The organism is Citrobacter sp. RHBSTW-00017, assembly GCF_013797615.1.
GTDB classification, from domain to species: domain Bacteria; phylum Pseudomonadota; class Gammaproteobacteria; order Enterobacterales; family Enterobacteriaceae; genus Citrobacter; species Citrobacter braakii.
Window position 1 is genome coordinate 4891781 of record NZ_CP056899.1, and the last position, 57671, is coordinate 4949451.

General features: G+C 52.4%; 51 protein-coding genes, 2 tRNA genes and 3 rRNA genes (2 of these 56 running past the window's edge). 17 read left to right on the plus strand and 39 right to left on the minus strand.

Annotation, left to right across the window (positions count from 1 at the left end; all coding sequences use genetic code 11):
• Window positions 1-494, plus strand: partial view of a porin OmpL gene (gene ompL / locus HV037_RS23570; RefSeq protein ID WP_019077945.1) — the 3' portion only. 199 nt of this gene lie to the left of the window's left edge; the window shows 494 of its 693 coding nt (coding positions 200-693); its start codon lies off the left edge, out of view; it ends in the stop codon at window positions 492-494.
• Between the two features lie 68 nt (window positions 495-562).
• On the opposite strand, the gene typA is transcribed toward ompL, so the two are convergent.
• Entirely contained in the window at window positions 563-2386 is a 1824-nt protein-coding gene (gene typA, locus HV037_RS23575; RefSeq protein WP_008786988.1) for a ribosome-dependent GTPase TypA, read from the minus strand.
• Window positions 2387-2766: 380 nt separating this feature from the next.
• Here typA and glnA point away from each other — a divergent pair, with 380 nt between their 5' ends.
• The 4 genes from glnA (at window position 2767) to HV037_RS23595 (ending at window position 7073) form a co-directional block, all read left to right on the plus strand.
• Window positions 2767-4176, plus strand: a complete 1410-nt coding sequence (glnA, locus tag HV037_RS23580; protein ID WP_003028638.1) for a glutamate--ammonia ligase — start codon at window positions 2767-2769, stop codon at window positions 4174-4176.
• 203 nt (window positions 4177-4379) lie between these two features.
• Window positions 4380-5429, plus strand: coding sequence for a nitrogen regulation protein NR(II) (gene glnL / locus HV037_RS23585; protein WP_016155163.1), 1050 nt, complete (start codon window positions 4380-4382; stop codon window positions 5427-5429).
• Between the two features lie 11 nt (window positions 5430-5440).
• Window positions 5441-6850 carry a nitrogen regulation protein NR(I) gene (glnG, locus tag HV037_RS23590; RefSeq protein ID WP_047357802.1) on the plus strand — a complete coding sequence of 470 codons (1410 nt, stop codon included), beginning with the start codon at window positions 5441-5443 and terminating at the stop codon, window positions 6848-6850.
• A gap of 112 nt (window positions 6851-6962) precedes the next feature.
• A complete protein-coding gene (locus tag HV037_RS23595) occupies window positions 6963-7073 on the plus strand; it encodes a YshB family small membrane protein (RefSeq protein ID WP_103284483.1) in 111 nt (36 codons plus the stop codon).
• A gap of 87 nt (window positions 7074-7160) precedes the next feature.
• Here HV037_RS23595 and hemN read toward each other — a convergent pair whose 3' ends face one another.
• The 3 genes from hemN to HV037_RS23610 all read right to left on the minus strand — a co-directional run bounded on the left by hemN (window position 7161) and on the right by HV037_RS23610 (window position 9511).
• Window positions 7161-8534 (minus strand): oxygen-independent coproporphyrinogen III oxidase, encoded by a 1374-nt coding sequence (gene hemN, locus HV037_RS23600; protein ID WP_049041373.1) that lies wholly within the window; start codon window positions 8532-8534, stop codon window positions 7161-7163.
• 188 nt (window positions 8535-8722) lie between these two features.
• Window positions 8723-9232 carry a Der GTPase-activating protein YihI gene (gene yihI / locus HV037_RS23605; RefSeq protein ID WP_019077947.1) on the minus strand — a complete coding sequence of 170 codons (510 nt, stop codon included), beginning with the start codon at window positions 9230-9232 and terminating at the stop codon, window positions 8723-8725.
• A gap of 105 nt (window positions 9233-9337) precedes the next feature.
• Window positions 9338-9511 (minus strand): hypothetical protein, encoded by a 174-nt coding sequence (locus tag HV037_RS23610; protein WP_233896666.1) that lies wholly within the window; start codon window positions 9509-9511, stop codon window positions 9338-9340.
• 284 nt (window positions 9512-9795) lie between these two features.
• On the opposite strand from HV037_RS23610, the gene yihA reads away from it, so the two are divergent.
• The gene (yihA, locus tag HV037_RS23615) at window positions 9796-10428 is read left to right on the plus strand and encodes a ribosome biogenesis GTP-binding protein YihA/YsxC (RefSeq protein WP_005121851.1); all 633 of its coding nucleotides are present in this window, start codon (window positions 9796-9798) and stop codon (window positions 10426-10428) included.
• A 333-nt stretch (window positions 10429-10761) separates the two neighbouring features.
• Here the strand turns inward: yihA and polA are convergent, their stop codons facing one another.
• On the minus strand, window positions 10762-13548 hold the full coding sequence (gene polA / locus HV037_RS23620; RefSeq protein WP_016155158.1) for a DNA polymerase I: 2787 nt from the start codon (window positions 13546-13548) through the stop codon (window positions 10762-10764).
• A 215-nt stretch (window positions 13549-13763) separates the two neighbouring features.
• Window positions 13764-14099 carry a hypothetical protein gene (locus tag HV037_RS24745; RefSeq protein WP_223870189.1) on the minus strand — a complete coding sequence of 112 codons (336 nt, stop codon included), beginning with the start codon at window positions 14097-14099 and terminating at the stop codon, window positions 13764-13766.
• Between HV037_RS24745 and HV037_RS23625 the strand changes: the two genes are divergently transcribed.
• Entirely contained in the window at window positions 13993-14853 is an 861-nt protein-coding gene (locus tag HV037_RS23625; protein WP_227021787.1) for an acyltransferase, read from the plus strand. The two genes, HV037_RS24745 and HV037_RS23625, sit on opposite strands and share 107 nt — an antisense overlap.
• Before the next feature lie 13 nt (window positions 14854-14866).
• On the opposite strand, the gene dsbA is transcribed toward HV037_RS23625, so the two are convergent.
• The 3 genes from dsbA to HV037_RS23640 all read right to left on the minus strand — a co-directional run bounded on the left by dsbA (window position 14867) and on the right by HV037_RS23640 (window position 16839).
• Window positions 14867-15490 carry a thiol:disulfide interchange protein DsbA gene (gene dsbA / locus HV037_RS23630; protein ID WP_016155156.1) on the minus strand — a complete coding sequence of 208 codons (624 nt, stop codon included), beginning with the start codon at window positions 15488-15490 and terminating at the stop codon, window positions 14867-14869.
• Between the two features lie 16 nt (window positions 15491-15506).
• Window positions 15507-16493, minus strand: a complete 987-nt coding sequence (locus HV037_RS23635) for a serine/threonine protein kinase (protein WP_103284397.1) — start codon at window positions 16491-16493, stop codon at window positions 15507-15509.
• Between the two features lie 76 nt (window positions 16494-16569).
• The gene (locus tag HV037_RS23640; RefSeq protein ID WP_003028616.1) at window positions 16570-16839 is read right to left on the minus strand and encodes a YihD family protein; all 270 of its coding nucleotides are present in this window, start codon (window positions 16837-16839) and stop codon (window positions 16570-16572) included.
• A gap of 69 nt (window positions 16840-16908) precedes the next feature.
• On the opposite strand from HV037_RS23640, the gene mobA reads away from it, so the two are divergent.
• Entirely contained in the window at window positions 16909-17493 is a 585-nt protein-coding gene (mobA, locus tag HV037_RS23645; protein WP_016157861.1) for a molybdenum cofactor guanylyltransferase MobA, read from the plus strand.
• A complete protein-coding gene (mobB, locus tag HV037_RS23650; protein ID WP_103284398.1) occupies window positions 17475-17993 on the plus strand; it encodes a molybdopterin-guanine dinucleotide biosynthesis protein MobB in 519 nt (172 codons plus the stop codon). Before mobA ends, mobB begins: the two co-directional genes overlap by 19 nt.
• Before the next feature lie 121 nt (window positions 17994-18114).
• Here the strand turns inward: mobB and rrf are convergent.
• The 9 genes from rrf to pepQ all read right to left on the minus strand — a co-directional run bounded on the left by rrf (window position 18115) and on the right by pepQ (window position 27661).
• Window positions 18115-18230: ribosomal RNA gene (gene rrf, locus HV037_RS23655) — 5S ribosomal RNA — on the minus strand.
• Between the two features lie 98 nt (window positions 18231-18328).
• Window positions 18329-21235, minus strand: a 23S ribosomal RNA gene (locus HV037_RS23660).
• 208 nt (window positions 21236-21443) lie between these two features.
• Window positions 21444-21519: transfer RNA gene (locus tag HV037_RS23665), tRNA-Ala, on the minus strand.
• A 108-nt stretch (window positions 21520-21627) separates the two neighbouring features.
• Window positions 21628-21704, minus strand: a tRNA-Ile gene (locus tag HV037_RS23670).
• Window positions 21705-21775: 71 nt separating this feature from the next.
• A 16S ribosomal RNA gene (locus tag HV037_RS23675) occupies window positions 21776-23317 on the minus strand.
• Together the 16S, 23S and 5S rRNA genes with 2 tRNA genes alongside form the textbook arrangement of a ribosomal RNA operon.
• 351 nt (window positions 23318-23668) lie before the next feature.
• Complete coding sequence (gene hemG / locus HV037_RS23680; protein ID WP_016157860.1) at window positions 23669-24214, minus strand: menaquinone-dependent protoporphyrinogen IX dehydrogenase; 546 nt, start codon at window positions 24212-24214, stop codon at window positions 23669-23671.
• A gap of 11 nt (window positions 24215-24225) precedes the next feature.
• The gene (trkH, locus tag HV037_RS23685) at window positions 24226-25677 is read right to left on the minus strand and encodes a Trk system potassium transporter TrkH (protein WP_003017848.1); all 1452 of its coding nucleotides are present in this window, start codon (window positions 25675-25677) and stop codon (window positions 24226-24228) included.
• A gap of 38 nt (window positions 25678-25715) precedes the next feature.
• Window positions 25716-26330 carry an IMPACT family protein gene (locus HV037_RS23690; RefSeq protein WP_103284399.1) on the minus strand — a complete coding sequence of 205 codons (615 nt, stop codon included), beginning with the start codon at window positions 26328-26330 and terminating at the stop codon, window positions 25716-25718.
• Window positions 26330-27661, minus strand: coding sequence for a Xaa-Pro dipeptidase (gene pepQ / locus HV037_RS23695; protein WP_016155150.1), 1332 nt, complete (start codon window positions 27659-27661; stop codon window positions 26330-26332). Before pepQ ends, HV037_RS23690 begins: the two co-directional genes overlap by 1 nt.
• A 189-nt stretch (window positions 27662-27850) precedes the next feature.
• Here pepQ and fadB point away from each other — a divergent pair, with 189 nt between their 5' ends.
• Together fadB and fadA are read left to right on the plus strand one after the other, a co-directional pair.
• Window positions 27851-30040, plus strand: coding sequence for a fatty acid oxidation complex subunit alpha FadB (fadB, locus tag HV037_RS23700; protein ID WP_046274896.1), 2190 nt, complete (start codon window positions 27851-27853; stop codon window positions 30038-30040).
• A 9-nt stretch (window positions 30041-30049) separates the two neighbouring features.
• Window positions 30050-31213 (plus strand): acetyl-CoA C-acyltransferase FadA, encoded by a 1164-nt coding sequence (gene fadA, locus HV037_RS23705; RefSeq protein WP_094169153.1) that lies wholly within the window; start codon window positions 30050-30052, stop codon window positions 31211-31213.
• Between the two features lie 213 nt (window positions 31214-31426).
• On the opposite strand, the gene HV037_RS23710 is transcribed toward fadA, so the two are convergent.
• From HV037_RS23710 to ubiD, 4 genes are all read right to left on the minus strand, one after another.
• Window positions 31427-32407, minus strand: coding sequence for a LacI family DNA-binding transcriptional regulator (locus tag HV037_RS23710; protein WP_047416482.1), 981 nt, complete (start codon window positions 32405-32407; stop codon window positions 31427-31429).
• A 7-nt stretch (window positions 32408-32414) separates the two neighbouring features.
• Window positions 32415-33329, minus strand: coding sequence for an ROK family protein (locus HV037_RS23715; protein WP_103284400.1), 915 nt, complete (start codon window positions 33327-33329; stop codon window positions 32415-32417).
• Between the two features lie 233 nt (window positions 33330-33562).
• A complete protein-coding gene (fre, locus tag HV037_RS23720) occupies window positions 33563-34264 on the minus strand; it encodes an NAD(P)H-flavin reductase (protein ID WP_003828903.1) in 702 nt (233 codons plus the stop codon).
• Between the two features lie 40 nt (window positions 34265-34304).
• A complete protein-coding gene (gene ubiD, locus HV037_RS23725) occupies window positions 34305-35798 on the minus strand; it encodes a 4-hydroxy-3-polyprenylbenzoate decarboxylase (protein ID WP_016155145.1) in 1494 nt (497 codons plus the stop codon).
• Window positions 35799-36002: 204 nt separating this feature from the next.
• Between ubiD and rfaH the strand changes: the two genes are divergently transcribed.
• Window positions 36003-36491 (plus strand): transcription/translation regulatory transformer protein RfaH, encoded by a 489-nt coding sequence (rfaH, locus tag HV037_RS23730; RefSeq protein WP_043019003.1) that lies wholly within the window; start codon window positions 36003-36005, stop codon window positions 36489-36491.
• Between the two features lie 5 nt (window positions 36492-36496).
• Here rfaH and tatD read toward each other — a convergent pair whose 3' ends face one another.
• From tatD to udp, 9 genes are all read right to left on the minus strand, one after another.
• A complete protein-coding gene (gene tatD, locus HV037_RS23735) occupies window positions 36497-37279 on the minus strand; it encodes a 3'-5' ssDNA/RNA exonuclease TatD (protein ID WP_047416487.1) in 783 nt (260 codons plus the stop codon).
• A gap of 41 nt (window positions 37280-37320) precedes the next feature.
• Complete coding sequence (gene tatC, locus HV037_RS23740) at window positions 37321-38112, minus strand: Sec-independent protein translocase subunit TatC (RefSeq protein ID WP_016155142.1); 792 nt, start codon at window positions 38110-38112, stop codon at window positions 37321-37323.
• Between the two features lie 2 nt (window positions 38113-38114).
• The gene (gene tatB, locus HV037_RS23745; RefSeq protein WP_016155141.1) at window positions 38115-38663 is read right to left on the minus strand and encodes a Sec-independent protein translocase protein TatB; all 549 of its coding nucleotides are present in this window, start codon (window positions 38661-38663) and stop codon (window positions 38115-38117) included.
• A 3-nt stretch (window positions 38664-38666) separates the two neighbouring features.
• On the minus strand, window positions 38667-38921 hold the full coding sequence (gene tatA / locus HV037_RS23750) for a Sec-independent protein translocase subunit TatA (protein WP_003017888.1): 255 nt from the start codon (window positions 38919-38921) through the stop codon (window positions 38667-38669).
• A gap of 78 nt (window positions 38922-38999) precedes the next feature.
• Entirely contained in the window at window positions 39000-40640 is a 1641-nt protein-coding gene (ubiB, locus tag HV037_RS23755) for a ubiquinone biosynthesis regulatory protein kinase UbiB (protein ID WP_016155140.1), read from the minus strand.
• A complete protein-coding gene (gene ubiJ / locus HV037_RS23760; RefSeq protein ID WP_049042348.1) occupies window positions 40637-41242 on the minus strand; it encodes a ubiquinone biosynthesis protein UbiJ in 606 nt (201 codons plus the stop codon). Before ubiJ ends, ubiB begins: the two co-directional genes overlap by 4 nt.
• Window positions 41243-41255: 13 nt before the next feature.
• The gene (gene ubiE, locus HV037_RS23765; protein ID WP_003017897.1) at window positions 41256-42011 is read right to left on the minus strand and encodes a bifunctional demethylmenaquinone methyltransferase/2-methoxy-6-polyprenyl-1,4-benzoquinol methylase UbiE; all 756 of its coding nucleotides are present in this window, start codon (window positions 42009-42011) and stop codon (window positions 41256-41258) included.
• Window positions 42012-42105: 94 nt separating this feature from the next.
• Window positions 42106-43536: a DNA recombination protein RmuC gene (rmuC, locus tag HV037_RS23770; protein WP_019078423.1), complete on the minus strand. Its 1431-nt coding sequence runs from the start codon at window positions 43534-43536 to the stop codon at window positions 42106-42108.
• Between the two features lie 140 nt (window positions 43537-43676).
• Window positions 43677-44438 carry a uridine phosphorylase gene (udp, locus tag HV037_RS23775; RefSeq protein ID WP_006686084.1) on the minus strand — a complete coding sequence of 254 codons (762 nt, stop codon included), beginning with the start codon at window positions 44436-44438 and terminating at the stop codon, window positions 43677-43679.
• Window positions 44439-44703: 265 nt separating this feature from the next.
• On the opposite strand from udp, the gene HV037_RS23780 reads away from it, so the two are divergent.
• The gene (locus HV037_RS23780; protein WP_016155137.1) at window positions 44704-45510 is read left to right on the plus strand and encodes a dienelactone hydrolase family protein; all 807 of its coding nucleotides are present in this window, start codon (window positions 44704-44706) and stop codon (window positions 45508-45510) included.
• A gap of 102 nt (window positions 45511-45612) precedes the next feature.
• On the opposite strand, the gene metE is transcribed toward HV037_RS23780, so the two are convergent.
• Entirely contained in the window at window positions 45613-47874 is a 2262-nt protein-coding gene (gene metE, locus HV037_RS23785) for a 5-methyltetrahydropteroyltriglutamate--homocysteine S-methyltransferase (RefSeq protein WP_103284401.1), read from the minus strand.
• A 234-nt stretch (window positions 47875-48108) separates the two neighbouring features.
• On the opposite strand from metE, the gene metR reads away from it, so the two are divergent.
• Window positions 48109-49062, plus strand: coding sequence for an HTH-type transcriptional regulator MetR (gene metR, locus HV037_RS23790; RefSeq protein ID WP_003017908.1), 954 nt, complete (start codon window positions 48109-48111; stop codon window positions 49060-49062).
• Here the strand turns inward: metR and HV037_RS23795 are convergent.
• The 3 genes from HV037_RS23795 to pldB form a co-directional block, all read right to left on the minus strand.
• Complete coding sequence (locus HV037_RS23795) at window positions 48950-49849, minus strand: carboxylate/amino acid/amine transporter (RefSeq protein WP_019078426.1); 900 nt, start codon at window positions 49847-49849, stop codon at window positions 48950-48952. The two genes, metR and HV037_RS23795, sit on opposite strands and share 113 nt — an antisense overlap.
• Window positions 49850-49929: 80 nt before the next feature.
• The gene (gene yigL, locus HV037_RS23800) at window positions 49930-50730 is read right to left on the minus strand and encodes a sugar/pyridoxal phosphate phosphatase YigL (RefSeq protein WP_008787091.1); all 801 of its coding nucleotides are present in this window, start codon (window positions 50728-50730) and stop codon (window positions 49930-49932) included.
• Between the two features lie 15 nt (window positions 50731-50745).
• Window positions 50746-51762, minus strand: coding sequence for a lysophospholipase L2 (gene pldB / locus HV037_RS23805; protein ID WP_003017911.1), 1017 nt, complete (start codon window positions 51760-51762; stop codon window positions 50746-50748).
• A 110-nt stretch (window positions 51763-51872) separates the two neighbouring features.
• On the opposite strand from pldB, the gene rhtB reads away from it, so the two are divergent.
• Complete coding sequence (rhtB, locus tag HV037_RS23810; RefSeq protein WP_003828938.1) at window positions 51873-52493, plus strand: homoserine/homoserine lactone efflux protein; 621 nt, start codon at window positions 51873-51875, stop codon at window positions 52491-52493.
• Window positions 52494-52537: 44 nt separating this feature from the next.
• Here rhtB and rhtC read toward each other — a convergent pair whose 3' ends face one another.
• The 3 genes from rhtC to pldA form a co-directional block, all read right to left on the minus strand.
• Entirely contained in the window at window positions 52538-53158 is a 621-nt protein-coding gene (gene rhtC / locus HV037_RS23815) for a threonine export protein RhtC (RefSeq protein ID WP_016155134.1), read from the minus strand.
• A 64-nt stretch (window positions 53159-53222) separates the two neighbouring features.
• Entirely contained in the window at window positions 53223-55052 is a 1830-nt protein-coding gene (gene recQ / locus HV037_RS23820) for an ATP-dependent DNA helicase RecQ (protein WP_019078429.1), read from the minus strand.
• Between the two features lie 88 nt (window positions 55053-55140).
• The gene (pldA, locus tag HV037_RS23825; RefSeq protein WP_016157849.1) at window positions 55141-56010 is read right to left on the minus strand and encodes a phospholipase A; all 870 of its coding nucleotides are present in this window, start codon (window positions 56008-56010) and stop codon (window positions 55141-55143) included.
• A 165-nt stretch (window positions 56011-56175) separates the two neighbouring features.
• Between pldA and yigI the strand changes: the two genes are divergently transcribed.
• Together yigI and rarD are read left to right on the plus strand one after the other, a co-directional pair.
• Window positions 56176-56643, plus strand: a complete 468-nt coding sequence (gene yigI, locus HV037_RS23830) for an acyl-CoA thioesterase YigI (protein ID WP_003017917.1) — start codon at window positions 56176-56178, stop codon at window positions 56641-56643.
• A 51-nt stretch (window positions 56644-56694) separates the two neighbouring features.
• A complete protein-coding gene (rarD, locus tag HV037_RS23835) occupies window positions 56695-57588 on the plus strand; it encodes an EamA family transporter RarD (protein WP_016155131.1) in 894 nt (297 codons plus the stop codon).
• Window positions 57589-57629: 41 nt separating this feature from the next.
• Here the strand turns inward: rarD and corA are convergent, their stop codons facing one another.
• A protein-coding gene (gene corA / locus HV037_RS23840; protein ID WP_003017920.1) for a magnesium/cobalt transporter CorA crosses the window boundary here: on the minus strand, window positions 57630-57671 show its end. Its footprint extends 909 nt past the window's final position; 42 of the gene's 951 nt are visible here — the last part of the coding sequence; its start codon lies off the right edge, out of view — the gene reads right to left on this strand; the stop codon is at window positions 57630-57632.

Here is a 57671-nt window from a genome sequence, read left to right on the forward strand (position 1 = left end):
TAAAACACGGCTATAACGAAATTGAGGGTTGGTACCCGTTATTTAAACCGACAGATAAATTAACAATCCAGCCTGGAGGGTTAATAAACGATAAGAGTATTGGCTCAGGCGGTGCTGTTTATCTGGATGTTAACTATAAATTTACTCCGTGGTTTAATCTTACCGTGCGTAATCGATATAACCATAATAACTACAGTTCAACCGACCTAAACGGTGAGCTGGATAATAATGATACCTATGAAATAGGCAACTACTGGAACTTTACCATTACCGATAAATTTTCCTATACCTTTGAACCGCACTATTTTATGCGAGTCAATGACTTCAATAGCAGCAATGGAAAAGATCATCACTGGGAAATTACCAATACCTTTAAGTATCGTATCAATGAACACTGGTTACCCTACCTTGAATTACGCTGGTTAGATCGCAATGTTGAACCCTATCATCGCGAACAAAACCAGATTCGTGTTGGGGCAAAGTATTTCTTCTAATTCTCCTGATGATAAAAAAAGCCGCTGAAATCAGCGGCTTTTTATGCTTACCTGAGAAAGAGCGTTAATTACTCTTCTTTCGCGCCACGCATTGCACGGCGACGATCGTTTTCAGTCAGGTGACGCTTACGGATACGGATAGAGGTTGGGGTAACTTCTACCAGTTCGTCGTCATCGATGAATTCCAGAGCCTGCTCCAGAGTCATCTTAACCGGCGGAACCAGAACCGTTGCTTCGTCAGTACCGGACGCACGCATGTTGGTCAGTTTCTTACCGGTCAGGCAGTTTACAGTCAGGTCGTTAGAGCGGCTGTGAATACCGATGATCTGGCCTTCGTAAACTTCAGCACCGTGACCCAGGAACAGCTTACCGCGGTCCTGCAGGCTGAACAGTGCGAACGCAACTGCTTTACCCTGGCCGTTGGAGATCAGTACGCCGTTCTGACGCTGACCCACATCACCCGCACGAACATCGTCGTAGTGGCTGAAGGTGGAGTACAGCAGACCGGTACCGGAAGTCATGGTCATGAATTCTGAACGGAAGCCGATCAGACCACGGCTTGGGATCACGTAGTCAAGACGTACGCGGCCTTTGCCATCTGGATTCATGTTTTTCAGGTCGCCTTTACGCTCACCCAGAGCCTGCATGACAGACCCCTGATGCTGCTCTTCTACGTCCAGCGTTACGTTTTCGAACGGCTCTTGCTTACGGCCGTCGATTTCGCGGAAGATTACTTTCGGACGGGAAACCGCCATTTCGAAACCTTCACGACGCATGTTCTCGATCAGAACAGACAGGTGCAGCTCACCACGACCGGATACACGGAACGCATCCGCATCTTCGGTTTCTTCGACGCGCAGCGCAACGTTGTGCACCAGCTCTTTGTTCAGGCGGTCAAGGATCTGACGAGAGGTAACATACTTACCTTCTTTACCACAGAACGGGGAGGTGTTTACGCAGAAGAACATGGTTACGGTCGGTTCATCAACGGACAGAGCCGGCAGCGCTTCGACGTTCTGCGGGTCGCAGATGGTGTCGGAGATGTTCAGTTCGCCCAGACCGGTGATCGCGATGATATCGCCCGCTTCGGCAATATCACTCTCGATACGTTCCAGACCCAGATGGGTCAGAACTTTACCGACTTTACCGTTACGGGTTTTGCCTTCGCTATCAATGATAGTGATCTGCTGGTTCGGTTTAACTTTACCGCGTTTGATACGGCCGATGCCGATTACGCCAACGTAGTTGTTGTAGTCCAGCTGAGAGATTTGCATCTGCAGCGGGCCATCAAGGTCTACGCTTGGAGCCGGAACACGATCAACGATGGTCTGATACAGCGGAGTCATGTCTTCAGCCATATCTTCGTGATCCAGACCTGCGATACCGTTCAGCGCGGAAGCGTAAACGATCGGGAAGTCCAGCTGCTCGTCGGTAGCGTCGAGGTTAACGAACAGGTCAAATACCTGATCAACAACCCAGTCAGGACGCGCGCCAGGGCGGTCAACTTTGTTGATAACAACAATTGGCTTCAGGCCATGGGCAAAGGCTTTTTTGGTCACGAAGCGCGTCTGCGGCATCGGACCATCCATTGCATCCACCACCAGCAGCACGGAGTCGACCATGGACATTACACGTTCAACTTCACCACCGAAGTCGGCGTGCCCTGGGGTATCAACGATGTTGATACGGTAGTCATTCCATTTGATAGCGGTGTTTTTAGCGAGGATGGTAATCCCACGCTCTTTCTCCAAATCGTTGGAGTCCATCACGCGCTCTTGGGTTTCAGCACGTGCATCGAACGTACCGGATTGTTGGAGCAGCTTGTCTACCAGGGTCGTTTTACCATGGTCTACGTGCGCGATGATGGCGATGTTACGCAAATTTTCGATCACAACTTTGCCTCAGGCATTTTAGAAATAGCGCGTTATTGTACACGGATTAATCGCAGTACAAAACAGGATCACAAACATCCTCCGCAAACAAGTATTGCAGAGTTTCTTTGTGATCACATTCACGGAGCGTTAAAAGGGGTAATCTGACATGCTTTGCACCAATATGGTGCTTAATGTTCACATTAAAGCACTATAATGGTGCAATACAACCTTCATGGTGCAGCCCCTTTGCACGATAGTGCGCATGATAACGCCTTTTAGGGGCAATTTAAAAGTTGGCACAGATTTCGCTTTATATTTTTTACGGCGACACGGCCAATTTTTTGCAGAATTGAAGACTTCGTTACCACGACGACCATGACCAATCCGGGAGAGTAAGTATGTCCGCTGAACACGTTTTGACGATGCTGAACGAACACGAAGTGAAGTTTGTTGATTTACGCTTCACTGATACCAAAGGTAAAGAACAGCACGTCACTATTCCTGCTCATCAGGTAAATGCCGAATTCTTTGAAGAAGGCAAAATGTTTGACGGCTCCTCAATCGGTGGCTGGAAAGGCATTAACGAATCAGACATGGTTCTGATGCCAGATGCGTCTACTGCACTTATCGACCCGTTCTATGAAGAGTCCACCCTGATCATCCGTTGCGATATCCTGGAACCAGGTACGCTGCAGGGCTACGACCGCGACCCGCGCTCCATCGCTAAACGCGCTGAAGAGTATCTGCGTTCTACCGGCATCGCAGACACCGTTCTGTTCGGGCCTGAGCCAGAGTTCTTCCTGTTTGACGACATCCGTTTCGGCGCGTCCATTTCCGGTTCCCACGTGGCTATCGATGACATCGAAGGCGCATGGAACTCCTCCACCAAATACGAAGGTGGTAACAAAGGTCACCGTCCTGGCGTGAAAGGCGGTTACTTCCCGGTTCCTCCGGTAGATTCTTCTCAGGACATCCGTTCTACCATGTGTCTGATCATGGAAGAAATGGGCCTGGTTGTTGAAGCGCATCACCACGAAGTGGCGACCGCAGGTCAGAACGAAATCGCGACCCGCTTTAACACCATGACCAAAAAAGCGGACGAAATTCAGATCTACAAATATGTGGTTCACAACGTCGCTCACCGTTTCGGTAAAACCGCGACCTTTATGCCAAAACCTATGTTTGGCGATAACGGTTCCGGTATGCACTGCCACATGTCTCTGTCCAAGAACGGCGTAAACCTGTTCTCTGGCGACAAATATGCGGGTCTGTCTGAGCAGGCGCTGTTCTACATCGGCGGCGTAATCAAACACGCTAAAGCGATCAACGCCCTGGCTAACCCAACCACCAACTCTTACAAGCGTCTGGTCCCAGGCTACGAAGCGCCGGTAATGCTGGCTTACTCTGCCCGTAACCGTTCTGCTTCTATCCGTATTCCGGTAGTGGCTTCTCCGAAAGCGCGTCGTATCGAAGTGCGTTTCCCGGACCCGGCTGCTAACCCGTACCTGTGCTTCGCAGCACTGCTGATGGCGGGTCTTGACGGTATTAAGAACAAGATCCACCCGGGCGAAGCCATGGATAAAAACCTGTACGACCTGCCGCCGGAAGAAGCGAAAGAGATCCCACAGGTTGCTGGTTCTCTGGAAGAAGCACTGAAAGAACTGGATCTGGACCGCGAGTTCCTGACTGCAGGCGGCGTGTTCACCAATGAAGCGATCGATGCGTACATTACGCTGCGTCGCGAAGAAGATGACCGCGTGCGTATGACTCCGCACCCGGTAGAGTTTGAGCTGTACTACAGCGTTTAATTAGTACCAATACTCCGTAGATTTCTTGTTGCGACCCACGCGGCTGTAGCAAGAAAAATATAGAGTCTTTAAGTTGCCGTGGAACTTTTAGCCCATCCCAGGATGGGCTTTTTTCTCCACTAACAACCTGCTTCCTCGCGCTTTTTTGATGTAAAAAGCTATAATGCACTAAATTGGTGCAACACTTTTCAGGAGACTGCTGAATGGCAACCGGCACGCTGCCCGATGCTGGGCAGATCCTCAATTCTTTAATCAACAGCATCTTACTCGTCGACGATGAGCTGGCGGTACATTACGCCAACCCGGCGGCACAACAGCTGCTCGCCCAAAGCTCCCGCAAACTGTTTGGTACCCCACTTCCCGATCTGTTGAGTTATTTCTCCTTAAACATCGGGCTGATGCGAGAGAGCCTGGAAGCAGGCCAGGGCTTTACGGATAACGAAGTGACGCTGGTGATAGATAGCCACTCACATATCCTCTCTGTGACCGCTCAGAGGCTGCCTGATGGCCTTATCCTGCTGGAGATGGCGCCAATGGATAACCAGCGCCGTCTGAGCCAGGAACAGCTCCAGCACGCCCAGCAGATTGCTGCCCGCGATCTGGTGCGCGGCCTGGCGCACGAAATTAAAAACCCGCTGGGTGGATTACGCGGCGCGGCGCAACTGCTCAGTAAAGCGCTTCCGGACCCGGCGCTGACCGAATATACCAAAGTCATTATTGAGCAGGCCGACCGCCTGCGTAATCTGGTCGACCGTCTGCTGGGACCACAACAGCCGGGAATGCACGTCACAGAAAGTATTCACAAAGTGGCGGAGCGCGTGGTGGCGCTGGTCTCGATGGAGCTGCCGGAAAACGTCACGCTGATTCGTGATTACGACCCGAGTCTGCCTGAATTACTGCACGACCCGGACCAGATCGAGCAGGTTTTGCTGAACATCGTGCGCAATGCTTTGCAGGCGCTGGGACCGGAAGGCGGCGAGATTATTCTGCGTACCCGCACCGCGTTTCAGCTCACGCTGCACGGTATGCGTTATCGTCTGGCGGCGCGGATTGATGTTGAGGATAACGGCCCGGGAATTCCCTCGCATTTGCAGGACACGCTGTTCTACCCAATGGTCAGCGGTCGCGAAGGCGGTACCGGCCTTGGATTATCCATCGCCCGTAATTTGATTGATCAACATTCCGGCAAAATTGAATTTACCAGTTGGCCGGGTCATACCGAGTTCTCGGTTTACCTGCCTATCAGGAAATAAAGGTGACGTTTATGCAACGAGGAATAGTCTGGGTAGTTGATGACGATAGTTCCATCCGTTGGGTGCTTGAACGTGCGCTCGCAGGGGCAGGACTAAGCTGCACTACATTTGAGAGTGGTAAAGAGGTACTGGACGCGCTGGCCAGCAAAACGCCGGACGTACTGCTGTCGGATATCCGCATGCCGGGCATGGACGGCCTGACGCTGTTAAAACAGATCAAACAGCGGCATCCGATGCTTCCGGTCATCATAATGACCGCACACTCCGATCTGGATGCTGCCGTCAGCGCTTACCAGCAAGGGGCGTTTGATTATCTGCCCAAACCTTTTGATATTGATGAAGCCGTGGCGCTGGTCGAACGCGCCATCAGCCATTATCAGGAACAGCAGCAGCCGCGTAATATTCAAATCAACGGCCCAACAACCGACATCATCGGCGAAGCACCGGCAATGCAAGACGTCTTTCGCATTATTGGTCGCCTGTCCCGTTCTTCAATCAGCGTATTGATTAACGGAGAGTCCGGGACCGGTAAAGAGCTGGTCGCCCATGCGTTGCACCGTCATAGTCCGCGCGTCAAAGCACCGTTTATCGCGCTGAACATGGCTGCTATTCCGAAAGATTTGATCGAGTCTGAGCTGTTTGGCCATGAAAAAGGGGCGTTTACCGGGGCGAATACGATTCGTCAGGGGCGCTTTGAACAGGCAGACGGCGGCACGCTGTTCCTCGATGAAATTGGCGATATGCCGCTGGACGTGCAGACACGTTTATTGCGCGTATTAGCCGATGGACAGTTTTACCGCGTTGGCGGTTATGCGCCTGTGAAGGTGGACGTACGTATTATCGCCGCCACGCACCAGAACCTGGAACTGCGGGTGCAGGAAGGCAAATTCCGTGAGGACTTATTCCATCGCCTGAACGTCATCCGGGTGCATCTGCCGCCACTGCGCGAACGTCGGGAAGATATCCCACGCCTGGCGCGTCATTTCCTGCAGGAGGCCGCCCGCGAACTAGGAGTAGAAGCCAAGCAATTACACACTGAAACCGAGGCGGCGCTCACCCGTCTGTCATGGCCGGGAAACGTGCGTCAGCTTGAGAATACCTGTCGCTGGTTAACCGTAATGGCCGCCGGACAGGAAGTACTCATTCAGGACTTACCGACCGAACTGTTTGAAACCACCGTGCCTGACGCACCGTCCCATATGCAGCCAGACAGCTGGGCAACCCTGTTGGCACAGTGGGCGGATCGGGCATTACGTTCCGGTCATCAAAACCTGCTTTCAGAGGCTCAACCGGAGATGGAGCGCACGCTGTTGACCACCGCGCTACGCCATACCCAGGGGCATAAACAGGAAGCGGCACGGCTGCTCGGTTGGGGCCGTAATACCTTGACGCGAAAGTTAAAAGAACTCGGAATGGAGTGACGATCGGTCACTGTGTAAAGATTGATAATTGAGCGCAAATTGCTGCTATTTTGCGCTTTACTGTTCCGATGAGTTAAGTATGATCGTGCCCGGCAAACGGGGGGAAGTCATCATGCTGGAATCAATGATAAATCTACTATCGAGCAGTGCGGTTGAAAGCCATACGCCACAAACTGCGGTTGCCGCCGTGCTGTGTGCGGCGCTGGTTGGGCTGTTCAGCTAGCGGGTTTGTCGGGTGGCACTTCGCTTACCCGACCTACGTATTGAGATTTCGTAGGCCCGGTAAGCGAAGCGCCACCGGGCAACCCGGCTAAATAACGCGCGAGAACTGCTGCAAACGCGCTTTCTGGCGCAGATATGCATCGAAGCACATGCAAATATTACGAATCAGCAGACGCCCCTTCGACGTAACCTGAATCCCCTTCTCATCCACATCCACCAGCCCATCTTTCGCCAGCGGCGCCAGCAGTTTCAGGTCTTCGGCAAAATAGTCAGCGAAGTTCAGATCCCATTGTTGTTCCACGGCGGCATAGTCGAGGCGGAAATTGCAGATCAGGAGCTTAATAACATCCCGACGAATGCAGTCGTCGCGGGTCAGGGCAATTCCGCGCCACAGCGCATTCCCCTGTTCGTCTACCTGCTGGTAATAGTGCTTCAGCTCTTTCTGATTCTGCGCGTAGTTGTCGCCAATCATACTGATGGCCGATACGCCCATCCCCAGCAGATCGGTGTCCCCCTGGGTGGTATAACCCTGGAAATTGCGATGCAAAACGCCCTCGCGTTGAGCAATGGCCAGTTCGTCATCCGGGCGGGCAAAGTGATCCATGCCAATGAACCGATAGCCAGTTTCGGTCAGTGAAGAGATGGTCTCCTGCAGGATATCCAGCTTCTGCTGCGCGCTGGGCAGGTCGGCATCTTTAATCTTGCGCTGGGCAGCAAACAGCGTCGGCAGGTGCGCGTAGTTAAAGACGCTCAGACGGTCTGGATTCAGCTCAGCCACGCGTTTCAGGGTAAAGGCGAAGCTCTCTGGCGTCTGTTTTGGCAGGCCATAAATCAGATCGATATTCGTTGAGGTAAAGCCAATCTCCCGCGCATGATTCAGCAGCGCAAAGATAAACTCCTCATCCTGCTCACGGTTCACCAGGCGCTGAACTTCTTTGTTGAAGTCCTGCACTCCCATGCTCAAACGGTTAAAACCTTCAGCGCGTAAATGATCAAGGACATCCAGCTCGATTTCACGCGGATCCACTTCGATCGAGATTTCGGCGTCGTCGTTAAAGTTGAAATTACCACGCAGCAGTGACATCAAACGGCTGATTTGCGCTTTATTCAGATACGTTGGCGTGCCGCCGCCCCAGTGCAGCTGGCTGACATGGCGTCCGGCGAACAGCGGTGCGCGATGGATAATTTCTTGTTCCAGGGCATCGAGATATTGATCTGCTTTATGCTGCTGGCGAGTCACAATCTTGTTGCAGCCACAGAAGTAGCACAGTTTGTGGCAGAACGGGATGTGAACGTACAGCGAGAGCGGACGCTCAGGATAACGCGCCACGGCCTTTAGAAATGCTTCTGTGCCGTAGTCTTCAGAAAACTCCAGCGCGGTCGGGTACGAGGTATATCGTGGCCCGGAATAGTTATATTTCTGGATCAGGGCCAGGTCCCAGTCTATTAACTGCTCTGACATGCTCACTCCTTCCGATGGCGTCTCTGGCGGGTACGGCGTACCGGCTTAACCCCAGTGCGGGTGATAAGCCGGTTGCGCAGCCACTTCTGTCGCCGCGACAACCGCTGTAGTTTAACGAATAACCACACCAGATAACATATAACCGGAAGGGTTATAAGCAGGACGGGAAGACCCACGGTGTAAAACCGTTAGTTGCCGCCTTTCAGCAGACGCATCATGTCTTCCTGCTTTTCTTCCTCTTCCTCTTCTTCCTCGTCATCGTAAGAAAGACCCAGCTTTTGCATCAGCTCATCGATGCGGTCCAGCTTGGCATCAACCCAGGTCTGATCTTCCGCACTCAGGGTTTCTCCTGCTTCAAGACGCTCCAGCAGCGCATCCAGGCGCTCATCCGTTTCCAGTAAATCCAACTCAGCCTGTGGTGAAAGCATAGGTTTCTCACTCTTCGGTTTGTGCTGTTTGGTGACTTTTTCGGTCACGCCCAATGGAATGGGGTTTTTGCTGCCAATACGAGGATCTTTTTGCTTATTTTGGTTTCCGCCACCAGATGCGCCTTCGCTACCGGACGCACGGCTACCCGCCGCATGACCACGGTGTTTTTTCTGGCGCTTACGGTCGCGAGCTTCCTGATTAATTTCTTCGCGTGTTTTACGACGCGCTTTTGCAGGACCTTTACCGCGTGGTGTAGAAGTTGGTTTCATCATGATTCGTCTTTGGCTGTTTTATTCAGTATATAATTGCGCCGGAATCTAGCAGAAATAAAGAAAAAAGGCGACAGAGTAATCTGTCGCCTTTTTTCCTGACTCTCAACCCTTACGGGCTCTACAATCCTTGTTGGCTATCAACACACCCTGTTTTTCCCTTAGCCTGAAACATTCCGTGTTGTTTCCATTTCCTTTTACTAACGTCTCCAGACGTTTGTCTCCCTGACAATCCTGTGTCTTCGCCTCCTGGCGCTCCTGACCCTCATCCTGAGTCAACTATCCTGTCAGCTTCCTCGCTATGGGCGCTACTTTACCGCTTTGGTTTAAACGTACAAGTAACCTGGGTAACAATTTCGGACTTTAAGAATAGTGCCTTATCTTAACTATATGATTTATTTTAGTTACGTCATTTTTTACTCTGTCATCTCGTATAGAAACTATCGGCAATGTCTCACAAAGTGCGAGGTTTTTACTTACATAGCCTACGCGTCGAAAAACCAGCCTTTTGCTGGGGTTCAGGTATAATCGCTGCAAAGCCCTGATTGATGGAGAGGACTGCTTTGACTAACTTGAATTATCAACAGACGCACTTTGTGATGAGTGCGCCTGATATTCGCCACTTACCTTCCGATACCGGTATCGAAGTGGCTTTTGCTGGCCGTTCCAACGCAGGCAAATCCAGTGCGCTAAATACCCTGACGAATCAAAAGAGTCTGGCGCGTACATCTAAAACGCCGGGTCGTACTCAGCTCATCAACTTGTTTGAAGTCGTTGACGGCAAACGCCTGGTCGATTTGCCAGGATACGGTTATGCCGAAGTTCCGGAAGAGATGAAGCGCAAATGGCAGCGCGCGCTGGCTGAATATCTGGAAAAACGTCAGAGCCTGCAAGGTCTGGTGGTATTGATGGATATTCGTCACCCGCTAAAAGACCTCGACCAGCAGATGATCCTGTGGGCGGTTGAGAGCAACGTTCAGGTTCTGGTACTGCTGACTAAAGCAGACAAGCTGGCCAGCGGTGCGCGCAAAGCCCAGTTGAATATGGTACGTGAAGCCGTACTGGCATTTAACGGTGATGTACAGGTAGAAGCATTTTCATCACTGAAAAAACTGGGCGTGGACAAACTTCGGCAGAAGCTGGATAGCTGGTTTAGTGAACTGGCGCCGATTGAAGAGATGCAGGACGGGGAGTAATCCACCGATATGCCGGATAGCGCCGCTGCGCGTCTTATCCGGCCTACAGCCTGTGCGAAACTTTTCTTTCGCACAATAAAAAACGCCCCAGTCATTACTGACTGGGGCGGCTAAAATATTCAGCCAAATCCGATTACGTGAAGTAAAAGGTCTGAAAGATAGAACATCTTACCTCTGTACCCTACGTGAATAACTTTACTCTTTTTTGAGCAGCTCAGAAAGCACTTTTTGTAATTTTTTTTCATTCCTTACATAGGGAATTCTAATGGACATCACAAAAAGTTCTATCTTATGTTGCTTAGTTACGAAAAAGGGGCGTTATTCAGTAAACCCTTAGTGCGCCTGATCCCAGTTTTCGCCACTACCGACTTCCACCAGCAACGGCACATCAATCTGGGTCTCGTTTTCCATCAGTTGATGGATCTTTTTAGAGACGCTTTCGAGATCATCTTTATGCACTTCAAACACCAGTTCATCGTGTACCTGCATGATCATGCGCACACGTGGTTGCTCGGTTTGCAGCCACCCGTCCACCGCAATCATGGCTCGTTTGATAATGTCTGCGGCAGTACCCTGCATCGGGGCGTTAATTGCCGCGCGCTCTGCACCTGCGCGACGAGCGCCATTACTGGATTTAATATCCGGTAAATAGAGACGACGCCCTTCCAGCGTTTCGACATAACCTTGCTCTTTTGCCTGTGCACGGGTGCGTTCCATATATTCCAGCACGCCAGGGTAGCGTTCGAAGTAGAGGTCCATGTACTTCTGTGCTTCTTTACGCGGAATATTCAACTGGCGCGCCAAACCAAAGGCACTCATCCCGTAGATCAGACCGAAGTTGATGGCTTTCGCGCTGCGGCGTTGTTCACCAGTCACGGAATCCAGCGGTAAGCCAAAGACTTCCGCCGCCGTTGCGCGGTGAATATCTTTCCCTTCGGCAAATGCGGTAAGCAGACCTTTATCACGCGAGAGATGCGCCATGATACGCAGTTCAATCTGTGAGTAGTCTGCGGAGACAATCACGTAGTCTTCTGGCGCAATAAACGCCTGACGAATACGACGACCTTCGTCATTACGTACCGGGATGTTCTGCAGGTTTGGATCCGTGGATGATAAGCGCCCGGTAGCGGTCACCGCCTGGTGATAGGAGGTGTGAACGCGCCCGGTTTTCTTGTTAATCATCAACGGAAGCTTATCCGTATAGGTCGACTTCAGTTTTGCTAAGCCGCGATATTCCAGGATCACTTTCGGCAATGGGTAATCGAGCGCGAGCTCTTCCAGTACCTCTTCCGACGTTGATGGCGCGCCGCCAGGGGTTTTCTTCAGCGGCTTAATACCCTGCTTTTCAAACAGGATAGTTTGCAGTTGCTTGGTGGAAGAGAGGTTAAACGCTTCTCCGGCGATCTCGTGCGCTTTTTGCTCCAGCTCGTTCAAACGCAGCGTCAGCTCTTCTGAATGTTTGTGCAGAACAGCCGGATCGATTTTCACACCATTGCGCTCAACGCGAGACAAAACAGGAACCAGCGGCATATCGATATTTTCAAAGACGTTCAGCGGTCCTTTATGCTGCTGCAATTCTGGCCACATTTTGAGATGGAGCTGTAGCGTAACGTCGGCGTCTTCCGCAGCATAACGTCCGGCTTCTTCCAGCGCTATCTGGTTAAAGGTCAGCTGGTTTTTGCCCTTTCCGGCGATTTCTTCAAAGGTAATGGTTTTATGTTTCAGCCAGCGGTCCGAGAGGCTGTCCATATCGTGTCGGCCAGCGACACTGTTAAGAATGTAGGATTCGAGCATGGTGTCAAAGGTGATGCCACGCAGTTCGATGCCATAGTTCGCCAGGATACCGCGATCATACTTCAGGTTTTGCCCGACTTTATGCGCGTTCTCATCTTCCAGCAGCGGCTTCAGCAATGCCAGCGCGCGGTCGCGAGCGATCTGATCGGGGGCGTCCAGGTAATCGTGGGCAACAGGAACATATGCAGCCACACCCGGTTCAATGGCAAAAGACAGGCCAACCAGATTCGCGGAGATGTTGTCCAGGCTGTCAGTTTCTGTATCGAAGGCAAAGACAGGCGCTTTTTTCAGCTTCGCAATCCACTCTTCCAGCGTCGCTTCATCCAGAATTGTCACATAGTTATCATACGAGAGAACCGTGGCCGGCCCCTCAGGCGTTTCATCGACGGCGATAGTTTCCTGTGGTTTTGCCGCCGGCTTCGTTCCTTTCGCCTGTAGCCATTTACCCGCTTCAACGTCAGTAACCCAACGCTTGAATTCATACTGTTTAAACAGGCCAAGTAGTTCATCCGCTGCCGGCTGACGTACTTCCAACTGCTCGCAGGTCAACTCCAGTTCAACATCCGTTTTGATGGTAGCTAATTGATAAGAGAGGTACGCTACCTCTTTATTCTGCTCAAGTTTGCCCGCCATAGTTTTCGCACCACGGAAAGTCAGCCCCGCGATTTTGTCTGATTCAGCATAGAGGGTATCCAGCCCCCCCAACCCCTGCAGCAGAGCCTGCGCGGTTTTTTCACCTACGCCAGGAACGCCTGGGATGTTATCTGAGGAATCCCCCATCAGCGCCAGGAAATCGATGATCAGTTCTGGTGGAACACCATATTTATTCACCACTTCATCCGGGCCGAGGATCGTATTGGTCATGGTGTTGATCAGGGTGATATTCGGCGTCACCAACTGAGCCATATCTTTATCACCGGTGCTAATCAGCACCGGACGCCCCACCTTCTCTGCTTCTCGCGCCAGCGTACCGATGACATCGTCTGCTTCCACGCCCGAAACGGCCAGCAGTGGCAACCCCATCGCTTTTACCATCGCATGCAGAGGCTCAATCTGCGCACGCAGATCGTCCGGCATGGGTGGGCGGTGTGACTTGTAGTGTTCGAATAACTCATCACGGAAGGTTTTACCCTTAGCGTCGAATACCACCGCAGCATGGGTCGGCTGATATTGCAGAATCAAGCTACGCAGCATGTTGAGGACACCATACATCGCGCCAGTAGGTTCTCCTGCACTGTTGGTCAGCGGCGGGAACGCATGGTATGCGCGATACAGGTAAGAGGAGCCATCTACAAGGATAAGTGGGTTTTCTGGGATCTGAACCATAATGTCCGTGCCTGTTTATCAGATTATGGGTAAAGGATGCCACAGACAGGATGAAAACATGAGTTTTTCGCCGCATTTGTCGAAAAACTTTTGTAGATCTTCTGCTTTGATCGCAAAGAAGACTGTGGATAACTTTGTGAATAAATAATTTTCAGCTCTTTAAATATAGCAATGAAATTAACACATCATTTTATTTATACATATATTTCAGAAGCTTAAATAAATACGTAGCATTTTATTCCATTTATACAGCTTATATCCTGATGTGGATAGATATTCCCTTTTTTTCTATTCAGGGAAGATCCATCATTTGGTTCGTTTTCTGATAAAATCAGCCCCTTGCGCCTCTTTAGCGCACTATCTATGGCTAACCTTTTGAATAATTTAATTATGACGAGAATACTCGCTGCGATAACGCTGTTGCTGAGTATCGTATTGACCATATTGGTCACGATTTTTTGTTCTGTGCCGATCATCCTTGCCGGGGTTGTAAAACTCCTTTTGCCCGTTCCCGTTGTCTGGCGCAAGGTTTCTGTCTTCTGTAATTTCATGATGTACTGCTGGTGTGAAGGTCTGGCGCTACTGCTACACCTCAATCCGCGACTGAAGTGGGATGTCGAGGGACTGGAAGGTCTTAGCAAGAAAAACTGGTATCTGCTCATTTGTAACCATTACAGTTGGGCTGACATCGTTGTGCTTTGCGTGCTGTTCCGTAAGCACATCCCCATGAATAAATATTTCCTCAAGCAACAACTGGCCTGGGTGCCCTTTATTGGCCTGGCCTGCTGGGCGCTGGATATGCCGTTTATGAAACGCTATTCGCGAGGCTACCTGCTCCGTCATCCAGAACGGCGCGGTAAAGATGTCGAAACAACGCGTCGTTCCTGCGAGAAGTTTCGCGTACACCCGACAACTATTGTGAATTTTGTCGAAGGTTCACGCTTTACCAAAGAGAAACGTGAGCAAACCCGCTCTCCTTATCAAAACTTGCTCCCTCCAAAGGCGGCCGGTATTGCGATGGCATTGAACGTACTGGGGTCACAGTTCGATAAAATGTTGAACGTCACGTTGTGCTATCCGGAAAATAGCAGCCGACCGTTCTACGATATGCTGAGCGGTAAGCTAACGCGTATTGTCGTGCGGGTAAATCTGGAGCCAATTCATGAAGGGTTGCACGGTGATTACGTGAACGATAAGGGATTCAAGCGTCGGTTTCAGCTATGGCTTAATACGCTGTGGAGTGAGAAAGACGCGCAGCTCGACGCGATTAAAGCCTCAAATGAAAAAGCCGGTCAGCACAAGTGACCGGCTTTTGCTTTTACTTCTGACCAACCAGATACTTCACGGTATCCGCATACTGTTGTACAAAGATATCCATGCTGCTGGTATCCATGCCCTGCGGATTTACCTGATATTTGCCATTCACGAACATTGCCGGAACGCCCTGCAGCTGTAAATCAGCCGCCGCTTTTTCCTGCTGCGCCACGAGTGATTTCACCACGAAGCTGTTCCATGCCGCATCATAGTCTTCACCTTTAATACCCGCGTCGACAAACACTTTACGGATATCAGCTACAGACTGAACGGTCTGGGTTTTCTGAACACCTTCAAACAACGGAACGGTTACTTGATCTTCAACGCCCAGCGCCATAGCAACGGCCCAAGCTTGCGTCAGATCTTTGCCCAAAGGCCCCAGAAACTCGACGTGGTACTTGGTCATCTTGGTGCCTTCAGGCAGTTTTTTCTTCACGTTATCAGAGACGTGAAGAACTTCTTCAAACTGATAGCAGTGCGGGCAGTAGAAGGAGAAGAACTCCAACACTTGCGGTTCACCCGCAACAGGCTTTTCCAGAGTGATGTATTGTTTGCCATCCTGGAACTGCGCTGCAGATGCGCTAAAAGCTAAAACCATACCAGCCAGCGCCAGCCATAATTTTTTCATGTTCAAATTTCTCCGATTAATACATTGGCGTTAATTGTAAGGGGGGCTCTTGCAGAATTTTTGCCTGCTCAATAAAGGTCGCGGTCTGACGATGCCAGTAATCTTCCCCGGTTAACCACGGGAAGTTTTTTGGAAACGCAGGGTCAGCCCAACGTCGAATTAGCCAGGCAAGATAATAAACTAAACGCATAGCGCGTAAAGGTTCTATCAGTCCGATTTCAGAGGTGTCGAACTCACTAAACTCTTCATAAGCCTCGATAATGGTTTCAAGCTGTATGCGTTGTTCAGCTTTATCGCCATTGAGGAGCATCCATAAATCCTGAACAGCCGGGCCATTGCGGGCATCATCTAAATCGACAAACATCGGACCATCGCGCCACAGAATATTACCGGCATGACAATCACCGTGCAGACGTAACGTGGTAAAACGTGCATGCCAGCGTTCGGTAACGACCGCGATAAGCGCATCCGTTGCCTTCAGGAAAGCCGCTTTTTGCCCTGATGGGATCAACTGTGCGTGTTCAAAAAGCTTACGCGGCTCAGTCAGGTATTCTTCAAGGCCAATCGTCGGGCGAAAGGCAAAAGTACGCTTGCATCCGGTCTGATGCATACGCCCCAGATAGCGCCCCACCGCCTCCATCTGATCGATATTGTCGGCCTCAAACTGCCGCCCGCCGACGCTGGGGAAGATCGCATAATGGAAACCCTGATGGCTTAACAGCGTTTGGCCGCTTAGTACCAGCGGTGCAGCTACCGGGACTTCATCGCTTACCAGTTCCAGAGCAAACTGGTGCTCTTCCTGGATCTGCTCGACAGACCAACGTTCAGGGCGATAAAACTTAACGACAAAGCGTCGACGGTCTTCGTCCTGGAATTGATAGACACGGTTTTCATAGCTGTTAAGCGGGGTAAGCCCGGAGTCCACCCGGATCCCCTGCTCAAACAGTGCATCCATGATGGTATCCGGGTGTAGCGTCTGGAAATTAAAAGCGTTGTCGTTCATCCCATCATCCGGAAAATACTACGAATGATTCAGGATATCATTTCGCAGCGCTTTCGGTGGTGGCGATTACAAGCTTTTACTCTTTAATTACGCCACGTGCGCGGAGTAGTGCGGTTTTAAAATCTTCTTCATAATCTTTCTGAATACCTGGGATGACGGCGTCTTTCGCCGAGTCACGCATTTTCAGGTGATAGATCAGAATGTCATCAGTTAAATCCGCCAGTTCGCCGTCAAAACCTGACTCTTGCGCCAGTTTCTGTAAAAATTGCATCAGGTTAAGATCGGGTTCCTTCTGCCAGGCCGGCTGGAGGAGTTCAATAACTTCATTCAGACGTTTACATTTCATGGTTGTGCTCCTTAGGCTCAATACAGATACGTTAGCAGGGTCAATCCCACATTAAAAGAGGCGATATCAGTGATTCTGGATAGTGCAATAACAGGGGTTGTGCTGGCAGGCGGTAAGGCCAGACGGATGGGCGGAACCGATAAAGGTCTGCTTGAGCTGGATGGTAAACCTCTTTGGCGGCACGTAGCCGATACCCTCGCTTTACAGGTCGAAACCGTGGTGGTTAATGCCAATCGCCACCGGGATATTTACCAACAAAGCGGCCTGAAAGTTATCCCTGATTCATTGGCCGATTTCCCTGGCCCACTGGCCGGGATGCTATCGGTATTCCTGCAGCAAGCGGGGGAGTGGTTTCTGTTCTGCCCGTGCGATATGCCCTATATTCCTCACGATCTGGTCAAACGTTTGAAGGAGCAGCGCAAAGCTGCACCGGTTGTCTGGGTGCATGATGGGGAAAGAGATCATCCGACCATTGCGCTAATGCACCGCACCATGCAACCCTTGCTACAGGATTATCTTCAGTCCGGTGAAAGACGCGTTATGGTCTTTATGCGCCAGGCTGGCGGTCATGCTGTCGATTTCAGCGATCATAAAGATGCGTTCGTGAACGTGAACACCCCTGAAGAACTTGCAAAATGGCAGGACAAATCATGATCCCATTACTCGCTATAGCAGCATGGAGCGGAACGGGAAAAACTACGCTGCTTAAAAAATTGATCCCGGAGCTACGTGCCAGAGGCATTCGTCCCGGATTGATTAAGCATACTCATCACAATATGGATGTTGATAAGCCCGGCAAAGATAGCTATGAGCTACGCAAAGCCGGTGCAGCACAAACCCTGGTCGCCAGCCAGCAGCGCTGGGCATTAATGGTAGAGACCCCGGAAGAGCCCGAACTGGATTTAGCGTACCTGGTAAGCAGGATGGATGCTTCTACACTGGATATGGTGTTGGTTGAAGGCTTTAAGCATGAACCTGTTGCTAAGATCGTTCTTTTTCGCGACGGTTGCGGGCACAGTCCAGAGGACCTGGCGTTAGACAACTATGTTATCGCGGTTGCCAGTGATATTCCGCTTGCGGTGGATGTTCCATTGTTAGATATCAACGATATACAGCAAGTTGCCGATTTTGTTACGCAATGGATAAGTAGATAGCTGCTGTGTCGTGATACGCCTTTGTAGGCCGGATAAGGCGGAAGGCCACATCCGGCAGTTTTCACTCCCTTCAGACGCAAAAAAGCCCATCCGGCAGGATGGGCTTCTTCACTTATTTGATGCCTGGCAGTTCCCTACTCTCGCATGGGGAGACCCCACACTACCATCGGCGCTACGGCGTTTCACTTCTGAGTTCGGCATGGGGTCAGGTGGGACCACCGCGCTACAGCCGCCAGGCAAATTCTGTTTATCAACACACCTCTCGGGTCTGTCGATGTCATCTGTAATCAAGCTGAATTTCGATGTCTCTTTCGCCAAAACACCTTCGGCGTTGTAAGGTTAAGCCTCACGGTTCATTAGTATCGGTTAGCTCAACGTATCGCTACGCTTACACACCCGACCTATCAACGTCGTCGTCTTCAACGTTCCTTCAGGACCCTTAAAGGGTCAGGGAGAACTCATCTCGGGGCAAGTTTCGTGCTTAGATGCTTTCAGCACTTATCTCTTCCGCATTTAGCTACCGGGCAATGCCATTGGCATGACAACCCGAACACCAGTGATGCGTCCACTCCGGTCCTCTCGTACTAGGAGCAGCCCCCCTCAATTCTCCAGCGCCCACGGCAGATAGGGACCGAACTGTCTCACGACGTTCTAAACCCAGCTCGCGTACCACTTTAAATGGCGAACAGCCATACCCTTGGGACCTACTTCAGCCCCAGGATGTGATGAGCCGACATCGAGGTGCCAAACACCGCCGTCGATATGAACTCTTGGGCGGTATCAGCCTGTTATCCCCGGAGTACCTTTTATCCGTTGAGCGATGGCCCTTCCATTCAGAACCACCGGATCACTAAGACCTGCTTTCGCACCTGCTCGAGCCGTCACTCTCGCAGTCAAGCTAGCTTATGCCTTTGCACTAACCTCCTGATGTCCGACCAGGATTAGCTAACCTTCGTGCTCCTCCGTTACTCTTTAGGAGGAGACCGCCCCAGTCAAACTACCCACCAGACACTGTCCGCAACCCGGATCACGGGTCTACGTTAGAACACCAGCCATTAAAGGGTGGTATTTCAAGGTTGGCTCCATGCAGACTGGCGTCCACACTTCAAAGCCTCCCACCTATCCTACACATCAAGGACCAGTGTTCAGTGTCAAGCTATAGTAAAGGTTCACGGGGTCTTTCCGTCTTGCCGCGGGTACACTGCATCTTCACAGCGAGTTCAATTTCACTGAGTCTCGGGTGGAGACAGCCTGGCCATCATTACGCCATTCGTGCAGGTCGGAACTTACCCGACAAGGAATTTCGCTACCTTAGGACCGTTATAGTTACGGCCGCCGTTTACCGGGGCTTCGATCAAGAGCTTCTCCTTACGGATAACCCCATCAATTAACCTTCCGGCACCGGGCAGGCGTCACACCGTATACGTCCACTTTCGTGTTTGCACAGTGCTGTGTTTTTAATAAACAGTTGCAGCCAGCTGGTATCTTCGACTGATTTCAGCTCCATGAGTAAATCACTTCACCTACATATCAGCGTGCCTTCTCCCGAAGTTACGGCACCATTTTGCCTAGTTCCTTCACCCGAGTTCTCTCAAGCGCCTTGGTATTCTCTACCTGACCACCTGTGTCGGTTTGGGGTACGATTTTGTGTTACCTGATGCTTAGAGGCTTTTCCTGGAAGCAGGGCATTTGTTACTTCAGCACCGTAGTGCCTCGTCATCACACCTCAGCGTTAACAAGACTCCGGATTTACCTGGAATCTCCGCCTACATGCTTAAACCGGGACAACCGTCGCCCGGCTAACATAGCCTTCTCCGTCCCCCCTTCGCAGTAACACCAAGTACAGGAATATTAACCTGTTTCCCATCGACTACGCCTTTCGGCCTCGCCTTAGGGGTCGACTCACCCTGCCCCGATTAACGTTGGACAGGAACCCTTGGTCTTCCGGCGTGCGGGTTTTTCACCCGCATTATCGTTACTTATGTCAGCATTCGCACTTCTGATACCTCCAGCATGCCTCACAGCACACCTTCAACGGCTTACAGAACGCTCCCCTACCCAACAACACATAGTGTCGCTGCCGCAGCTTCGGTGCATGGTTTAGCCCCGTTACATCTTCCGCGCAGGCCGACTCGACCAGTGAGCTATTACGCTTTCTTTAAATGATGGCTGCTTCTAAGCCAACATCCTGGCTGTCTGTGCCTTCCCACATCGTTTCCCACTTAACCATGACTTTGGGACCTTAGCTGGCGGTCTGGGTTGTTTCCCTCTTCACGACGGACGTTAGCACCCGCCGTGTGTCTCCCGTGATAACATTCTTCGGTATTCGCAGTTTGCATCGGGTTGGTAAGTCGGGATGACCCCCTAGCCGAAACAGTGCTCTACCCCCGAAGATGAGTTCACGAGGCGCTACCTAAATAGCTTTCGGGGAGAACCAGCTATCTCCCGGTTTGATTGGCCTTTCACCCCCAGCCACAAGTCATCCGCTAATTTTTCAACATTAGTCGGTTCGGTCCTCCAGTTAGTGTTACCCAACCTTCAACCTGCCCATGGCTAGATCACCGGGTTTCGGGTCTATACCCTGCAACTTAACGCCCAGTTAAGACTCGGTTTCCCTTCGGCTCCCCTATTCGGTTAACCTTGCTACAGAATATAAGTCGCTGACCCATTATACAAAAGGTACGCAGTCACCCCATAAAGAGGCTCCCACTGCTTGTACGTACACGGTTTCAGGTTCTTTTTCACTCCCCTCGCCGGGGTTCTTTTCGCCTTTCCCTCACGGTACTGGTTCACTATCGGTCAGTCAGGAGTATTTAGCCTTGGAGGATGGTCCCCCCATATTCAGACAGGATACCACGTGTCCCGCCCTACTCTTCGAGTTCACAACACATGCACTTTTGTGTACGGGGCTGTCACCCTGTATCGCCGGACTTTCCAGACCGTTCCACTACCACACATGCTGATTCAGACTCTGGGCTGCTCCCCGTTCGCTCGCCGCTACTGGGGGAATCTCGGTTGATTTCTTTTCCTCGGGGTACTTAGATGTTTCAGTTCCCCCGGTTCGCTTCATTACGCTATGTATTCACGTAATGATAGTGTGACGAATCACACTGGGTTTCCCCATTCGGAAATCGCCGGTTATAACGGTTCATATCACCTTACCGACGCTTATCGCAGATTAGCACGTCCTTCATCGCCTCTGACTGCCAGGGCATCCACCGTGTACGCTTAGTCGCTTAACCTCACAACCCGAAGATGTTTCGTAAAACACTTCAGTGTTGCGAAAATTTGAGAGACTCGAACACACCGCTTTTCATTTCTTGTTTACGGAGAAATGAAACAGTGTGTCGTTTCAATTTTCAGCTTGATCCAGATTTTTAAAGAGCAAAACTTCGCAGTGAACCTTTTCAGGTACACTCTGAAGTTTTCTTGTGTTTTTGCAGTAAGGAATGGTGGAGCTATGCGGGATCGAACCGCAGACCTCCTGCGTGCAAAGCAGGCGCTCTCCCAGCTGAGCTATAGCCCCATCGTAGTTAAATCTCGTTTAACCTTAATTTCTGTTGAGGCAAGGCGTGGTGACGCGAAGCATACTGAAGTATGTGAGCGTCGCCGCAACGCAGCATCAGCAGAAATTTGGTAGGCCTGAGTGGACTTGAACCACCGACCTCACCCTTATCAGGGGTGCGCTCTAACCACCTGAGCTACAAGCCTGCAGAGATTTTCTTACTGCTAATTTTCATCAGACAATCTGTGTGAGCACTACAAAGAACGTTTCTTTAAGGTAAGGAGGTGATCCAACCGCAGGTTCCCCTACGGTTACCTTGTTACGACTTCACCCCAGTCATGAATCACAAAGTGGTAAGCGCCCTCCCGAAGGTTAAGCTACCTACTTCTTTTGCAACCCACTCCCATGGTGTGACGGGCGGTGTGTACAAGGCCCGGGAACGTATTCACCGTGGCATTCTGATCCACGATTACTAGCGATTCCGACTTCATGGAGTCGAGTTGCAGACTCCAATCCGGACTACGACATACTTTATGAGGTCCGCTTGCTCTCGCGAGGTCGCTTCTCTTTGTATATGCCATTGTAGCACGTGTGTAGCCCTACTCGTAAGGGCCATGATGACTTGACGTCATCCCCACCTTCCTCCAGTTTATCACTGGCAGTCTCCTTTGAGTTCCCGGCCGGACCGCTGGCAACAAAGGATAAGGGTTGCGCTCGTTGCGGGACTTAACCCAACATTTCACAACACGAGCTGACGACAGCCATGCAGCACCTGTCTCAGAGTTCCCGAAGGCACGTTCGCATCTCTGCAAACTTCTCTGGATGTCAAGAGTAGGTAAGGTTCTTCGCGTTGCATCGAATTAAACCACATGCTCCACCGCTTGTGCGGGCCCCCGTCAATTCATTTGAGTTTTAACCTTGCGGCCGTACTCCCCAGGCGGTCGACTTAACGCGTTAGCTCCGGAAGCCACGCCTCAAGGGCACAACCTCCAAGTCGACATCGTTTACGGCGTGGACTACCAGGGTATCTAATCCTGTTTGCTCCCCACGCTTTCGCACCTGAGCGTCAGTCTTTGTCCAGGGGGCCGCCTTCGCCACCGGTATTCCTCCAGATCTCTACGCATTTCACCGCTACACCTGGAATTCTACCCCCCTCTACAAGACTCTAGCCTGCCAGTTTCGGATGCAGTTCCCAGGTTGAGCCCGGGGATTTCACATCCGACTTGACAGACCGCCTGCGTGCGCTTTACGCCCAGTAATTCCGATTAACGCTTGCACCCTCCGTATTACCGCGGCTGCTGGCACGGAGTTAGCCGGTGCTTCTTCTGCGAGTAACGTCAATTGCTGCGGTTATTAACCTCAACACCTTCCTCCTCGCTGAAAGTACTTTACAACCCGAAGGCCTTCTTCATACACGCGGCATGGCTGCATCAGGCTTGCGCCCATTGTGCAATATTCCCCACTGCTGCCTCCCGTAGGAGTCTGGACCGTGTCTCAGTTCCAGTGTGGCTGGTCATCCTCTCAGACCAGCTAGGGATCGTCGCCTAGGTGAGCCGTTACCCCACCTACTAGCTAATCCCATCTGGGCACATCCGATGGCAAGAGGCCCGAAGGTCCCCCTCTTTGGTCTTGCGACGTTATGCGGTATTAGCTACCGTTTCCAGTAGTTATCCCCCTCCATCGGGCAGTTTCCCAGACATTACTCACCCGTCCGCCACTCGTCACCCAAGGAGCAAGCTCCTCTGTGCTACCGTTCGACTTGCATGTGTTAGGCCTGCCGCCAGCGTTCAATCTGAGCCATGATCAAACTCTTCAATTTAAGTTTGATGCTCGTGAATTAAACTTCGTAATGAATTACGTGTTCACTCAGAGACTTGGTATTCATTTTTCGTCTTGCGACGTTAAGAATCCGTATCTTCGAGTGCCCACACAGATTGTCTGATAAATTGTTAAAGAGCAGTGCCGCTTCGCTTTTTCTCAGCGGCGCGGGGTGTGCATATTACGCCATCCCGCTGGAGAGTCAAGCGTTTATTTTCGCTTTTCTCCGCTGACCCGGCGGTTTGTAATCCGTTGTTCCGTGTCAGTGGAGGCGCATTATAGGGAGTTATTTCAGGCTGACAAGGGGAAATTTAAAATAATCTTCCGAGTGCGTATTTTTTATTCTTTGTGCTTATTTTGACAACGTTTTGTGGGTTAATTGGGCGATTTCCCGCGCGAAATCCGCGACCTGTTCCCAATCGGTATACACCACTTCTTTATTGGTATCAGTTTCACCGCCTGACATCTTCATTATCAGTTGGATCATAACGCGGTCATACCAGCGATAGCGTGGATACAGCAAAGCGCCAGCAATAACCGCACTGCGATCAGGCCGCCACGGCGAACTCATCAGGAACTTACGCGCATAGCTGTTAGTTTGCGGCGTGCGTTTCTCCGGTTTACGGGCAACCAGGTTTACGGAGTAGAAGGCACTCGGCATCGCATTCAGCCGCGTGGCATGCTTTTTCACAAACTCCTGAAAAGCTGCATGGTAATGACCATAGCGAATCGAGGCGCCAATCACCACGCTGTCATAATGTTGCCAGTCAGGCTCCGCGGTACGATGCAAATTAACGACATCCGCCCAAACGCCCAGCTCTTTGAGTTCAGAAGCCAGATACTCGGCGATTTCACGCGTTTGTCCGTCCCGGGAAGAAAAAAGAATCAGTGTTTTCACGTGTTACTCCATTATTCACGCCAGAAAGTAGGGGTAAAGAGTACCAGCAGGGTAAAGACCTCCAGACGACCAAACAGCATATTGGCAATCAGGATCCACTTCGCCACGGGGTTCATACTGGCAAAGTTGTCGGCGACAACCCCCAGCCCTGGCCCCAGGTTATTCAGCGTCGCCACAACAGAGGCAAACGCGGAGAAGTCATCAACACCGGTCGCAATAATCGCCAGCATACTGATAATAAAGACCAGCGCATAGGCAGAGAAGAATCCCCACACAGCTTCAAGGATTCGCTCCGGCAAAGCACGGTTACCCAGCTTGATACTGTAAACCGCATTCGGGTGGACCAGTCGTTTCAATTCGCGGTTACCCTGCTTAAACAGCAACAGGATTCGAATCACCTTCAAGCCGCCGCCCGTCGACCCGGCACAGCCGCCAATAAAAGCAGAACACAGCAACAGCACCGGCAGGAACAACGGCCAGCGGGCAATACTGTCCGTAGTGAATCCGGCGGTCGTCGCCATTGATACCACCTGAAAAAAAGCCTGGTTGATGGTCGTGAGTGCCGAACCGTAGGTATTGTGTATCCACAGCACCAGCGTACAGACAGCCACCAGCGTCAGCTGCACCCCAATGAACATGCGGAATTCTGGATCGCGCCAGTAGACCTTCAGGCTGCGACCGCTTAATAAAGAGAAGTGCAGACCATAGTTACAACCGGAGATCAGCAAGAAGATAGCAATAATGGTGTTAATCGTGGGACTGTCGAAATACCCCACGCTGGCATCGTGTGTGGAAAAGCCGCCGATGGCTATCGTAGCAAAGCTGTGCCCAATAGCGTCAAACGCGGGCATCCCGGCAAACCATAGCGCCAGCGCACACGCCACCGTCAGTAATACATAGATAAGCCACAGCGTTTTCGCCGTTTCGGCAATACGCGGACGCATTTTGTTATCTTTCAGCGGGCCCGGCATTTCTGCCCGGTAGAGCTGCATCCCACCGACGCCAAGAATAGGCAAAATAGCCACCGCCAGCACGATGATCCCCATCCCGCCGAACCATTGCAGCATCTGTCGATAAAAGAGGATAGCGTGTGGCAATGAATCCAGCCCCACCAGCGTTGTCGCCCCCGTGGTGGTTAATCCGGAGAAGGATTCAAAAAAAGCGTCGGTTATCGTGAGGTTAGGGCTTTCCGCAAAGATGAACGGTAGCGCACCCACGCTACCCAGCACGGTCCAGAACAAAACGACAATCAGAAACCCTTCGCGCGATTTCAGCTCGCCCTTCTCTTTACGGTTTGGCCACCACAGCATGGAGCCGATCGCCAGAGCAACGAAGAAAGTTTGAGTAAACGCACGCCCTGCCCCATCGCGGTAGATGAGCGCTACCAGTCCGGGGATAATCATTGTCCCCGAGAATAAGATGACCAGTAGTCCAACGATTCGGGTGATGGCGCGAAAATGCATCTCTGCCGCTTCCTTAGTTCTTTAAAATGAGGTGGGGATTATTCTTCAATCGCTGACAATTGCAATGAACCACGACTAAAATCCGCCAGTTTTGCCGAAAATTCATCCACTTTGGCATAAGGAAGCGCCACCCTGAGCCGAACAAAAGCCTGGTAATCACTGGCAACAACTTTACCGTCAAACTGCCCCAGCAAAGCTTCAATGCCTGCCAGCTGACCGTACTCACACTGCAAAGTATATTCGGTTAATGGCGTCTTGCGCTGCGTCGTTAACTGACGCAACGCCTGATTCACGCCGCCACCGTAGGCTTTCACTAGCCCACCCGTACCCAGAAGGATACCGCCGTAGTAGCGCACCACCACCGCGGTAATCTCACCGATGCCACTCCCCATCAGCTGCGCGAGCATCGGTTTGCCTGCCGTACCAGCCGGTTCGCCATCGTCTGAAAATCCCAGCTGCTGCGAGTCATTGGGCGCGCCCGCCACCCACGCCACACAATGGTGGCGGGCGTCCGGGTGTTCCATTTTGACTGACTCAACAAACGCTTTCGCCGCTTCTACGCCGTCCGTATGGGCGAGCAGCGTAATGAAGCGGCTTTTTTTGATCTCTTCAACGACGCTTACCGGCGCCGCAGGGATTAACCAACTGTCCATTACGCCAGTTTTAAATCCCGTGTCATGTTTTCGATATTGTTCTCGTGGACCACCACGTTATCTTCAATACGAATACCGCCGAACGGTTTCAGGGCTTCAATTTTCTGCCAGTTGAAGTGTTTGCTGAACTGCCCTTCACGCCACGGCGCCAGCAGCGATTCAATGAAGTAGATGCCCGGTTCGATGGTCAGGACCATGCCAGGTTGCAGAACGCGGGTGCAACGCAGGTAAGGATACTTCGACGGCGCGGCCAGATGCGTACCGCTGTCATCTTGCATAAAGCCAGCGACATCGTGTACCTGCAGGCCCAGCGGGTGACCAATGCCATGCGGCATAAACGGCCCGGTAAGATCGTTTTCCACCATCGCCTCTTCACTCATATCGGTGATGATTTGATGCTTACGCAGCAGCTTCGCGATGCGCTGATGGAACTGAATGTGATAATCCACGTAGCTGGTGCCCGCTTTCATAGTGGCAATCAGCGCCAGTTGCTCGTCATTCACATCCTTCACCAGATGCGCATAGTCGTTGTCGCTTTTCGCCGACCACGTACGCGTCAGGTCTGCTGCATAGCCGTTGTATTCCGCACCGGCGTCCAGCAGGAAACTGCGGATTTCAGACGGAGCCTGATGATCCAGCCTGGTGTAATGCAGAACCGAAGCATGCTCGTTAAGCGCAACAATGTTGCTGTACGGCACGTCGGTGTCGCGATGACCGGTAGCAGTCAGGTAAGCGAGGTTGATGTCAAACTCGCTCATCCCGGAACGGAACGCTTCTTCCGCGGCACGGTGTCCATTCACCGCCATTTTCTGTGCTTCGCGCATACAGGCCAGTTCGTAATCTGTTTTGTAAGCACGATAATAATGCAGGTAGTCAATAACCCCTTTCGGGTTGATATTGCTGGCCGCGATATCCAGTTGCAGCGCGCGTTCCGGAACCGGACCGATGTAACCGATATTGCCGCGAGCAGCAGGCAGTTGGCTACCGATACCATCAGCTTTTGGCAGCGCGATGATCTCAATTTCTTCCGTCCAGAAGGAGGTCGGCAGCGGCTCAACGTTGTGCCAGTAATCAACCGGCAGGTAGAACCACAATTTCGGCTTATTCACGCCATCCACCAGCAACCAGCAGTTAGGAACCTGCGTTACAGGCACCCAGGCTTTGAATTGCGGATTGACCTTAAACGGGTAGGGATGATCGTCGAGAAAGACGTTAACAAGTTCTCCTGAGTGAATAAGTAACGCATCCAGCTTGAAGCGCTCCAGCGCGTCGCGCGTCCGTTCTTGTAGGGTAACGATATGATTTTTATAGAGTGCGGCCAGTGATTCCATTTTCTATCCTTCTGTTTTTTTGACCTCAAGTGTCCGCATCTTAGCACATCGTTTTGTGAGTGCGTGATTTCTGCCGATCGTGATCAAATCGTCATTTCTTTAATCATTCATTTGCATTTTATTAACATAAAACACACACTTCGATTCATCTGGTATGACCAGATCACCTTGCGGATTCAGGAGACTGACATGCTTTACAAAGGCGACACCCTGTACCTCGACTGGCTGGAAGATGGCATCGCCGAACTGGTGTTCGATGCCCCAGGTTCAGTCAATAAACTCGACACGGCCACCGTTGCCAGCCTGGGCCATGCGCTTGACGTGCTGGAAAAACAACCGAATTTAAAAGGGCTGCTGCTGCGTTCTAACAAAGCAGCCTTTATTGTTGGTGCCGACATCACCGAATTCCTTTCACTGTTCCTCGTGCCTGAAGAGCAACTGAGCCAGTGGCTGCATTTTGCCAACAGCGTCTTTAATCGCCTGGAAGATCTGCCTGTTCCGACTCTCTCAGCAGTTAACGGCTATGCGCTGGGCGGCGGCTGCGAGTGTGTCCTGGCGACCGATTATCGTCTGGCTACGCCGGACCTGCGCATCGGCCTGCCGGAAACCAAGCTGGGCATTATGCCAGGCTTTGGCGGCTCCGTGCGTATGCCACGTATGCTGGGTGCGGACAGCGCGCTGGAAATTATTGCTGCGGGTAAAGATGTGGGTGCTGAGCAGGCGCTAAAAATCGGTCTGGTCGATGGCGTAGTGAAGCAAGACAAACTGCTTGATGGCGCGATCGCGGTATTACGTCAGGCGATTAACGGCGACCTCGACTGGAAAGCCAAACGTCAGCCGAAGCTGGAGCCGTTGAAACTCAGTAAAATTGAAGCGGCAATGAGCTTTACCATCGCCAAAGGTATGGTGGCGCAGACGGCAGGTAAGCATTATCCCGCACCGATTACCGCGGTAAAAACCATTGAAGCAGCGGCCCGTTTTGGCCGTGAAGAAGCGCTGAATCTGGAAAATAAAAGCTTTGTTCCACTGGCGCACACCAATGAAGCCCGCGCACTGGTTGGAATTTTCCTTAACGATCAGTTCGTGAAAGCCAAAGCCAAAAAGCTCACCAAAAATGTTGAAGCGCCAAAGCAAGCGGCAGTGCTGGGCGCAGGCATTATGGGCGGCGGCATCGCTTACCAGTCGGCCTGGAAAGGCGTGCCGGTTGTCATGAAAGATATCAACGACAAATCATTAACGCTGGGTATGACCGAAGCGGCCAAGCTACTGAACAAACAGCTGGAGCGCGGCAAAATTGACGGTCTGAAAATGGCGGGCGTTATTTCCACCATTCACCCCACCCTCGACTATAGCGGTTTCGAACGCGTGGACGTGGTAGTTGAAGCGGTCGTAGAAAACCCAAAAGTGAAAAAAGCGGTACTGGCGGAAACCGAAGATCAGGTTCGCCCGGACACCGTACTGGCTTCGAATACTTCCACCATCCCAATCAACGAACTGGCCAGCGCGCTTAAGCGTCCGGAAAACTTCTGTGGGATGCACTTCTTTAACCCGGTGCACCGTATGCCGCTGGTTGAGATCATTCGCGGCGAGAAAAGCTCGGATGAAACCATCGCTAAGGTTGTCGCCTGGGCAAGCCAGATGGGCAAAACGCCGATTGTGGTTAATGACTGCCCTGGTTTCTTCGTTAACCGCGTGCTGTTTCCCTATTTTGCCGGTTTCAGTCAGCTGCTGCGCGACGGGGCGGATTTCCGCAAAGTCGACAAAGTGATGGAAAAACAGTTTGGTTGGCCGATGGGCCCGGCTTATCTGCTGGACGTGGTAGGTATTGATACCGCGCACCACGCGCAGGCGGTGATGTCCGCAGGCTTCCCTCAGCGTATGCAGAAAGATTATCGCGATGCGATAGACGCCCTGTTTGATGCTAACCGTTTCGGGCAGAAAAACGGTCTCGGATTCTGGCGTTATAAAGAAGACAACAAGGGCAAGCCGAAGAAAGAAGAAGATGCCACCGTTGACGATCTGCTGGCAGAGGTCAGCCAGCCGAAACGCGACTTCAGCGATGAAGAGATTATCGCCCGCATGATGATCCCTATGGTCAACGAAGTAGTGCGTTGCCTGGAAGAAGGCATTATTGCCAGCCCGGCAGAAGCCGATATGGCGCTGGTATACGGTCTGGGCTTCCCTCCGTTCCACGGCGGTGCGTTCCGCTGGCTGGATACGCTCGGCAGCGCGAAGTATCTCGATATGGCTCAGCAGTATCAGCACCTTGGTCCGCTGTATGAAGTTCCGGCCGGTCTGCGTGATAAAGCGCGCCATAACGAACCGTATTATCCCCAGGTTGAGCCAGCCCGCCCGGTTGGCAGCCTGAAAACGGCTTAAGGAGTCACAATGGAACAGGTTGTAATTGTTGATGCGATCCGTACCCCGATGGGCCGTTCGAAAGGGGGCGCGTTTCGGAACGTGCGTGCAGAAGATCTCTCTGCACATTTAATGCGTAGCCTGCTGGCGCGTAATCCGGCGCTGGAGCCAACCGCGCTTGATGACATTTACTGGGGCTGTGTGCAACAAACGCTGGAGCAGGGTTTCAATATCGCCCGTAATGCCGCGCTGCTAGCGGAAGTTCCGCACTCCGTTCCGGCCGTCACGGTCAATCGCCTGTGCGGTTCGTCCATGCAGGCGCTGCACGATGCGGCACGCATGATCATGACTGGTGATGCTCAGGCGTGCCTGATTGGCGGCGTTGAGCATATGGGCCATGTGCCAATGAGCCACGGCGTTGATTTCCACCCGGGTATGAGCCGCAACGTGGCGAAAGCCGCAGGGATGATGGGCCTGACCGCGGAAATGCTCTCCCGCATGCACGGCATCAGCCGTGAAATGCAGGACGCTTTCGCCGCACGTTCACACGCTCGCGCCTGGGCTGCAACACAGTCTGGCGCTTTTAAAAACGAAATCATCCCGACCGGCGGTCATGATGCCGACGGCGTGCTGAAGCAGTTTAACTACGATGAGGTTATCCGTCCGGAAACGACCGTTGAAGCGCTCTCCACCCTGCGCCCGGCGTTCGATCCGGTGAACGGAACGGTGACTGCCGGTACCTCTTCTGCGCTCTCCGACGGCGCAGCGGCGATGCTGGTAATGAGCGAAAGCCGCGCCCGTCAACTGGGTCTGACGCCGCGTGCCCGTATTCGTTCGATGGCTGTTGTCGGCTGCGATCCGTCAATCATGGGTTACGGCCCGGTTCCGGCCTCAAAGCTGGCGCTGAAAAAAGCGGGACTCTCCACCAACGACATCGGCTTGTTTGAGATGAACGAAGCCTTTGCCGCTCAGATCCTGCCGTGTATTAAAGATCTGGGGCTAATGGAGCAGATCGATGAGAAGATCAACCTCAACGGCGGGGCGATCGCCTTGGGTCACCCGCTGGGCTGTTCTGGGGCGCGTATCAGCACCACCCTACTCAACCTGATGGAACGCAAAGACGTGCAGTTTGGTCTGGCGACGATGTGTATCGGGTTAGGTCAGGGTATCGCAACGGTATTTGAGCGAGTTTAATCAAAGCATGCCGGGGGCGCTTCGCTTGCCCGGCCTACGAAATGTTATCTCAAAGCCATTGGTGCCAGAACAAGGCGGCAAGCGAATGAATCCCGATGAGCTTACGTATAGTAAGTGATTCGGGTGAATGAGCGAAGCCAACACAGTTATGGTGCCAATGGCGAAGAGAGAAAGTTTAGTTGCCGTTCTTCCCGCCTGTCAGGGGCGGGTTTTTTATTTCCCTGAACTACCACGCACCACTAACTGCACCGGCAGCAGCAGATTCTCTTCCTGATTTTCTTCCAGCAGTAAACGCAGCGCTTCACGCCCCAGCTGTTTTTTATCAACCGCAATGGTAGTCAGCGGCGGATGTGACCAGGACGCAGCATCGATATCATCAAATCCCACCAGCGCAAGATCTTCCGGGATACGTATACCCTGCTGCGCACACACCTGCTGAACAACCATCGCTGCCGCGTCGTTATAGGCAAAAATGGCATCGGGCGGCTCTGGCAGTCTGAGTAGCTCATTAACCGCATCCACCAGAGATTGCTCGGTATCCAGCAGCGGCGGCGCAACAACATCGTACTCTGGCGGCATTAGCAAACGGGCTTCATACAATGCCTGACGGTAGCCCTTTTCACGCTGACGGATGCTGTAGTGCGCGAGCGTACTGGCAAGAAAAGCAATGCGGCTGCGGCCTTGTGCAATCAGATGTTGCGTAGCCAGATAGCCGCCCAGAGTATTGTCAGGATTCACGCAAGGCAGTCCTGGCGCCCAGAGATCCACCAGCACCAGCGGCAATTTCATCTGTTGTAGCAGCCCAAGCAACTCAGGTTCAAAAAATCCCGCGCAGATTAGCGCATCAGGCTGGTGCAGCATTACCTGCTCACTCACTGCATCGCCTGGACCTATAGAGAGAAAGCTCAGCGCAACCCCCTTTTCGCGACACAGATCTTCTATCCCCAGCAGCAGTTGAGAGTAAAACGGTAAAGCCCGGCTGATATTGTGCTGGCGATGCAGTAAAAACAGGACACGTTTGATTTTGTCTGCGCGCAGGCGTGAAAAATCATAACCCTGCTGCTGCGCCACTGAAATAATGCGCTGTCGGGTCTCTTCACGCAGCCCCGGTTGCCCTTTTAGCGCGCGGGAAACAGCGCCAACCGAGACGCCACAAGCGTCGGCAATGTCTCTAATACGTACAGGTTTCGTCATTTCACTCTCATGGATTTAATATGGCTTGTTGTGCCCCCAGCCAGGCTGCGCCGCGTACGCCGCTGCTGTCGCCGTGGCGGGCCTGAACGATCGGTGTGCGGCACTGTTTACCAAACACGTACTGCGCCACTCGCGCCTGTAAGCCTGAGTACAGTAAATCGATATTGGATACCCCGCCCCCCAGCACGATAACATCGGGATCGAGCATATTCACCACACTCGCCAGCGCGCGAGCCAGTTGATCGCAATAGCGTTCCCACAACAAACAGGCGTCTGCATCACCCGATGCTACCCGTTGCATAATTTGTGGCACCCCCATATGTTGCGCGGTGTGATTCATATACTGACGCTCCAGGCCACTACCGGAAATAAAGCTCTCAATACAGTTCAACTGTCCGCAATAGCATGTCACTTCAGCCCCGTCCCGAGATCCGTGGTAGCGCGGCAAGGCATTATGCCCCCACTCTCCGGCACAGGCGTTAGGGCCGGAGATCAACCGGTTCTCGATGCACAGACCACCGCCGCATCCGGTACCGAGGATCACGCCAAATACCACGCTATGCCCACGCCCACTACCGTCCATCGCTTCTGACAGGGTAAAGCAGTTGGCATCATTGGTAACGGGCACTGGCATTCCTAATGCACGCTCGAGATCTTGCGCAAAGGCCTGCTGATTCAGCACCAGAATGTTGGAATTCTTAATCAAACCTTCGCTATCCACCGCACCTGGCACCCCGACGCCAACCGATAAAGGCTGATTAATGGCCTGCATAGCCCTGGCTATCATCTCCGTCACGGCCTGGAAAAAATCACCGTAACGCTGCTTTGGTGTCGCACATCGTTCGTGGTAAACAATTTCACCCGCGTTATCAATCACCACCGCTTCGATTTTAGTCCCGCCGATATCCAGTCCGAGCCTCATGGTTTTTCCTCATTTGCATCTCACAATGTGATGCGGTTTAGCTTGCCTATTTTGTTTACTAAACACATGGAGAGCTGTCACAAAAACTCAATTTATGTTTTATTGACGGACATATTATGTTTACTAAAAAATAATTATGATGAGAAAGAGAGGCAATGACGCCGGGCCTGCGCCCTGCTAGTTGGAAGACAGATGATTGATGGATGCGCCGGAAGGGCTCCGGCGCACAGCGCTTAAATGAACGCGAAAGCGTCGCCAAACAGGCGATCTTCACGCGCACTGCGTTCATTACAGAACAGATCGCGCGCGATTTTGGCCATTTCAAAACGACCGGCAATGTAGATATCGTGCTCAGCCAGGGTACCGTAATCCTGCAATACCGCCGTTAACACGGTTCCCGTACGACCACGCCAGCCGTCTTCTGGCTGTTCCACCACTGGCTCAACGCGCAGATTCGGGTGATTAACAGACAACGCTTCCAGTTCGGAGAGATCATAGAGATGCTTCTCTTCACGCCCACCCCAGTAAATGGTGATATCGCGGTTTGGATTACGTGCCAGCGCAGTAAGCAGAATGGAACGCACGTAAGAGAACCCTGTACCACCGGCAATCAGGATCAGCGGGCGCTCGTCTTCATCACGCAGCCAGGCTTCGCCATGCGGAATGTCGACCTTGATTTCCCGGTCTTTCAGAATGCGGTCCATCACAGCCATGGCATAAAGATTTAGCTCAGAGGCGCCAACGTGCAGCTCAATGAATCCTTGCTCGTCCGGCGTGGATGCCATGGAGAACGGACGCTTATCCCTTTCGTCCATCACGACCATTAAATACTGGCCAGCACGAAAGGAAAACGCCGCGTCTGGCACTAAACGAACGCGATATACGGTATCAGTGATAGCTTCTACCGAGGTCACTTTACAGCTTAAGGTTGTCATGCGCTCTCTCTGTCGGATCAATAGGCAAAACGATCGCGCCTCAGGCGCTTTTGCCGTCATTAAAGATGGCCAGTTCATCCCAAATTGCGTCAATACGCGCAGTTACTTCAGGATCTTTTTTAATCGGGCGTCCCCATTCGCGTTGGGTTTCGCCCGGCCATTTATTTGTGGCATCCAGCCCCATTTTTGAACCCAGGCCGGAAACCGGCGAGGCAAAGTCCAGGTAATCAATTGGCGTATTCTCTACCAGTACCGTATCCCGAGCCGGGTCCATACGGGTAGTAATTGCCCAAATCACATCATTCCAGTCGCGTGCATTGACATCATCATCGCAGACAATAACAAATTTGGTGTACATAAACTGGCGTAAAAACGACCAAACACCCATCATGACGCGTTTGGCATGACCAGCGTACTGTTTTTTCATCGTCACCACGGCCAGACGATATGAACAGCCTTCCGGAGGCAGGTAAAAATCGACGATTTCCGGGAACTGCTTTTGCAGAATAGGAACGAAAACTTCGTTCAGCGCCACACCAAGCACCGCGGGCTCATCAGGCGGACGTCCGGTATAAGTAGAGTGATAAATCGCCTCTTCACGCTGGGTAATGTGCGTGACGGTAAAGACCGGAAAGCTATCTACTTCGTTGTAGTAGCCGGTATGATCGCCATACGGCCCTTCCGGGGCCAGCTCACCCGGTTCGATATACCCTTCCAGCACGATTTCAGCACTGGCGGGCACTTCCAGATCGTTGGAAATACATTTGACCACTTCGGTCTTGGTGCCACGTAACAGCCCGGCAAATGCGTACTCGGATAATGTATCAGGGACGGGCGTCACGGCCCCCAGAATGGTCGCAGGATCTGCCCCCAACGCCACCGAAACCGGGAAGCGTTCGCCAGGATGCGCCGCACACCACTCCTGGTAATCGAGTGCGCCGCCGCGGTGGGACAGCCAGCGCATAATGAGCTTGTTTTTGCCAATCAGCTGCTGGCGATAAATACCCAGATTCTGCCGCTCTTTATGCGGACCACGCGTTACGGTTAGCCCCCAGGTAATCAGCGGTGCGGCATCTTCCGGCCAACAGGTCATAATCGGAATACGGTTTAAATCGACGTCATCACCGGAGTAGATTTTTTGCTGACAAGGCGCACCGCGCAACCGCTTAGTCGGCATGTTCAGCACCTGCTTAAACTGCGGCAGCTTATCAAACAGATCGCGGAATCCTTTCGGTGGCTCCGGCTCTTTCAAAAACGCCAACAGTTTACCGACTTCCCGTAGTGCCGAGACATCTTCCTGCCCCATCCCCATCGCAACACGCTTCGGTGTGCCAAACAGGTTACACAGCACCGGCATTGAATAGCCTTTAGGATTCTCAAACAGTAACGCAGGCCCACCAGCACGCAGGGTGCGATCGGCAATTTCAGTAATTTCCAGGTGGGGATCCACCTCAAGCGAAATGCGTTTGAGCTCGCCCTGCTGTTCAAGCAGCGTCAGGAAGTCGCGTAAATCGTGATATTTCATGGCGTCCATTGTGGCCTCTTCGTAAGCGCTTCATTATACGGCGTTCATCATTGTGATGCTGTATTTTTGTTAAATTAGCGTGAACTCTGGCGATACATATAAGCCCTGGGAGTATATACCCGTTGGGTTTCAGCCTGCTTTGAGGCGGGTATAATTAACTTAACTCATGGCTTTTGCTATGCTAGCGCTCAGAACAAGCGAATAAGAGTTATTATGCAATCCTGGTATTTACTGTACTGCAAACGTGGGCAACTTCAGCGAGCCCAGGAACACCTGGAAAGACAGGCGGTGAACTGCCTGACGCCTATGATCACCCTGGAAAAAATAGTGCGCGGTAAACGTACCACAGTCAGTGAACCGCTATTCCCTAATTACATGTTTGTCGAGTTCGACCCGGAAGTGATCCACACCACCACGATAAACGCCACGCGTGGTGTCAGCCATTTCGTTCGTTTTGGAGCGACGCCTGCGACCGTCCCATCCCCCGTTATTCACCAGCTTTCTATCTACAAGCCTGAAGGTATTGTTGACCCGCAAACCCCTCAGCCAGGGGACAGCGTGATTATTACTGAAGGGGCGTTTGAGGGACTGAAAGCGATCTTCACCGAACCGGATGGCGAAGCGCGTTCCATGCTGCTGCTTAACCTCTTGAATAAAGAGATTAAGCAGAGCGTGAAAAATACCGGTTTTCGAAAGATATAAGCCGTTTAGAAGGTCACTTCGAACAGCGTTCTGACGTTGGCATCAATGGTTGCTGACAGCCATTGAGGATCTTCCCCACGCCAGTGAGCAATTCGCTCAAGAATATGCGGCAGGTGCGCCGGTTCATTGCGACGTGACGTCGGTTTAGGCGTTAAGTCGCGAGGGAGTAGATAAGGTGCATCGGTTTCTATCAGCAGTCTTTCCACCGGAATAAACGGCAGCAGCTCCCGCAGTTCCATCCCCCGGCGTTCATCACAGACCCACCCGGTGATACCGATATAAAGCCCTCGGTCCACACAGTCCTGCATCTCCTGGCGCGAACCGGTGAAACAGTGCAGCACCGCGCCTGGGAGGCTGTCGAGCCACGGCTCCAGCAACGTCAGAAAACGCTCATGCGCATCCCGACAATGCATGAAAATCGGCATCTGCAGTTCAGCAGCAATGCGCAGTTGCGCTTCAAAAGCACGTTCCTGCTCCTGCGGCGTGGAGAAATTGCGATTGAAATCCAGGCCGCACTCACCAATAGCGACTACCTTCGATTGGTTTGCCAGCGCGATGATCTCGTCTTCCGTAGAGGATTGCCATTGGCTGCTGTCATGCGGATGCACGCCAGCCGTGGACCAGCAATGCGGATAATGCTGCGCCAGCTTTAACGCCTGCTGGCTTTCGTGAAGGTTTGTTCCGGTCAGAAGCATACCGTTTACGCCCGCAGCAAAGGCGCGCGCCACGACCTCATCCCGGTCTTTCGCAAATTGTGAACTGGTTAAATTAACGCCAATATCAAACATGCTTCCTCCCATATGACAACCGCCCTGACGGGCGGTTGAATTTATTCTTCAGTTTTCTCGGTGGCTTCAGCTTCTTTTGCTTCTTCAGCCTCGTTGTCCTCATCCCGCGTACGTCGCTTACCGACATAGAAACGAGAGAAGAAAACACCCACCTCGAACAGGCAGTACATCGGTATCGCCAACAACGTTTGCGAGAAGACATCTGGCGGAGTCAATAGCATCCCGACGACAAAGGCACCCACCACAACATAAGGACGCTTTTTGCGTAAATCATCTGGCGTCGTAATGCCCATCCAGCATAGCAGCACGATGGCGACAGGCACCTCAAAAGAGACACCGAAAGCCATAAATAGCGCCATTACAAAGCTGAGATAGCTGGCAATGTCCGTTGATACCTGCACGCCTTGCGGAGCCGTGTTGGCCAGAAAACCAAACGCTAACGGGAAGACAACAAAATAGGCGAATGCCATGCCGATGTAGAACAACAACGAACTGGAGACCAGCAGCGGAACAACCAGACGGCGTTCATGTTTATACAACGCCGGCGCAATAAATGCCCACACCTGGTAGAGGATCACTGGCGCTGACAGGATCAGCGATACCATGAAGGTCAACTTGATTGGGGTAAAGAACGGCGAAGCCACATCGGTGGCGATCATCGTTGCACCCTGCGGCATCTGTTTAATCAACGGCGCCGCGACCATATGGTAAATGTCGTTGGCAAAGTAAACCAACGCCAGAAAGATCACGATTACCGCAATGATGCAGTTCAGGAGTCGCTTACGCAGCTCAATAAGATGCGTGATGAGCGGTTGGGTATCTTCTACAGCCATGTTTACGGTTTATCACTCGACGAGGGGGAGGATTCGGCAACAGGTGCGACAGCTTTCTTTTCTGCATCCATTAACGTAGCGGAAGTGTTTTCCGTTGGCTCTGGCGTTTTAGCACCCGTGGATTCCGGTTTTTGCTCCGGCGAACTGGCCTGGTTTTCAGCGGCAGCAGGGGTGACCCCTTCTCGCTGCGCTTCAGCTTCTTTCACCACCGGATTATGGATAGTGTGCGCTTCATCGCTCTCTTTCTCAGGATCGTGCACACTGTAAGAACGCTTCATCGACTCTGCCGCTTCACGCAGCTCATCCATTGAGGCTTTCAACTCCGGGGTCAGATTTGTCAGGCTCGCTTTCTCTACTTTCTTCAGGCTGTCCTGAAACTCCTGAAGCTTAAGCTCCTGGGTCAGTTCATTCTGAACAGTAGTTGCCAGGGAACGCAAAGCACGAACCCAACCAGCAACCGTTTTTACCGCTACAGGTAAACGTTGCGGCCCCAGGACGATGAGGCCGATCACGAACACCAATAACAGTTCGCTAAAACCGATATCAAACACGGATTATACCTGCTCTTTATCTTGGCTTTTGGCGTCTTCTTTTTTCACTTCGCCCTGCTTATCGGTAATGGATTTAGCAGTAAAATCAGCGTCCTGGCTGGTTTTATCTTGCTTTGGCTCATCATCACCCATTGCTTTTTTGAAGCCTTTAATCGACGCGCCAAGATCGGAACCGATGGAGCCGAGTTTCTTGGTGCCAAATAGCAGTACAACGATGACGGCAATGATCAACAACTGCCAAATACTGATACCACCCATACATGTTCCTCTGTCATAGATGATGAATTAATAAGGCCGTAGTATACGTTACACGACCTGCCTAGGGCGATGAAAAATTCAGCGCATTTTGCGCCAGCCGATCAACCAGGCTAAGACGCCGCCGGCCATTAACCAGCCCGGCATAAGCCCCCACTCAGGACGGCTTACCAGCAGGAATGTTCCACTGAGCAACAATGTTGCACCAATGCCCAATAAATAACGGGATTGTCCCTGACGTACATGATTCGCGTGAAGCTCGCGGGCAATCTTATCAACACTGTGCTGTAAATATTTGCCCTGGCGCAAACTGTCATACACCAGTTCAGGTATTTCTGGCATTTTTTCGACCCAGAACGGTGCTTTTTCTTTAAATGCCCTAACAAGCGCCGGAATACCGACCTGATCTTTGATCCAGGATTCGAGGAAAGGCTTGGCCGTTTTCCACAAATCTAACTGCGGGTAGAGCTGACGTCCGACACCTTCAACGTACAGCAGCGTCTTCTGTAGCAATACCAGTTGAGGCTGAACTTCCATATTGAATCGGCGCGCTGTGTTGAACAGATTTAACAGCACATGACCAAAGGAAATCTCCGCCAGCGGTTTTTCGAAAATCGGCTCGCACACGGTACGAATGGCAAATTCAAACTCTTCTACGTTAGTATCCGGCGGAACCCAGCCAGAATCCACATGCAGTTCAGCAACTTTGCGGTAGTCGCGGTTAAAAAACGCGATGAAGTTTTCAGCAAGATAACGCTTATCTTCTTTGTTTAAAGAACCCACAATCCCACAATCAATACCAATGTATTTCGGGTTTTCGGGATGCTCATAACTCACGAAAATGTTCCCAGGGTGCATATCCGCATGGAAAAAGCTGTCGCGGAATACCTGAGTAAAGAAGACCTGAACACCGCGTTCAGCCAGCAGCTTCATATTGGTGCCGTTCTTCTCAAGCGAGGTGACATCTGAAACGGGAATACCGTAAATGCGCTCCATCACCATCATGTTCTGACTGCAATAGTCAGAGTACACTTCCGGGATGTACAGCATTGGGCTGTCTTCAAAATTACGTCGCAGCTGAATCGCGTTCGCCGACTCGCGCAGCAGATTCAGCTCATCAATCAACGTTTTTTCATATTCACGGACCACTTCTGTCGGTCGCAGGCGGCGGCCGTCTGGCATCAGGCGAGGTACCCAGCGAGCAAGGCGGTAGATCAGTTTCAAATCCGCTTTAATTACCGGCAGTATGTCCGGGCGGATAACTTTGATCACCACCTCTTTCCCATTCGATTTCAGTCGCGCGGTGTGAACCTGAGCAATAGACGCGGATGCCAGCGGTGTGATCTCAAAATCATCAAACCATTCCTCGACGGGCAGCCCACCCATCGCCTCTTCGATTTGTTCTTTCGCTCTTTGCCCATCGAATGGGGCTACCCGATCCTGCAATAACGCTAGCTGATCGGCGATGTGTGGCGGGAAAAGATCACGGCGGGTAGAGAGCATTTGCCCGAACTTAATCCACACCGGGCCGAGCTCCTGTAAAGCCAGTCTCAGCCGTTCTCCCAGCGGTTTGTCTTTATGTCGGTTGGGCATCCAGAACAGCGTGTAACGCCACAACCGGAGCGGCAGCGTGATACGCATTTTGGGGATGAGTTCATCAAGACCGTAGCTTAAAAAAGTGCGAATGATGAAATAAAGGCGCCGTACTTCACCTGGCGTCATTTGGCCTCCAGTTTTTCCAGCCGTTTGGCCAGAGATTCGACCGCACGCTCAACGGCTGCCGTTTCTTCTGCAAACCATGCAACCTCAAGCGGACCAGGAGCCATACGCCACTCTTCGGTGATCGCTTCGGCAACATAGCGCTGCTGGCGTTGAATGTTTTGGCACAGGAACTTCGCTCCACCACGCAAAACTTTGCTGACCCCTTCCGCGACGATATCGCCGGTATAAGGTGCTAACAGTTCTGCGGGATCAAACTCCGCCAGATCGGCCAACGCGACAAAATTCTGTACCACCTGGATATCGCCCTGAACCTCCAGTTCACCACTGCGGATAAGCGTGGTGAGTTGCTGCCGGTCGCGTAATTTCGGTAACACGCTGGCATGTGTGATTACGGTGCAATCGGCTTCGCCTTCCCATGCCCCCAGCACATCGACCTGGCGCTCACTAAACACCAGCACTAACGGTGTTGAAAATCCTTTGAGCTCAACACGCAGCACTTTGCCCTGTAAACGCGTTCTGGCTGACTTGAGCGCAGGAGAACGATACAGAAAGGTGTTAAGCAAATTTTCAACGCCGGCGGTCACTAAGGGTTTTAAAGGCATCCCCAATCTCCTGTCAGAACTTGTAACCACGATGCAGCGCAACGACACCTGCCGTCAGGTTGTAGTAATCAACGCTTTCGAACCCGGCATCTTGCATCATTGCTTTTAAGGTGTCCTGATCGGGATGCATGCGGATGGACTCCGCCAAATAGCGATAACTGTCTGCATCGCTTGCCACCATAGAACCAATGCGCGGCAAAACGTGGAAAGAGTATGCGTCGTAGGCTTTGCTCAGCGGTTCGATAATCGGCTTGGAGAACTCCAGCACCAGTAGACGTCCGCCCGGCTTCAACACGCGATACATAGATCGTAATGCTTTGTCTTTATCCGTTACGTTGCGCAGACCGAAAGAGATGGTGATGCAGTCAAACGTGTTGTCTGGGAAAGGTAATGCTTCCGCATTCGCCTGAACGTACTCAACGTTACCCACAACGCCGATATTACGCAGCTTTTCGCGACCCATTTTGAGCATTGAGTCGTTGATATCCGCCAGCACAACTTTGCCAGTTTCGCCTACCATGCGAGAGAATTTCGCCGTCAGATCGCCCGTACCGCCCGCTAAATCGAGAACGGTTTGCCCGCGACGCACGCCACTGCAGTCAATGGTGAAGCGCTTCCACAAACGATGAATGCCAAATGACATTAAGTCATTCATAACGTCATATTTAGACGCCACAGAATGAAAAACGTGGGCCACCATGTCAGCTTTCTGCTCTTTAGCGACGGTCTGAAAGCCAAAGTGCGTCGTTTCTTGTGAATTATCCACCATCTCAGTGCCTGCTCATCCAAAAAATGTTCAAGAAGTGTAACAGATTGGGCCAATTTGCCCTACCCTTCTGCCCGGTTCAACTACCCCAAACGGACTAGTTTGATTGCTGGTTTACCGCTTCATCATCAGGGTAAGGTTCATCCTGCTGCGTCTCAGGGACCGAGCGCAAGCGGTACTCTTCATCCTGCGTAGTGGCTTGTTCAGCCAGTTCAGGATTAATCTCGCGCTTAATTTCCACGCCTAAACTGCGAAACGCTTCTGCCTGCGACAGGACGTTTCCACGGCCTGAAGAGAGTTTTTTCATCGCCTGTCGGTAGTTATCCTGAGCTTTATCCAGGCTTTGGCCAATTGCCGACATATCATCCACAAACAATCGCATCTTGTCATAAAGTTTGCTGGCCCGATCGGCAATCTGTTGCGCATTACGACTCTGATGCTCGTAGCGCCACAAGTTGGCAATCGTGCGCAATGCCACCAACAACGTGGTAGGGCTAACCAGCATAATGTTATTTTTAAGGGCTTCGGTAATCAGTTCAGGCTGTCTATCGAGCGCCAGTAAAAAAGCAGGCTCAACGGGGATAAACATCAGCACATAGTCAAGTGTGCGCAGCCCAGGAAGCTGCTGATAGTCTTTGCGCCCCAGCAGACGGATATGGTTTCGTACCGAGGCGATGTGCTCCTGCAACGCGCTCTCGCGGGTGTATTCATCTTCAGCATTAAAATAGCGTTCATAGGCGACCAGCGTCATTTTCGCGTCGATCACCACATCTTTGCCCTGCGGTAACCGGACGATGACATCTGGCTGCATCCGCGAACGGGCATCGTTCTCAATGCTGACCTGGGTTTCGTATTCATAGCCTTCGCGCAGACCGGAAGCCTCAAGCACCCGCGTGAGTACGACCTCGCCCCAGTTGCCCTGCGTTTTGTTATCGCCTTTTAATGCCCGCGTCAGGTTTACCGCTTCCTGCGCCATCTGCGCGTTCAGTTGCTGCAGATTACGAATTTCGTGCGCCAGAGTATGGCGTTCTTGCGCCTCTTTACCAAAGCTATCCTGAACCTGGCGTCGAAAACCGTCCAGTTGTTCGCGAAGCGGTGTAAGCAGGCTGTTCAGGCTTTGGCGATTTTGCTCGTCTACACGACGGTTGCTGTGCTCGAAAATACGGTTCGCCAGATTTTCAAACTGTTCGCTCAGACGCTGTTCGCTGTTGATCATCTGGCGGATTTTATCTTCCGCATGCTGCTGCGTCGCTTCCAGTCGGGTAGTGACTTCACGAAGATCGGCTTCAAGAGAGGTGTTGATGCTGTGCAGGCTGCGCAATTCGTTATTGAGTAGTTCGCACTCATCGCGCCAGTGGGCTTCCTGTGAGAGCTGCTGGCGGGCGGCGCTTAGCGCAATATCCAGTTCGCGTCGTTCTTCGATGAGGTCGGCACGGATCCGATCGGCGTGCGCTTTTGTTGCTAGCCACCCCACCAGCAGCCCTGCGGCTAACGCCAGCACGGCACTCATCATAATTGAAATATCCACAACGCCCCCTTACAGCAACGACTTACCCGCACAAAATAGAATTGTGCTGTATAAACGTCCAGTTTAAAAGGAATTTCCTGCGAGGCACTACGCAAAATAAAAAGGCCGAACGCGTCGGCCTTTTTGAATAGACGGGAGAATTACAGTAAACGACGCGCAGCTTCCACCACGATTTTCACCGCGTGGCTTTCTGTTTGTTTCATCGTTTCCGCATTAGGGATCTCTTGCTGAGTACGGTTCACGATAACCCCCGCGACCATACCTGCACGCAGACCCTGGCTTGCGCACATGGTGAGCAGCGTAGCAGATTCCATTTCGTAGTTCATGACACCCATAGACTGCCACTCTTCCATTGAGCCTTTGAAACGGCTCACTACGCGACCAGAGAAGGTGTCATAACGCTCCTGGCCCGGATAGAAGGTATCAGAAGACGCGGTAACGCCTACGTGGGTGGTGGCGCCGATAGATTTCGCCGCTTCCACCAGCGCGGTGGTGCACTCGAAGTCCGCGACGGCCGGGAATTCCATTGGCGCGAAGTGCAGGCTTGCACCGTCCAGACGGACAGATGCTGTGGTGACCAGTACATCACCTACGTTGATATGTGGCTGGATGGCGCCAGTCGTACCGATACGCAGGAAGGTACGAATGCCCAGCTGTGCCAGTTCTTCTACGGCAATAGAGGTTGACGGACCGCCGATACCGGTAGAGCAAACGATCACGGCTTTACCATCCAGCTCAGCACGCCAGGTAGTGAACTCGCGATGAGATGCCAGCTTAACCGGCTTATCCATCAGCGCGGCGATCTTTTCCACACGCTCCGGGTCGCCAGGGACGATAGCGAGCTGAGCCCCTTGTAAATCGTTCTTAGTGAGGCCGAGATGAAAAACATCAGACTTAGACATAAAAACTCCTCTGTGAATCGGTTTTGTCAGAAGAAGCAAAAACACACTTTACCGAAGGCATGAACATATTTTCGTGACAGTCATCACTATGATGTAAATCAATTGCATTCCATTACCATAAAATAGTGACTTGAATCACATAAATGATGCGATGTAAGGAAGCCCTGCACAAAAGATAGACCGTTTAAGGCAATGTGGTTCGTTGCATGTGTCTATAGTTAACAATGCGCTTTTTGGCTGAATATTTAAGGGTACGGAGAATACCATGACAACACGACAATCTGGCTTTGCACCTGCTGTATCTCCACCGACGTCTACCACGGTTCACACTCCGGATAACGCCATTATCGCCGGTGTAACGTCCATACCTTCACAAGGCGATGATATGCCAGCGTATCACGCACGACCAAAACAGTCCGATGGCCCGCTGCCTGTGGTCATTGTCGTGCAGGAGATTTTTGGCATTCATGAACACATTCGTGACGTTTGCCGCCGTCTGGCTCTGGAAGGGTATCTGGCTATCGCACCAGAGCTCTATTTTCGTGAAGGCGATCCCAATGACTTTGCCGATATCCCCACGTTGCTCAGCAGCCTTGTCGCCAAAGTGCCTGACTCTCAGGTATTGGCCGATCTGGATCACGTCGCCAGTTGGGCTTCTCGTAACGGAGGAGATGCCCACCAGTTGATGATCACCGGATTTTGCTGGGGTGGACGCATCACCTGGCTGTATGCAGCTCATAATCCGCAGTTAAAAGCGGCGGTAGCGTGGTATGGCAAACTGGTGGGCGATAAAACCCTCAACTCACCGAAACATCCTGTTGATATCGCGACCGATCTTAACGCCCCCGTTCTGGGACTTTATGGCGGCCAGGACACCAGTATTCCGCAAGATACCGTTGAAACAATGCGTCAGGCGCTACGCGCCGCCAATGCAAAAGCGGAAATCGTGGTCTATCCCGATGCCGGACATGCGTTTAACGCCGATTATCGTCCGAGCTATCACGAAGAGTCCGCAAAAGATGGCTGGCTGAGAATGCTGGAGTGGTTCACACAATACGGCGGGAAGAAATAAACGTTAATTGCCCGGCGGCGACTACACCTTACCGGGCCTACAACTCTTGCTATTTCCTGTAAGCCGGGTAAGCGCTTGCGCTTCCCGGCCACCGGCTCTGAATTACGCCTGACGCAGGTTCTGCGCAGCTTTGACCATGTTCGCCAGCGCGGCGCGGGTTTCCGGCCAACCGCGCGTTTTCAGGCCGCAGTCCGGGTTGACCCACAGACGCTCGGCAGGAATACGCTGCTCGGCTTTCTTCAGCAGGGCTTCAATCCACTCCACGCTCGGGACGTTCGGCGAGTGAATATCGTATACGCCCGGCCCGATTTCGTTCGGATAGTCGAACTCTTCAAACGATTCCAGCAACTCCATATCAGAGCGTGAAGTCTCAATGGTGATCACGTCCGCGTCCAGCGCCGCAATGGAGTCCATAATGTCGTTGAACTCGCAGTAACACATGTGGGTGTGGATCTGGGTTTCATCCTTCGCCACCGCCGCGTTAATGCGGAAGGCTTCCACGCCCCACTCCAGATACGCCGCCCAGTCGCTGCGGCGCAGTGGCAGACCTTCGCGCAGTGCCGGTTCGTCAATCTGGATGATGCCAATACCCGCCGCTTCCAGATCCGCTACCTCATCACGCAGCGCCAGCGCAATCTGCTTAGCGATGGTTTCACGCGTCACGTCTTCACGCGGGAATGACCAGCAGAGAATGGTCACCGGACCGGTCAACATGCCTTTTACCGGTTTGTCGGTCAGCGACTGGGCATACTTCGCCCACTCCACGGTGATCGCTTCCGGGCGGCTGACATCGCCAATAACCACCGGTGGTTTCACGCAGCGAGAGCCGTAGCTCTGCACCCAACCGTTCTGGGTAAAGACGAAACCGTCCAGGTGCTCGCCAAAATATTCCACCATGTCGTTACGTTCGGCTTCACCGTGCACCAGCACGTCGAGCCCCAGACGTTCCTGTTCAACAATCGCCTGTTTGATATGTTCCGCGATACCAGTGCGGTAGTTACTTGCATCCAGGTTGCCCTTTTTGAAGTCCAGACGCAGGCCGCGAATTTCCGTGGTTTGCGGGAATGAACCAATAGTGGTAGTCGGCCATGCCGGCAGATTAAAGCGGGCACGCTGCGCTTCGGCGCGAATCGGGTAAGCGTTGGCACGTTGGCTGTCCTGGGCGGTGATCGCCGCCAGACGTTTTTCCACTGCGGCGTTGTGTACGCGGGTAGAGTGACGACGAGCCTGGATCGGTGCGCTCCACGCCACAATTGCCGCCGTATCACCGCTGTTCAACGCATCACGCAGCAGCGCCAGCTCGCCGCATTTTTGTAGGGCGAAGGCAAACCAGCTCTTCACTTCTGCATCAAGGCGGGTTTCCACGCTGAGATCGATTGGGCTGTGCAGCAAGGAGCAGGAAGAAGCTACCCACAGGTCACGTTTCCCGACGATATCTTTAATTTGCGCGTATTTTTCGCTGAGATCGGCACGCCAGACGTTGCGACCGTTCACCAGCCCCGCTGACAGCAACCAGTCGGCAGGCAGACGCTTGTGCAGCTCGGCCACATCATCTTTACCGTGCACGAAGTCAACGTGCAGTCCCTGCACCGGCAGCGCGGTAATGGTATCCAGGTTTGGCGTTACGCCTTCGAAGTAGGTGGTCAGCAGCAGCTTTACCTGACCCGTCAGCGCGTCATACGCCGGTTTGAAGGCGTTCAGCCAAACCTGAGGCAGCTCCAGCACCAGAGCCGGTTCATCAATCTGCACCCACTCAATACCGCGTTTCGCCAGCTCAGCCAGCACCTGCTGGTAAACCGGCAGAATATCGTTCAACAGGCTCAGGCGGTCAAACTGTTCGCCCTTCACTTTCCCCAGCCACAGGTAAGTTACCGGTCCCAGCAGCACAGGTTTCACCTTGTGACCGAGCGCCAACGCTTCATCCACTTCATCTAACAGTTGGGTCCAGGTCAGTTTGAACTGCTGACCTTTGGTAAACTCTGGCACCATGTAGTGATAGTTGGTGTTAAACCATTTGGTCATTTCTGCCGCCGCCGCGGGCTCCCCGGTTGGTGCGCGGCCACGGCCAATGCGGAATAAGGTATCGATATCGACCGAGCCGTCTTTATTTTGATGACGAGCCGGAACGTTGCCGAGCAGCAGGCTGGTGGTCAGCACGTGATCGTACCAGGCAAAATCGCCCACCGGCAGCAGGTCAACGCCCGCCTGCTTCTGCTGATCCCAGTGACGGGCACGCAGCTCGCGGCCAACGGTTAGCAAATCTTCACAGGAAGAATTTCCCGCCCAGTAGCTTTCTTGCGCTTTTTTCAGCTCGCGACGCAGGCCAACGCGAGGGAAACCGAGGGTGTGATTAAGTATTGTCATTTTTCTTCCTCTAATTATATGTAAATCCTATTGATTTTTAATTTAGGGAGGGTGGCAAGTTTATTCATCCCAGGAGCTTACTGAAGTAAGTGACCGGGGTGGAAAAACACAGCCAACGCACCATAAATTTAAAAGACGAAGGATTTTAGCCATCCAGATGTTTACACATCCATAATTGACAGTTACTGTATATTCCTCAAGCGCAATTTGTTCATGCCGAAGTGAAGGACTTTCATGATCGAGATTAAACACCTGAAAACGCTCCAGGCGTTGCGGAATAGTGGTTCGCTGGCGGCCGCAGCGGCGACGTTGCATCAGACCCAATCCGCCCTCTCTCACCAGTTCAGCGATCTGGAACAGCGCCTTGGCTTTCGACTTTTTATCCGTAAAAGCCAGCCTCTGCGCTTTACGCCGCAAGGCGAAATTTTGCTGCAGTTAGCAAATCAGGTGTTGCCGCAAATTGGTCGTGCGCTGCAGGCCTGCAACGAACCGCAGCAAACCCGGCTGCGGATCGCTATTGAATGCCATAGCTGTATTCAATGGCTGACGCCCGCGCTGGAGAATTTTCGTGCCAACTGGCCGCAGGTGGAGATGGACTTTAAATCCGGCGTGACGTTCGATCCGCAACCAGCGCTACAGCAGGATGAGCTGGATCTGGTGCTGACATCCGACATTCTGCCGCGTAGCGGACTGCACTACTCGCCGATGTTCGATTTTGAAGTCCGCCTGGTACTGGCGCCGGACCATCCGCTGGCCAGCAAGACGCAGATCACGCCGGAGGATTTAGCCAGTGAGACGCTGCTTATTTACCCGGTGCAACGGAGTCGACTGGATGTCTGGCGGCATTTCTTGCAGCCTGCGGGCGTTAGTCCGTCGCTGAAGAGCGTGGATAACACCCTGCTGCTGATTCAGATGGTTGCAGCCAGAATGGGTATTGCAGCTTTACCGCACTGGGTGGTGGAGAGTTTTGAACGCCAGGGCCTGGTGGTGACCAAAACCCTGGGTGATGGATTGTGGAGTCGGCTGTACGCCGCCGTGCGCGATGGCGAGCAGCGACAGCCAGTCACGGAAGCGTTTATTCGCTCAGCGCGGAATCACGCCTGCGATCACCTGCCGTTTGTACGGAGTGCGGAACGACCCACTTTCGATGTACCCACAGTGAAGCCACTATCACAGCCGCACCAATGATGAAGCTTGGCCAGTGAGGCTGTTGATGCCAGATAGCCAGGTTAACCAGCAGCCCGGCCGGCACATGCATATTGTTCATGATGCCCAGCGTCCCCGCATCCACCTGGGTCGCGCCGTAGTTCCACATAAAGTAACCAATGCCGGACGCTGCCACGCCAAGAAAGACCAGAATTCCCCACTGTAGCGTGGTTGCAGGCATTTTCTGCGCATTCCCCAGCATGAACCAGGCCACGACCGCCACCATAAAGGCCCCCATGTAAAACCAGGCAAAGGCGTTGTGCTGCGGCATTGGCCGCGTTTCCATCAGACGCTTGTAGCCCACCATGCCAATAGCAAAGCTGATATTGGACAACTGCACCAGCAGCAGGCCGGTCCAGAAGTGGCTGGTCACCTGATCGTAACGAATGATCCCCGCACCAATCACCGCCAGCAACGCACTGAAGGCGTAGCTCCAGCGCAGACAACGTCCGCTCATCAGGTCATAAATCAGCGTAATGTAGAGCGGCGTCAGCACGGTAAAGAGCAGCAGTTCTGAAACCGTCAGGTACAGATAGGCGTGAAAACTCAGCATATACATAATGCCAAGCTGCATGGCGCCCACCAGCATATACAGCGCGATGGTTTTTACGCTATGTCCACGGGTACGTAAAAACGGCAGGAACACCAGCGCCGCCAGCCCAACGCGCACCAGCACCGCAAAATAGCTATCGACATGACCGGCAAGGTACTCGCCAAACAGGCTAAAGGAAAAGGCCCACAGAATTGTGGTAATGATGAGTAACGCCACAATGGATGTCTCTTAACAAAAGGTACGCCCATTGTAGCGAAGTTTTAAGTTGACATCTGGTCAACTAACGAACAAAAACATTACTGCAAAAACAGCTCACGCAGATAATGCGGCACGGCATCGTCGGCATTGAGACCAATGACTTCCAGTTCCGGATGCAGATCCTTCAGGCGCTGGTGAGCATTGCCCATAATGCAGCCTTTACCCGCCATGGAGAGCATTTCCGCATCGTTCATCCCGTCGCCAAAAGCGATGCAATCTTTCAGGCTGTAGCCCATCGCTTTCGCTACCGCTTCAAGCGCATGACCTTTCGATACGCCGCCAGCCATGACTTCCAGGCAGGTAAGCGTAGAGAAACTGACGTTGACGCGGTCGCCCCAGCGGGCGTTAATCGCCTGCTCCAGCGGCAGCAGCCTTTCGTGAGAATCGGTGGTGAAAAACACCTTACTCACGCCTTCCGGCTCCAGTAGCGCAGGTTCAAACAGTGAATAGTTAAACACTGCTTCTTTGAAGAAGCGCATTTCGTCCGGGCGATGGCGGTTCATAAACCACTCATCATCACGATAAACGTTGGTCACGATGTCCGGGTTTGCATTCACTACGCCAAACAGGTCGCTGGCAATGTCGCGATCCAGGTTATGGGAAAACACCAGATTCCCGTCAGAATCATGCACACGCGCGCCGTTGGACGTGATCATGTAGGTTTTAATGCCGAGGTTATCGCGAATTTGCCCCACATCAACATGATGACGGCCAGTCGCAAACACAAAGTTAACGCCACGAGCGGTCAATAACTTCAGCGTCTCTTTGGCATAAGGGGACAGAGTATGGTCGGGAGAAAGCAGCGTACCGTCTAAATCAGACGCAACAACCTGATACATAAGAAAATTCAACCTCTAGGCAAAGCGGGTTCCGCTGGATGAGTTATGCTTGTCGAAAAATTCGACAATAGCGTTAAGCGCGACTGAGCGCATTGCGTCCTTTTCAAAAAGGATCTCATGGTACGCGCCTTTGATGACCAGCGGCTGCCCCCCTTCTACGGGATGGCCCGCTGCGGCGCGGAGTTCACAAAAACGATCGTGCATGCGGTTATCTACCACACGCTCTTCTTCGGCCTGAATCAGCAGCGTCGGCGTCGCGTCGTCTCCTGCTCCAGCCAGAACCTGTTCGCCTGCCAGAATACCTTCACGTACCCAGTGGTAGGTGGGGCCGCCAACGCGCAGCCGCGGCTCATCCGCATAGAAGCGTAGATTGCGCCGATAGCGCTGTCGACTATGGGTTAACGCATTCATACCGAATGGCAGCGCCCGCCAGCGCCCGGTCCCCATCGCATAACCTTCGCGGATCCGCGGATGCCCTTCAGCCCAGTCCAGAATGTGGCGTACCATCCAGTCGGGAAAGCGCATCACAATACCAAACATCGGCGCGCAAAGCGCGATGGCATCACACTGATTCGGGTGGCGCTGCAAGAATAACGTGGCTATCGCTCCGCCCATTGAATGCGCCAGTATATAGCGCTTTCTCCACGGACCGGGTAGCACTTCCTGCTGCCAGAAGGCGGTTAAATCGTCGACATAGTCATTAAAGTTATCGACATGACCGCGATGCGGGTCCGAAAGCATACGCCCGGAACGCCCCTGGCCACGGTGATCGATAATGAGGACGTCAAAACCAGAATGAAACAGGTCATACGCCAGTTCAGCGTATTTCACGTAGCTTTCAATGCGTCCAGGACAGACGACGATGACGCGATCGTTTTTTTCTGCGTGAAAACGCACAAAATGGACGGGGATATCATCCACGCCCGTAAATTCCGCTTCTTCCCGCTGACGCCAGAAATCTGTCAGTGGCCCCATGGAAAAAGCAGCAAACGCGTTTTCTCTTGTTTCCCAGTCTTTTTGCTGCTGAAACATCGGGTATCCAGCCTCGCTGACCAAGTAAAATCGTTTTTTTCGCCGTCGCTGACACAACCTAACGGCAGTAGCGTATTGTGGCATAAAAATAGACAATCCGGGAGTTTCTCATGACCTTTGAATGGTGGTTCGCCTACCTGTTGACCTCTATTATTTTGAGCTTGTCTCCAGGCTCTGGCGCAATCAACACCATGACCACCGCCATCAGTCACGGTTATCGCGGCGCCAGCGCGTCGATTGCTGGTTTGCAGACAGGACTTGGCATTCATATCGTTCTGGTTGGCGTAGGACTGGGAACGCTATTTTCACGTTCGGTTATCGCATTTGAGGTGCTGAAGTGGGCGGGGGCGGCCTATCTGATTTGGCTGGGTATTCAGCAATGGCGGGCGGCGGGTGCTATCGATCTGAACACCATGGCGAATACGCAATCGCGCAGCCGCCTGTTTAAACGCGCTGTCTTTGTTAATCTGACCAACCCCAAGAGCATTGTTTTCCTTGCCGCCCTGTTCCCGCAGTTTATCCTGCCACAGGAACCGCAGTTAATGCAGTATGTGGTGCTTGGCGTCACGACCATCGTGGTCGATATCATTGTGATGATCGGTTACGCGACGCTGGCCACGCGCATTGCTGGCTGGATTAAAGGGCCAAAGCAAATGAAAGCGTTAAACAAAGTGTTTGGCTCGCTGTTTATGCTGATAGGCGCCTTGTTAGCCTCGGCACGGCATGCCTGATGAAGGTGCCGGAGGCGCTTGCGCTTATCCGGCCCGGAAGAAACTTAACGCGAAATAATCAGGTGGATACCGAAGCCCGCAAACAGCGCACCGGCAAAACCATCAATCCACTTCGCCAGACGCTGATAGCCACGACGCATTTTCGGCAGTGCAAACAGGCTGGCGACTACGGTAAACCACGCCAGCGTTTCCACGATGATCAGGGCAAAGATCCCCCAGCGTGCGCCCGTTCCCACGTTATCGCCAACGAACAATGAGAACACGGAGCCAAAATAGATAATGGCTTTAGGGTTCGCCAGGTTGGTCAGCAGCCCCTTCAAAAAGCTGCGTCCGCTCTGCGCCAGCTCAACCTGCGGAGTGGGAGTCGCAACATCCTGTTTTTTAAACGCGCCGCGTAGCATCTGATAACCCATCCAGCACAGATACAGCCCCCCGCCCACCATAATAATGGTGTGCAGCCAGGCCATTTTTTCGATAATCAGATGTAGGCCGAGCAGCGCTACGCCAGCCCAGACCATGACGCCACAGGTAATACCCAGCACGCCCATCATGGCTTCTTTGCGCGAACGGCTAACCGCTGTTTGAGAAACAAAGAAAAAGTCGGGACCAGGGCTCATCAGCGCAACGATATGCACCAACGCAACGGTGAAAAATAGCGTTAACATAAAAATGACTCGCGGGGGAAATAGTTCAGTGAGTCACCATCCTGGCACTTTTTTGCCTGGCTGACTACTCTTCGTCGTCACCATCAACGTGCGCGCGAATAAGCGCCATAAACTCTTTGCCAAAACGCTCAAGTTTACGCATCCCCACGCCATTAACGCTCAGCATTTCGCTCGGTGAAACTGGCATCTGCTCAGCCATTTCAATCAGCGTGGCATCGTTGAACACTACATACGGCGGGATATTTTCTTCATCAGCAATGGCTTTACGCAGCTTCCGCAATTTGGCGAACAGTTTGCGATCGTAATTGCCACCGAAGGATTTCTGCATCGCTCGCGGTTTCAGCGCCACAATACGCGGTACCGCAAGCTGTAGCGCAACATCACCACGCAGTACCGGACGCGCGGCTTCGGTTAGCTGTAACGCGGAGTGATGAGCAATATTCTGCGTCACCAGCCCAAGATGAATAAGCTGGCGGATAACGCTTACCCAATGTTCATGGCTTTGCTCACGACCAATGCCATAGACCGGCAGCTTATCATGGGCCAGCTCGCGAATTCGCTGGTTATTCGCTCCGCGCAGAACCTCCACGACATAACCCATACCAAAGCGTTGATTAACACGGTAGATAGTCGACAGCGCTTTGCGCGCATCCATGAGTCCGTCGTACTGTTTTGGCGGGTCGAGACAGATGTCGCAGTTACCACACGGCTCCTGACGCCCCTCGCCAAAATAGTTCAACAGCACCAGACGACGACAGGTTTGCGCCTCGGCAAACGCCCCCATCGCATTGAGCTTATGCCGTTCGATATCCAGCAGTTGCCCAGCGGGTTTCTCTTCGAGGCAACGGCGCAGCCATGCCATATCAGCCGGATCGTAAAACAGCATTGCTTCCGCAGGCAGGCCGTCACGCCCGGCGCGGCCGGTTTCCTGGTAATAGGACTCGATGTTGCGCGGAATATCGAAATGCACCACGAAGCGTACGTTGGGTTTGTTGATTCCCATGCCAAACGCCACGGTCGCTACGACGATTTGCAGGTCATCACGCTGGAATTTCTCCTGCACTTCTGCACGTACAGCGTTTTCCAGCCCGGCATGATAAGCCCCGGCGCTAATGCCTCGGCTTTGCAGACGCGCGGCGGTGTCTTCTACTTTAGCGCGACTGTTACAGTAGATAATACCGGACTTACCGCGCTGCTCTTGCACGTAGCGCATCAGTTGATCGAGCGGCTTAAACTTCTCCATCAACATGTAGCGAATATTCGGGCGATCAAAGCTGCTGATCTGAATTAACGGGTCGTTGAGCCCCAGCAGACGCACAATATCCAGCCGGGTTGTCTCGTCCGCGGTCGCGGTCAGCGCGACAAACGGCAGAGTTGGGAAACGCTGACGCAACTGCCCCAGCGCGGCGTATTCCGGGCGGAAATCATGCCCCCACTGCGAAATACAGTGCGCTTCATCAACCGCCAGCAGCACCGGGTTCCAGTGCGCCAGATTTTCAAGGAAGTTATCCAGCATCAGGCGTTCGGGCGCAATGTACAGTAAGCGAATCTGCCCGCTACGACAGCCTGCCATCACCTCAAGCTGCTGCTCACGACTTTGGGTGGAGTTCAGACACGCGGCCGCCACGCCGTTGGCAAGCAGTTGATCGACCTGATCTTTCATCAGAGAAATCAGCGGAGAAACAACAACGGTGAGGCCGTTAAGCAATAATGCGGGAATTTGATAGCACAGGGATTTTCCGCCACCGGTCGGCATAACGACCAGGCAGTCGCGACCAGCGATCACGGTATCAATGATTTCTTCCTGACCAGGGCGAAACTGTTGGTAGCCAAAGGTTTCCTGCAAAACCTGTTTAGCGCCCATTTCCAGATTCAACACTTCCGCCTGCGCCACATTAACCCCATTAGCCTGAAATAAAAACAGGCGCTATTTTCAGCGCCTGAGAGAGAAACTGCAATGATTAAAATACTCTCAATACCTGTCAGAAGATATCGTTAAGCATTACACCCACGCCAACACGGGTCTGATTGAAGTTGTAGTCAATCAGTGATTCGCCGTAGCCGCTGTAGACCTGGGTATAAAGACGCACATGCTTGGTAATGGGATAACTGGCCCCCAGCTCTGCGCCGCCGTAGCCGGTATTCCAGTTGTACTGACCTTTCACACTGATCACCGCGTCACCCAGGTGATAACCCATTTTCAACTGATAGTAGCCCATATATTTGGTGATATCAGGGTTATCGTCAGTGCTGCCGATAACGTACCACGGCTTAACTTCCACCAGCCAGTTACCGTTTTCAGCCATCAGCCGGGTGTAAAGGCGGTTCCAGCTACGTGAGGTGGGGTCGGATCGACCATTGGAGTCATGGTTATAGCCCATTTCGACATCGCGGAGCGTCCAACCGGCAAAGCGATAGTCGGTGGCGAAACCGAGGAACAATTGCGGTTCATAGTTGGTTTCGCGAAACGGTGCAGACTCTTCACTGTTCGAAAGCTGCCACCAGGATTTCTGGGTATAGGAACCGCCGAGTACCGAGTTCGGGCCTAATATTCCGCGCCAGAGCGGAAACGCCAGGCTTAGCTGAAACTTAACCTCATCTTTGCGCGCATTTTCGGACCAGCTATAGCTGCTGATTGCCTCTTTATTCATGTCGCTGGTATTGGTGTAGATGAGATAGTTGGTCTCATAAGGATAAAGCGTGAAAGGGTTGTCATGCTCCTGCAGCATGTTGGCGATGATACTGCCGCGAACCGCCGGTGCATCATGAATCTCTTTCACTGTCGCTTCCTGCGCATACGCGGTCAACGGCAGCATGACTGCTGGTAGTAACCATCCCAGAATCGCCCGCATCGGTAATGTTCTCCTGAACCAAAATATTGATGAATTGTATAATTATCTGGCAAGTATTCTACATACTTAGCGACTTCCTCGTTAGTTATCCCGTCCTAAAGTAGAAAACAACAAATAATAAGCATAATATCAACATTTCATTAACCACTGAGATGTAGGGATCGTATGTCTGCCGTACTTACTGCTGAGGAAGCGCTGAAGTTAGTGGGTGAAATGTTTGTCTATCATATGCCGTTTAACCGGGCGCTGGGTCTGGAGCTTGAACGCTATGAGAAAGAATTTGCTCAATTAGCCTTTAATAATCAACCGATGATGGTCGGCAACTGGGCGCAAAGCATTCTGCATGGCGGCGTGATCGCGTCGGCGCTGGACGTTGCCGCCGGGCTGGTGTGCGTTGGCAGTACGCTGACCCGCCATGAGACGATCAGCGAGGACGAACTGCGTCAGCGAATGTCACGCATGGGAACAATCGATTTGCGCGTTGATTACCTGCGCCCGGGGAGAGGAAATCGCTTTACCGCCACCAGTAGCCTGCTGCGGGCGGGGAATAAAGTCGCCGTTGCGCGCGTGGAACTGCATAACGAAGAACAGCTTTATATTGCCAGCGCAACCGCCACTTATATGGTGGGGTAAGTGCTCAAAAAAAGGTAAACTGTTGTTACATTTCTGAAATGAGTTTTCCCGATGGATGCTAAACAAACGCGGCAGGGCGTGTTACTCGCTCTTGCTGCTTATTTTATTTGGGGTATCGCTCCTGCCTACTTCAAGCTGATTTACTATGTCCCGGCGGATGAGATCCTGACGCACCGCGTCATCTGGTCATTTTTCTTTATGGTGGTACTGATGAGCATCAGCCGCCAGTGGTCGGGCATCAAAACGCTGCTACAAACGCCAAAGAAGATCTTCCTGCTGGCGCTCTCTGCAGTGCTCATCGGTGGAAACTGGCTGCTGTTCATTTGGGCGGTCAATAATCATCATATGCTGGAAGCCAGCCTGGGCTATTTTATTAACCCGCTGGTGAATATTGTGCTGGGAATGCTTTTCCTCGGCGAGCGCTTTCGTCGCATGCAGTGGCTGGCGGTACTGTTAGCCGCCTGCGGCGTACTGGTACAGCTGTGGACCTTCGGATCGCTGCCAATCATCGCGTTGGGCCTGGCGTTCAGTTTTGCTTTCTATGGTCTGGTACGCAAGAAGATTGCCGTCGAAGCACAAACCGGCATGCTGATCGAAACCCTGTGGCTTTTACCTGTTGCGGCTATCTATCTGTTTGGCATTGCGGACAGCCCAACCAGCCATATGGGGCAAAACCCCATGTCACTCAATCTGCTGCTGATTGCTGCAGGTGTCGTGACCACCATTCCGCTGCTGTGCTTTACCGGCGCGGCGACCCGCCTGCGTCTGTCCACGCTGGGTTTCTTCCAGTATATCGGACCCACGCTAATGTTCCTGCTGGCCGTCACTTTCTACGGTGAAGTTCCGGGAGCGGATAAAATGGTCACGTTTGCGTTTATCTGGGTGGCGCTGGCAGTTTTCGTGATGGATGCGATTTATACGCAACGGCGGGTACGTCGGAGCTGAAGAAGTGCCGGATAAGGCGTAACCGCCATCCGGCACAGCCATTACAGCCAGTTCTTGCGCTTAAAGTACAGATACGGTGCCAG

Excerpts from the sequence above, each read along its gene's own strand:
- udp (WP_006686084.1), bottom strand. The coding sequence starts at position 44,438 with ATGTCTAAGTCTGATGTTTTTCATCTCGGCCTCACTAAGAACGATTTA.
- rhtC (WP_016155134.1), bottom strand. The coding sequence starts at position 53,158 with ATGTTAACGCTATTTTTCACCGTTGCGTTGGTGCATATCGTTGCGCTG.
- trkH (WP_003017848.1), bottom strand. The coding sequence starts at position 25,677 with ATGCATTTTCGCGCCATCACCCGAATCGTTGGACTACTGGTCATCTTA.
- HV037_RS23690 (WP_103284399.1), bottom strand. The coding sequence starts at position 26,330 with ATGGACAGTTGGTTAATCCCTGCGGCGCCGGTAAGCGTCGTTGAAGAG.
- metE (WP_103284401.1), bottom strand. The coding sequence starts at position 47,874 with ATGACAATACTTAATCACACCCTCGGTTTCCCTCGCGTTGGCCTGCGT.
- fadA (WP_094169153.1), top strand. The coding sequence starts at position 30,050 with ATGGAACAGGTTGTAATTGTTGATGCGATCCGTACCCCGATGGGCCGT.
- HV037_RS23710 (WP_047416482.1), bottom strand. The coding sequence starts at position 32,407 with ATGACGAAACCTGTACGTATTAGAGACATTGCCGACGCTTGTGGCGTC.
- glnL (WP_016155163.1), top strand. The coding sequence starts at position 4,380 with ATGGCAACCGGCACGCTGCCCGATGCTGGGCAGATCCTCAATTCTTTA.
- yihI (WP_019077947.1), bottom strand. The coding sequence starts at position 9,232 with ATGAAACCAACTTCTACACCACGCGGTAAAGGTCCTGCAAAAGCGCGT.
- ubiD (WP_016155145.1), bottom strand. The coding sequence starts at position 35,798 with ATGGACGCCATGAAATATCACGATTTACGCGACTTCCTGACGCTGCTT.
- mobB (WP_103284398.1), top strand. The coding sequence starts at position 17,475 with ATGGCAGGACAAATCATGATCCCATTACTCGCTATAGCAGCATGGAGC.
- rfaH (WP_043019003.1), top strand. The coding sequence starts at position 36,003 with ATGCAATCCTGGTATTTACTGTACTGCAAACGTGGGCAACTTCAGCGA.
- HV037_RS23595 (WP_103284483.1), top strand. The coding sequence starts at position 6,963 with ATGCTGGAATCAATGATAAATCTACTATCGAGCAGTGCGGTTGAAAGC.
- rarD (WP_016155131.1), top strand. The coding sequence starts at position 56,695 with ATGGATGCTAAACAAACGCGGCAGGGCGTGTTACTCGCTCTTGCTGCT.
- glnG (WP_047357802.1), top strand. The coding sequence starts at position 5,441 with ATGCAACGAGGAATAGTCTGGGTAGTTGATGACGATAGTTCCATCCGT.
- tatC (WP_016155142.1), bottom strand. The coding sequence starts at position 38,112 with ATGGCTGTAGAAGATACCCAACCGCTCATCACGCATCTTATTGAGCTG.
- ubiJ (WP_049042348.1), bottom strand. The coding sequence starts at position 41,242 with ATGCCTTTAAAACCCTTAGTGACCGCCGGCGTTGAAAATTTGCTTAAC.
- fadB (WP_046274896.1), top strand. The coding sequence starts at position 27,851 with ATGCTTTACAAAGGCGACACCCTGTACCTCGACTGGCTGGAAGATGGC.
- ubiB (WP_016155140.1), bottom strand. The coding sequence starts at position 40,640 with ATGACGCCAGGTGAAGTACGGCGCCTTTATTTCATCATTCGCACTTTT.
- polA (WP_016155158.1), bottom strand. The coding sequence starts at position 13,548 with ATGGTTCAGATCCCAGAAAACCCACTTATCCTTGTAGATGGCTCCTCT.
- tatA (WP_003017888.1), bottom strand. The coding sequence starts at position 38,921 with ATGGGTGGTATCAGTATTTGGCAGTTGTTGATCATTGCCGTCATCGTT.
- pepQ (WP_016155150.1), bottom strand. The coding sequence starts at position 27,661 with ATGGAATCACTGGCCGCACTCTATAAAAATCATATCGTTACCCTACAA.
- fre (WP_003828903.1), bottom strand. The coding sequence starts at position 34,264 with ATGACAACCTTAAGCTGTAAAGTGACCTCGGTAGAAGCTATCACTGAT.
- tatD (WP_047416487.1), bottom strand. The coding sequence starts at position 37,279 with ATGTTTGATATTGGCGTTAATTTAACCAGTTCACAATTTGCGAAAGAC.
- HV037_RS23635 (WP_103284397.1), bottom strand. The coding sequence starts at position 16,493 with ATGAACGACAACGCTTTTAATTTCCAGACGCTACACCCGGATACCATC.
- ubiE (WP_003017897.1), bottom strand. The coding sequence starts at position 42,011 with ATGGTGGATAATTCACAAGAAACGACGCACTTTGGCTTTCAGACCGTC.
- HV037_RS24745 (WP_223870189.1), bottom strand. The coding sequence starts at position 14,099 with ATGAAATTACAGAAGACAGAAACCTTGCGCCAGACAACGGGAACGGGC.
- HV037_RS23780 (WP_016155137.1), top strand. The coding sequence starts at position 44,704 with ATGACAACACGACAATCTGGCTTTGCACCTGCTGTATCTCCACCGACG.
- yigI (WP_003017917.1), top strand. The coding sequence starts at position 56,176 with ATGTCTGCCGTACTTACTGCTGAGGAAGCGCTGAAGTTAGTGGGTGAA.
- yigL (WP_008787091.1), bottom strand. The coding sequence starts at position 50,730 with ATGTATCAGGTTGTTGCGTCTGATTTAGACGGTACGCTGCTTTCTCCC.
- HV037_RS23640 (WP_003028616.1), bottom strand. The coding sequence starts at position 16,839 with ATGAAATGTAAACGTCTGAATGAAGTTATTGAACTCCTCCAGCCGGCC.
- dsbA (WP_016155156.1), bottom strand. The coding sequence starts at position 15,490 with ATGAAAAAATTATGGCTGGCGCTGGCTGGTATGGTTTTAGCTTTTAGC.
- rhtB (WP_003828938.1), top strand. The coding sequence starts at position 51,873 with ATGACCTTTGAATGGTGGTTCGCCTACCTGTTGACCTCTATTATTTTG.
- pldA (WP_016157849.1), bottom strand. The coding sequence starts at position 56,010 with ATGCGGGCGATTCTGGGATGGTTACTACCAGCAGTCATGCTGCCGTTG.
- hemN (WP_049041373.1), bottom strand. The coding sequence starts at position 8,534 with ATGTCAGAGCAGTTAATAGACTGGGACCTGGCCCTGATCCAGAAATAT.
- HV037_RS23715 (WP_103284400.1), bottom strand. The coding sequence starts at position 33,329 with ATGAGGCTCGGACTGGATATCGGCGGGACTAAAATCGAAGCGGTGGTG.
- pldB (WP_003017911.1), bottom strand. The coding sequence starts at position 51,762 with ATGTTTCAGCAGCAAAAAGACTGGGAAACAAGAGAAAACGCGTTTGCT.
- metR (WP_003017908.1), top strand. The coding sequence starts at position 48,109 with ATGATCGAGATTAAACACCTGAAAACGCTCCAGGCGTTGCGGAATAGT.
- glnA (WP_003028638.1), top strand. The coding sequence starts at position 2,767 with ATGTCCGCTGAACACGTTTTGACGATGCTGAACGAACACGAAGTGAAG.